The 57671-nt window shown below is 53.7% G+C and carries 48 protein-coding genes and 2 tRNA genes (1 of these 50 running past the window's edge); 13 read left to right on the top strand and 37 right to left on the bottom strand.

Annotated elements, in window-relative coordinates; all coding sequences use genetic code 11:
• From ppdK to AMM48_RS14920, 6 genes are all read right to left on the bottom strand, one after another.
• Nucleotides 1-1604, bottom strand: partial view of a pyruvate, phosphate dikinase gene (gene ppdK, locus AMM48_RS14945; protein ID WP_102784691.1) — the 5' portion only. 1069 nt of this gene lie to the left of the window's left edge; the window shows 1604 of its 2673 coding nt (coding positions 1-1604); it begins with the start codon at nt 1602-1604; its stop codon lies off the left edge, out of view.
• Nucleotides 1605-1681: 77 nt separating this feature from the next.
• The gene (gene glyS, locus AMM48_RS14940) at nt 1682-3745 is read right to left on the bottom strand and encodes a glycine--tRNA ligase subunit beta (RefSeq protein WP_102784690.1); all 2064 of its coding nucleotides are present in this window, start codon (nt 3743-3745) and stop codon (nt 1682-1684) included.
• Between the two features lie 3 nt (nt 3746-3748).
• Nucleotides 3749-4639, bottom strand: coding sequence for a glycine--tRNA ligase subunit alpha (locus tag AMM48_RS14935; protein WP_102784689.1), 891 nt, complete (start codon nt 4637-4639; stop codon nt 3749-3751).
• 262 nt (nt 4640-4901) lie between these two features.
• On the bottom strand, nt 4902-5120 hold the full coding sequence (locus AMM48_RS14930) for a hypothetical protein (protein WP_022732981.1): 219 nt from the start codon (nt 5118-5120) through the stop codon (nt 4902-4904).
• A 73-nt stretch (nt 5121-5193) separates the two neighbouring features.
• The gene (locus AMM48_RS14925) at nt 5194-5979 is read right to left on the bottom strand and encodes a methyltransferase (RefSeq protein ID WP_102784688.1); all 786 of its coding nucleotides are present in this window, start codon (nt 5977-5979) and stop codon (nt 5194-5196) included.
• Nucleotides 5980-6077: 98 nt separating this feature from the next.
• Nucleotides 6078-6335, bottom strand: a complete 258-nt coding sequence (locus tag AMM48_RS14920) for a DUF2007 domain-containing protein (RefSeq protein ID WP_022732978.1) — start codon at nt 6333-6335, stop codon at nt 6078-6080.
• Nucleotides 6336-6617: 282 nt separating this feature from the next.
• Between AMM48_RS14920 and AMM48_RS14915 the strand changes: the two genes are divergently transcribed.
• Together AMM48_RS14915 and AMM48_RS14910 are read left to right on the top strand one after the other, a co-directional pair.
• On the top strand, nt 6618-7628 hold the full coding sequence (locus AMM48_RS14915; RefSeq protein WP_102784687.1) for a polyprenyl synthetase family protein: 1011 nt from the start codon (nt 6618-6620) through the stop codon (nt 7626-7628).
• Between the two features lie 111 nt (nt 7629-7739).
• Nucleotides 7740-7816, top strand: a tRNA-Pro gene (locus AMM48_RS14910).
• A gap of 135 nt (nt 7817-7951) precedes the next feature.
• On the opposite strand, the gene AMM48_RS14905 is transcribed toward AMM48_RS14910, so the two are convergent.
• Nucleotides 7952-8749, bottom strand: a complete 798-nt coding sequence (locus AMM48_RS14905) for a transporter substrate-binding domain-containing protein (RefSeq protein ID WP_102784686.1) — start codon at nt 8747-8749, stop codon at nt 7952-7954.
• A gap of 5 nt (nt 8750-8754) precedes the next feature.
• Entirely contained in the window at nt 8755-10035 is a 1281-nt protein-coding gene (locus tag AMM48_RS14900; RefSeq protein ID WP_102784685.1) for a diguanylate cyclase, read from the bottom strand.
• Nucleotides 10036-10616: 581 nt separating this feature from the next.
• Between AMM48_RS14900 and AMM48_RS14895 the strand changes: the two genes are divergently transcribed.
• A tRNA-Pro gene (locus AMM48_RS14895) sits at nt 10617-10693 on the top strand.
• 38 nt (nt 10694-10731) lie between these two features.
• Here the strand turns inward: AMM48_RS14895 and AMM48_RS22090 are convergent.
• Nucleotides 10732-11217, bottom strand: a complete 486-nt coding sequence (locus AMM48_RS22090) for a hypothetical protein (protein ID WP_146030416.1) — start codon at nt 11215-11217, stop codon at nt 10732-10734.
• 27 nt (nt 11218-11244) lie between these two features.
• On the opposite strand from AMM48_RS22090, the gene AMM48_RS14890 reads away from it, so the two are divergent.
• The 3 genes from AMM48_RS14890 (at nt 11245) to AMM48_RS14880 (ending at nt 14412) form a co-directional block, all read left to right on the top strand.
• Nucleotides 11245-12306, top strand: a complete 1062-nt coding sequence (locus AMM48_RS14890) for a TRAP transporter substrate-binding protein (RefSeq protein WP_022732976.1) — start codon at nt 11245-11247, stop codon at nt 12304-12306.
• A 109-nt stretch (nt 12307-12415) separates the two neighbouring features.
• The gene (locus AMM48_RS14885) at nt 12416-13000 is read left to right on the top strand and encodes a TRAP transporter small permease subunit (RefSeq protein WP_102784684.1); all 585 of its coding nucleotides are present in this window, start codon (nt 12416-12418) and stop codon (nt 12998-13000) included.
• 20 nt (nt 13001-13020) lie between these two features.
• Nucleotides 13021-14412, top strand: a complete 1392-nt coding sequence (locus AMM48_RS14880; protein WP_022732974.1) for a TRAP transporter large permease subunit — start codon at nt 13021-13023, stop codon at nt 14410-14412.
• Between the two features lie 193 nt (nt 14413-14605).
• Here AMM48_RS14880 and AMM48_RS14875 read toward each other — a convergent pair whose 3' ends face one another.
• Complete coding sequence (locus AMM48_RS14875; protein ID WP_022732973.1) at nt 14606-15742, bottom strand: DUF2336 domain-containing protein; 1137 nt, start codon at nt 15740-15742, stop codon at nt 14606-14608.
• Nucleotides 15743-16204: 462 nt separating this feature from the next.
• Here AMM48_RS14875 and AMM48_RS14870 point away from each other — a divergent pair, with 462 nt between their 5' ends.
• Nucleotides 16205-16603, top strand: a complete 399-nt coding sequence (locus AMM48_RS14870; RefSeq protein ID WP_022732972.1) for a c-type cytochrome — start codon at nt 16205-16207, stop codon at nt 16601-16603.
• Between the two features lie 90 nt (nt 16604-16693).
• Here AMM48_RS14870 and AMM48_RS14865 read toward each other — a convergent pair whose 3' ends face one another.
• The 9 genes from AMM48_RS14865 to AMM48_RS14825 form a co-directional block, all read right to left on the bottom strand.
• Nucleotides 16694-17434, bottom strand: coding sequence for a hypothetical protein (locus AMM48_RS14865; RefSeq protein WP_102784683.1), 741 nt, complete (start codon nt 17432-17434; stop codon nt 16694-16696).
• A gap of 257 nt (nt 17435-17691) precedes the next feature.
• The gene (locus AMM48_RS14860) at nt 17692-18564 is read right to left on the bottom strand and encodes an SUMF1/EgtB/PvdO family nonheme iron enzyme (RefSeq protein WP_102784682.1); all 873 of its coding nucleotides are present in this window, start codon (nt 18562-18564) and stop codon (nt 17692-17694) included.
• Nucleotides 18565-18790: 226 nt separating this feature from the next.
• Nucleotides 18791-19294, bottom strand: coding sequence for a hypothetical protein (locus AMM48_RS22200; protein ID WP_158246475.1), 504 nt, complete (start codon nt 19292-19294; stop codon nt 18791-18793).
• A 49-nt stretch (nt 19295-19343) separates the two neighbouring features.
• The gene (locus AMM48_RS14850; protein WP_022732967.1) at nt 19344-19772 is read right to left on the bottom strand and encodes a universal stress protein; all 429 of its coding nucleotides are present in this window, start codon (nt 19770-19772) and stop codon (nt 19344-19346) included.
• Between the two features lie 14 nt (nt 19773-19786).
• The gene (locus tag AMM48_RS14845) at nt 19787-22390 is read right to left on the bottom strand and encodes a TRAP transporter permease (protein WP_102784681.1); all 2604 of its coding nucleotides are present in this window, start codon (nt 22388-22390) and stop codon (nt 19787-19789) included.
• Nucleotides 22391-22587: 197 nt separating this feature from the next.
• Nucleotides 22588-23565 carry a TAXI family TRAP transporter solute-binding subunit gene (locus AMM48_RS14840; RefSeq protein WP_102784680.1) on the bottom strand — a complete coding sequence of 326 codons (978 nt, stop codon included), beginning with the start codon at nt 23563-23565 and terminating at the stop codon, nt 22588-22590.
• A 205-nt stretch (nt 23566-23770) separates the two neighbouring features.
• Nucleotides 23771-24601 (bottom strand): 3-keto-5-aminohexanoate cleavage protein, encoded by an 831-nt coding sequence (locus AMM48_RS14835; protein ID WP_102784679.1) that lies wholly within the window; start codon nt 24599-24601, stop codon nt 23771-23773.
• The gene (locus tag AMM48_RS14830) at nt 24601-25977 is read right to left on the bottom strand and encodes an aspartate aminotransferase family protein (protein WP_102784678.1); all 1377 of its coding nucleotides are present in this window, start codon (nt 25975-25977) and stop codon (nt 24601-24603) included. Before AMM48_RS14830 ends, AMM48_RS14835 begins: the two co-directional genes overlap by 1 nt.
• A gap of 2 nt (nt 25978-25979) precedes the next feature.
• Nucleotides 25980-26876, bottom strand: coding sequence for a MurR/RpiR family transcriptional regulator (locus tag AMM48_RS14825; protein ID WP_102784677.1), 897 nt, complete (start codon nt 26874-26876; stop codon nt 25980-25982).
• A gap of 276 nt (nt 26877-27152) precedes the next feature.
• Here AMM48_RS14825 and AMM48_RS14820 point away from each other — a divergent pair, with 276 nt between their 5' ends.
• Complete coding sequence (locus AMM48_RS14820) at nt 27153-28247, top strand: response regulator (protein ID WP_102784676.1); 1095 nt, start codon at nt 27153-27155, stop codon at nt 28245-28247.
• Here AMM48_RS14820 and asnB read toward each other — a convergent pair.
• Complete coding sequence (asnB, locus tag AMM48_RS14815; protein WP_102784675.1) at nt 28169-30139, bottom strand: asparagine synthase (glutamine-hydrolyzing); 1971 nt, start codon at nt 30137-30139, stop codon at nt 28169-28171. The genes AMM48_RS14820 and asnB overlap by 79 nt on opposite strands.
• Before the next feature lie 30 nt (nt 30140-30169).
• Complete coding sequence (locus AMM48_RS14810; RefSeq protein WP_101299672.1) at nt 30170-30436, bottom strand: ribbon-helix-helix domain-containing protein; 267 nt, start codon at nt 30434-30436, stop codon at nt 30170-30172.
• A 75-nt stretch (nt 30437-30511) separates the two neighbouring features.
• Here AMM48_RS14810 and AMM48_RS14805 point away from each other — a divergent pair, with 75 nt between their 5' ends.
• The gene (locus AMM48_RS14805) at nt 30512-31291 is read left to right on the top strand and encodes a phosphodiesterase (RefSeq protein WP_102784674.1); all 780 of its coding nucleotides are present in this window, start codon (nt 30512-30514) and stop codon (nt 31289-31291) included.
• A gap of 6 nt (nt 31292-31297) precedes the next feature.
• On the opposite strand, the gene queG is transcribed toward AMM48_RS14805, so the two are convergent.
• The 7 genes from queG to AMM48_RS14770 all read right to left on the bottom strand — a co-directional run bounded on the left by queG (nt 31298) and on the right by AMM48_RS14770 (nt 41386).
• Entirely contained in the window at nt 31298-32458 is a 1161-nt protein-coding gene (queG, locus tag AMM48_RS14800; protein WP_102784673.1) for a tRNA epoxyqueuosine(34) reductase QueG, read from the bottom strand.
• 123 nt (nt 32459-32581) lie between these two features.
• Nucleotides 32582-33049, bottom strand: a complete 468-nt coding sequence (gene queF / locus AMM48_RS14795) for a preQ(1) synthase (protein ID WP_102784672.1) — start codon at nt 33047-33049, stop codon at nt 32582-32584.
• An 11-nt stretch (nt 33050-33060) separates the two neighbouring features.
• Nucleotides 33061-34203, bottom strand: coding sequence for a tRNA guanosine(34) transglycosylase Tgt (gene tgt / locus AMM48_RS14790; protein ID WP_102784671.1), 1143 nt, complete (start codon nt 34201-34203; stop codon nt 33061-33063).
• 6 nt (nt 34204-34209) lie between these two features.
• Nucleotides 34210-35262 carry a tRNA preQ1(34) S-adenosylmethionine ribosyltransferase-isomerase QueA gene (queA, locus tag AMM48_RS14785; protein ID WP_102784670.1) on the bottom strand — a complete coding sequence of 351 codons (1053 nt, stop codon included), beginning with the start codon at nt 35260-35262 and terminating at the stop codon, nt 34210-34212.
• Nucleotides 35263-35352: 90 nt separating this feature from the next.
• A complete protein-coding gene (locus AMM48_RS14780) occupies nt 35353-35898 on the bottom strand; it encodes a VUT family protein (protein WP_102784669.1) in 546 nt (181 codons plus the stop codon).
• Between the two features lie 232 nt (nt 35899-36130).
• The gene (locus tag AMM48_RS14775; RefSeq protein WP_181951579.1) at nt 36131-37657 is read right to left on the bottom strand and encodes an inorganic phosphate transporter; all 1527 of its coding nucleotides are present in this window, start codon (nt 37655-37657) and stop codon (nt 36131-36133) included.
• Between the two features lie 171 nt (nt 37658-37828).
• Nucleotides 37829-41386, bottom strand: a complete 3558-nt coding sequence (locus AMM48_RS14770) for an AsmA family protein (protein WP_102784667.1) — start codon at nt 41384-41386, stop codon at nt 37829-37831.
• A 515-nt stretch (nt 41387-41901) separates the two neighbouring features.
• Between AMM48_RS14770 and AMM48_RS14765 the strand changes: the two genes are divergently transcribed.
• On the top strand, nt 41902-42738 hold the full coding sequence (locus AMM48_RS14765; protein ID WP_102784666.1) for a DUF2189 domain-containing protein: 837 nt from the start codon (nt 41902-41904) through the stop codon (nt 42736-42738).
• A 338-nt stretch (nt 42739-43076) separates the two neighbouring features.
• Nucleotides 43077-44162 (top strand): lipid A deacylase LpxR family protein, encoded by a 1086-nt coding sequence (locus tag AMM48_RS14760; protein WP_102784665.1) that lies wholly within the window; start codon nt 43077-43079, stop codon nt 44160-44162.
• A 64-nt stretch (nt 44163-44226) separates the two neighbouring features.
• Here AMM48_RS14760 and AMM48_RS14755 read toward each other — a convergent pair whose 3' ends face one another.
• Nucleotides 44227-45630: an FAD-linked oxidase C-terminal domain-containing protein gene (locus AMM48_RS14755; RefSeq protein ID WP_102784664.1), complete on the bottom strand. Its 1404-nt coding sequence runs from the start codon at nt 45628-45630 to the stop codon at nt 44227-44229.
• Between the two features lie 246 nt (nt 45631-45876).
• Complete coding sequence (locus AMM48_RS14750) at nt 45877-46584, bottom strand: TIGR00266 family protein (RefSeq protein ID WP_101299649.1); 708 nt, start codon at nt 46582-46584, stop codon at nt 45877-45879.
• Nucleotides 46585-46884: 300 nt separating this feature from the next.
• Here AMM48_RS14750 and AMM48_RS14745 point away from each other — a divergent pair, with 300 nt between their 5' ends.
• Nucleotides 46885-47886, top strand: coding sequence for a sensor domain-containing diguanylate cyclase (locus tag AMM48_RS14745; protein WP_244271243.1), 1002 nt, complete (start codon nt 46885-46887; stop codon nt 47884-47886).
• A gap of 220 nt (nt 47887-48106) precedes the next feature.
• A complete protein-coding gene (locus AMM48_RS14740) occupies nt 48107-48583 on the top strand; it encodes a GNAT family N-acetyltransferase (protein ID WP_102784663.1) in 477 nt (158 codons plus the stop codon).
• Nucleotides 48584-48776: 193 nt separating this feature from the next.
• On the opposite strand, the gene AMM48_RS14735 is transcribed toward AMM48_RS14740, so the two are convergent.
• From AMM48_RS14735 to AMM48_RS14705, 7 genes are all read right to left on the bottom strand, one after another.
• Nucleotides 48777-49130: a VOC family protein gene (locus AMM48_RS14735; RefSeq protein WP_102784662.1), complete on the bottom strand. Its 354-nt coding sequence runs from the start codon at nt 49128-49130 to the stop codon at nt 48777-48779.
• Between the two features lie 12 nt (nt 49131-49142).
• Nucleotides 49143-50819 (bottom strand): FMN-binding glutamate synthase family protein, encoded by a 1677-nt coding sequence (locus AMM48_RS14730; protein WP_102784661.1) that lies wholly within the window; start codon nt 50817-50819, stop codon nt 49143-49145.
• Between the two features lie 71 nt (nt 50820-50890).
• Nucleotides 50891-51253, bottom strand: a complete 363-nt coding sequence (locus AMM48_RS14725; protein ID WP_022732938.1) for a transcriptional regulator — start codon at nt 51251-51253, stop codon at nt 50891-50893.
• On the bottom strand, nt 51250-51534 hold the full coding sequence (locus AMM48_RS14720) for a DUF6516 family protein (RefSeq protein WP_102784660.1): 285 nt from the start codon (nt 51532-51534) through the stop codon (nt 51250-51252). Before AMM48_RS14720 ends, AMM48_RS14725 begins: the two co-directional genes overlap by 4 nt.
• Nucleotides 51535-51687: 153 nt before the next feature.
• Nucleotides 51688-55332 carry a hydantoinase B/oxoprolinase family protein gene (locus tag AMM48_RS14715; protein ID WP_102784659.1) on the bottom strand — a complete coding sequence of 1215 codons (3645 nt, stop codon included), beginning with the start codon at nt 55330-55332 and terminating at the stop codon, nt 51688-51690.
• Between the two features lie 65 nt (nt 55333-55397).
• Nucleotides 55398-56699, bottom strand: a complete 1302-nt coding sequence (locus AMM48_RS14710) for a TRAP transporter large permease subunit (RefSeq protein ID WP_102784658.1) — start codon at nt 56697-56699, stop codon at nt 55398-55400.
• Nucleotides 56700-56707: 8 nt separating this feature from the next.
• Complete coding sequence (locus AMM48_RS14705; protein WP_028791633.1) at nt 56708-57220, bottom strand: TRAP transporter small permease; 513 nt, start codon at nt 57218-57220, stop codon at nt 56708-56710.
• Between the last annotated feature and the right edge of the window lie 451 nt (nt 57221-57671).

Genomic DNA, 57671 nt, shown 5'->3' with positions numbered 1-57671 from the left:
AAATCACCCGAAAGATCAGGCTTAAGCGTTGCGACCTCGCCCAGCATGATTTCGCCGGTTGCCCCGTCAAGGGTAATAACATCCCCTTCCTTAAGGTTCACACCGCCCGCAATCATGGTTTTGTTGGCATAATCGATCTTGATCTGACCGGCCCCACAGACACAGGGCGTACCCATACCACGTGCCACAACGGCCGCGTGGCTTGTCATCCCGCCACGGGATGTCAGGATACCTTCGGCGGCATGCATGCCAGCAATATCTTCCGGGCTGGTTTCGATCCGCACCAGAATAACTTTCTGGCCCTTGTTATGCGCCCAATCCTCGGCAATTTCAGAAGAAAACACGATCTGCCCGGATGCCGCCCCCGGGGACGCCGGAAGCCCCATGCCAATCACTTTACGTGTTGCTTCGGGATCAAGGGTCGGATGCAAAAGTTGATCAAGCTGGGCGGGATCAACACGCCTGAGCGCGTCTTCCTTACTGATCACGCCATCACTGCACATTTCAACGGCAATGCGAAGGGCCGCCTTTGCTGTGCGTTTACCGGCACGGGTTTGCAGCATATAAAGCTTGCCCGTCTCAACGGTAAACTCCATGTCCTGCATATCGCGGTAATGGGATTCCAGCTTATCGCGGATATCGCAAAGCTCGGCAAAAACCTTGGGGAGCGCCTCTTCCATCGACGTCAAATCCGACCCGGATTCTTCGCGTTCGATTTTGGTCAGCGGTGCCGGGGTCCGAATGCCCGCAACCACGTCTTCGCCCTGCGCGTTGATCAGATACTCGCCGTAGAAACGATCTTCGCCGGTCGATGGATTGCGTGAGAAACACACACCTGTCGCACAATCATCGCCCATGTTGCCAAACACCATGGCCTGTACGTTAACAGCCGTGCCCCAGCTTGCCGGGATACTGTGCAAACGACGGTATGTATTGGCACGCGCATTCATCCAACTGCCAAACACCGCACCAATCGCGCCCCAAAGCTGCTCACGCGGGTCTTGCGGGAACGGCTGGCCAAGTTCGGTATCGACCTTTTTCTTAAAGTCGCGGACGACCTCGGCCCAGTCGTCGGCACTCATTTCGGTATCAAGGGAATATCCCTTGTCTTCCTTATGGATCTCAAGGATTTCTTCGAAATGGTAGTGCTCAACGCCAAGCACCACATCGCCATACATCTGAATAAACCGGCGGTAACTGTCATAGGCAAAACGACGATCACCCGAAACCGTCGCCAAGGCTTCGACCGTTTGGTCATTCAGACCAAGGTTCAAAACCGTATCCATCATGCCGGGCATGGATGCCCGCGCACCAGAACGAACAGATACCAAAAGGGGATCGTTTGCGTCGCCAAACTTGCGCCCGACCAGTTTTTCAACTGCCGCCAGTGCCGTTTCGACTTCGGCATTCAGACCATCCGGGTAGGCACGATCATTGTCATAAAACGCCGTGCAGACTTCGGTTGTAATGGTAAAGCCAGGCGGGACAGGAAGCCCAAGATTGCTCATCTCGGCAAGGTTTGCGCCCTTGCCACCTAGAAGTTCACGCATATCCGATCGGCCTTCGGCGTTACCGCCACCGAAACCGTAGACCCATTTGGTCATCTTGCCTTTTCCTCATCTGGTCAAGGCCCTTTGGCGGGCCTCCCCAGGATGGGGAAAGCCCCGTAACCCCGACCTATTTATGTTTCGATCTTTGAGAAGTCTGCAATGTCATGCAAGGCAGTCCGAATTTGCGCCAGCAGCTTAAGCCGGTTGGCACGTTCGTCGGCCTTGTCACTATTTACCGTGACCTGTTCAAAGAATGCATCGACCGGTTCACGCAACCGCGCAAATTCGGTCATTGCCGCGGCATAATCCTCGTCGCGCAAAAGCGGCAAGGCGGTATGCCGGACATCAATGAGCGCCTCATACAGCTTGCGTTCTTCATCCACGCTCAGAAGATCCGCGGAAACGTCCGCGTCATAGGACGTATCGTCCTTTTTCTCTTCGATGCGCAGGATGTTGGACGCACGCTTGTAGCCAGCCATCAGGTTGACGCCGCTTTCGCCCGATACAAAATCGGAAAGCGCCTCAACACGGGCCAGCAGGCGGACAAGATCGTCCTCGCCATCCAGTGCAAACACAGCAGACACCAAATCATGGCGGACACCCTGTTCACGCAGATGGACTTTCAAACGGTCAGCAAAGAAGGCCAAAAGGTCATCCACTGCCGCGTCACGACGAATAGCAGTCGGGTACTGGGAAACGGCAAAGGCGAACACACGCCGAAGCGGCAAACGCAAACCATTTTCCAAAACCAGACGAATGACACCCAATGCAGCACGACGCAGCGCAAACGGGTCTTTTGACCCGGTCGGCTTTTCATCAACCGTGAAGAACCCGGCAAGGGTATCGAGCTTCTCAGCCAGTGCGAGCGCAACCGAAACAGGTGCAGTCGGGCACATGTCCGACGGCCCCGCCGGGGCATAATGCTCGGCAATGGCATTGGCGACTTCCGGGGCTTCACCGTCATTTTCGGCGTAATATTTGCCCATCAGTCCCTGAAGCTCGGTGAATTCAAACACCATCTGCGACACCAGATCGGCCTTGCCGATTTCAGCGGCACGGTCGGCCAGTTTGACATCACAGCCCGGGACATCAGCCGACAGCTCACGTGCGAGCCCACGCAGGCGCAAGACGCGCTCGGAAAGTGATCCCAGCTTGGCATGGAAGACGATGCTGTCGAGTTTCGGCAGACGCGATTGCAGCGTCACTTTCCGATCCTGATCCCAGAAGAATTTGGCATCATGCAGACGCGCGCGCAAAACGCGTTCGTTACCGGCGATGATTTTGGCATTGTTGTCCGCCGTCACCATGTTGGAAATGGTGATAAAGCGCGCGGCAAGTTTGCCGTTTTTATCTTCGACAACAAAATACTTCTGATGTTCGCGCATCGAGGTTTCAAGAACCTCACGCGGGATATCCATAAACAGGTCATCGACCTTGCCCATCACCGGCACCGGCCATTCAACCAGACCACAGACTTCTTCGAGAAGACCGTTATCTTCCAAAAGGTCAAAGCCCTCGGATTCGGCAAGCTTTTTCGCACCGTCAAGGATGACCTGCTTGCGCTCTTCACGGTCAAGCATGACCATGGCGGTGCGCAGTTTCTCTTTGTATTCGGTGGCATTGGCAACGCTAAAGGTTGCCGGTGCGAGAAAACGGTGACCGCGGGTGGTATCACCTGCGGTGACGGGACCGTATGATGCCGGGACCACCTTGCCGTCAAACAGGCACAGAATGCTGTCGAGTTGACGAACCCAACGGACTTTCTGATCGGCCCATCGCATCGATTTTGGCCACGGCAATTTGGCCATGGCATCTTCGACGATGTCCTTGATGACCTCTGCACTCGCACGGCCTTTCTGTTCGACAATCGCAAACAGGAAGGTGCCCTTGGGCATTTCACGTTTTTCGCACTGATCAAGGGTCACACCATTGCCCGCCAAAAACCCGTTGATCGCCTTTTCAGGTGCATCGGCGCGCGGACCACGGCGTTCTTCGCGAAGGTCAGGCTGTTTTTCCGGCAAACCATCAATGATCAGGGTCAAGCGGCGCGGGGTGACCAGCGTTTCGACAGTCTCAAACGCAAGATCGGCGGCCTTAAGGCCATCGGTGACCAGCTTTGAAAGGTCAGCCGTCGCGCGGGCCTGCATACGGGCCGGGATTTCTTCGGAAAACAGTTCAAGCAGCAATTCGGCCATAACTTATGCCTCCTCTTTCAGATGGCCGCGTGATCGCAGCCAGGCCTCGCAGCAGGATTTCGACATGTCCCGAACACGGCCGATATAGGCCGCACGTTCGGTCACGGAAATCACACCGCGCGCATCAAGAAGGTTAAAGATATGGCTGGCTTTCATTGCCTGCTCATAGGCTGGCAATGCCAGACCACGTTCGATATTAACGCCACATTCGGCCTGTGCGTCCTTGAAGTGCTGGAACAACATATCGGTGTTGGCAACTTCAAAGTTATAGGTCGATTGTTCGATTTCATTTTGCAGGAACACGTCGCCATAGCTGACACCCTGACCATTGTAATCAAGGTCATAGACGTTCTCGACACCCTGAATATACATCGCCAGACGTTCCAGCCCATAAGTCAGCTCGACCGGAACCGGGTTACATTCATAACCGCCGACCTGTTGGAAATAGGTAAACTGGGTGACTTCCATGCCATCAAGCCAGACTTCCCAGCCAAGACCCCATGCACCAAGGGTCGGGCTTTCCCAGTCATCCTCGACAAAGCGGATGTCATGGGCCATCGGGTCAATGCCCAGATGCTTGAGCGAGCCAAGATACAATTCCTGCGAATTGCCCGGCGACGGCTTCATGATCACCTGAAACTGGTAATAGTGCTGCAAGCGGTTCGGGTTTTCCCCATACCGACCATCGGTTGGACGACGCGATGGCTGCACATAGGCCGCATTCCAGCTTTCCGGTCCAAGCGCGCGCAAGGTTGTCGCGGTGTGGAAGGTACCGGCACCGACTTCCAAGTCATAAGGCTGAAGGATGACACATCCCTTATCGGCCCAATAGCTTTGCAGTCGAAGAATGATTTCCTGGAATGAAGGGGGACGTTGCGACCCGTCGAGCGCCATTGCGCAAACTCACTATTACTGTTGCCTATAAATTAGAGCGGCAAGCTACCGCCCTGCCCCGCCGGGGTCAAGAAGGCAAAAGCCCTGAGATGCACCGAATTTGCAACCCTTGCATCACTGCTCGTCACAAAATACTGCACCGCAACATCATAGATCAGCGATCTGGTGCGGGTTTTCAAATGAAATCTGCCCGTGTTGACACAAAGTCGAAGACAGGCCGTTGGGGTTCTGTCGCTTCCGCTGGACAGTTCGAAGCTTAGCCCTAGCAGCGATGGGCATTGCCTTCGGCGTGGTAAACGCCGCACTCGGGGCATTTTTCCATTTCCTGCGCCACGGTCTTTGGCTGGCTTTTCTTCTTATGGCGGGTCTGCTTTGGCTGTTCGTTTTCTGAAACCTGCTTGAAACGGTTAAACAGCTTAAAGCCCTGCCATACGACGACAATGACCAGAGCGGTAAAAATGATTTTCGAAAAGCTGAGCATATCCGTTCCCAAAGCGCATTTATTTCTGCGCCACAGCGCAACCAAGCGGTTCTTATATTAAACTCTCATCGATTTAGAAACCGGGCAATGGCAAAGGATTGCGCAAAATTTGTTCCGCGTGCGGTAAAAAGGCCCCTGCGGCGTCATGCAAAACAAGTCCGCGGCGCAGGGTAAGCGGCGATGCCACCCCTTTGCGGGCGGAAACAATCACTCGTAGTGGTGCCTCGGAATTATCTTTGCTCCAGATCGGGTAAACCGTCACATCCCCGGCTTTGCCATGCAACAAACCAATGATGCGATCCAAATGATCTGCACGATGGACCAATGTAATCCGGCCTTTTGGACGCAGCATTTTCAAACAGAACCCAATCCAGTCTTTGAGACTGGTATGACCTTCCTGATGGGCGGTTGCCCGGCTTTCATTGGCCGGGCGCGTACCACTAGGATAGTAAGGCGGGTTTGAAATTACCTGATCAAAACCGTGGGCCTGTAAAGGTAACCTTGGATCATTGATATCGCCATGAACCGGGGTCACGCGCCCGACCAGATTATTTTCAACCACGTTGCGACAATAAAGCGCATAGAGGTCATCCTGCAGTTCAATACCGGTCACAACCGCATCTTCAAGTCGATGCGCGACACACAACCCGGCCGAACCAACCGCCGCCCCGACATCAAGAATTTTTTGATCGCGTCTGGAATTAATCGCGACCGCAGCCGCCAGAAACACCGCATCGACCGCCACCCGATAGCCATCGACCGGTTGTTTAAGCGTTACCGACCCACCCAGTAGAAAATCATGACTGATCCGGTCTTCGGGAAAGTCGGGCACATCACATGTCGCACCTGCGTTAGTCATCAATCGCCTTTATTTGCGCCACCAGTGTCACGCACCTCATCCTGCCCATGCAATATGGGTTTTGGTGAAGTCCCGAGACCTAGCATCACTTGCCAGCATTACTTGGACGTCAGTTCGTCCTTTTTGTCTTGTTCTGCGTTATGCGCATCAAGCTCGCGTCTGGCAATATCAAGAATGTATTTCGCGCGACTTTCCTGTTCGCCGTCAACCATCAAACGCCGTTGCAGCGCCCCGATGGACCCTTCGATGATGCTGGCGTGATAGTCAAAAATGTGGCTCGAAATTCCTTCATCCGCCAACACCGATTGCGCCCAGCTCAGCTCAATCGGATCGTTGCTGCGAAACAGTTCGATCATATGGCGGTTCCCCTTAAATCGTTTGCTCGGTGTGTCACCTTGACCGGATCGTTTCAGATCCAGTGTTGAAATTATACGTACATTAATGTGGGGAGCCTGTGCAGCCGTTTTCAGAAAACGCCCTTAACTCCGCAATTTATCTAGGATTGCACACTGTCCACCACAGCATTTGTCCCCTTGACCGGTATGCCCTTGGCTATCTATGTTGAGGCCGCCTGATGTTATTTGCAATCTTCGCTAAATGCAGGCCGCGAAGATGCCATTGGAAAGTCGGAATACAGCGTGACCAATACCGCACCGCAGACAAAGCCTCAGCCGAGCCTTGATTCACTGGTTAACCTTGTTGACGCCGATATGAAGCGCGTCAATCAGGTCATCATCGACAATATGCACAGCGAAGTCGCCCTGATCCCGCAACTGGCATCACATCTGGTTGCGGCCGGCGGCAAACGCATGCGTCCGATGCTGACACTGGCATCGGCCCGGCTTTGCGGTTACGGCGATGGTCCCGATGCGGTTGACCTTGCCGCCTGTGTCGAGTTTATCCACACTGCAACCCTTCTGCATGATGATGTGGTTGACGAAAGTCAGCTGCGCCGTGGACAGGCATCGGCCAATGCCCTTTTTGGCAACGAAGCAAGTGTTCTGGTTGGCGATTTCCTGTTTGCGCGCGCCTTTGTTGTGATGGTCAAAACCGGATCCTTGCGCGTTCTTGATATTCTGGCACAGGCATCGGCCGTCATTGCCGAAGGCGAAGTCTTACAGCTTGCGACCGCCAATGACATGGGCACAAGCGAAGAGGCCTATCTTGAAGTCATCACCGCCAAAACCGCCGCCCTTTTTGGCGCAGCATCGCAAATCGGTGCGGTCATTGCCAAACGGTCGGCCGAGGATGAAGAAGCCCTGCGGCTTTATGGCATCTATCTGGGCACGGCATTCCAGCTGATTGACGATGTTCTCGATTATTCGGCCCATCAGGCCACCCTTGGCAAAACCGTTGGCGATGATTTCCGTGACGGTAAGGTCACACTTCCGGTGATCATTTCCTTTGCCAAGGGCGACGAAGATGAAAAAGCATTCTGGCGTCGCTGCATGGAAGATCAGAATTTTGAAGACGGCGATCTTGACCGTGCGCAGACGCTGATCCGCAAACATGACGCACTTACGGCATCAATGGATCGGGCCCGCGACTATGGGCAGATGGCAATTGATACGCTGACGCGCTTTGACGATGGTCCGATCAAGGATTCGATGATCGAAGCGGTCGAGTTCTGTATTTCCCGCCCCTACTGATACCACCTACCGACAAACACCCCATATTGCTTGGCGGTGTTAGGCAACGATGTCACAAAAATATCTTGCGTCACTTGCCAGAAACCATTATCACCCGGCTTCGCAGAATGACGGAGCGTAGCTCAGCCTGGTAGAGCACTGTCTTCGGGAGGCAGGGGTCGGAGGTTCGAATCCTCTCGCTCCGACCATTATTGATAGAAATATCAAGATATTACGCCCTAGCAGAAATGCTAGGGCGTTTTTCGTTGGTGAGCATAAAATCCGCCCACCCAGAAAACGCTTCGCGAACAATAGGCAAACCCAATTGGCTACTCAGCCTTGGTTTACTCTTCAAATCTCACGCCATACTTTTCAAGCAAGACGCTCTCTTTCTCGCCTTTCATCGACAAGCGTCCTTCATTCCAGATTCTTATAAGTTGCTGTCTTTTTCCCGGTGGAATTTTCTTTGAGAAGATCGCTTTTTCAACCAGTTTCTTTTCCAAACCCGGGCGCACAATCTTCAGATCGTCATTCATGTCCAGCCGGTTTAAGACATACTGAAGAACCAGTTCGTTATCGGCATAAAGGTCGACCCGGTTTTCTTTAATCATGGTGAAAATCCGGTCCACCACATCGTCGTAACCAGAGATCACTTCAATGAAATCCGCATTTCTTGGATCATCAATATATTTTTGATACTCGAGACTTGCTGAGCTGTAATCCCAGCCCGGCCCCGTTGCAATGCGCCTACCGTTCATCGACTGGATGCCGTTATAGCGCCACGGATCATCTTGCCTGACAACAAAGGCGGTTATATAGGCAAACGTCTTTTCCTCGGCATACACGAACCCAGTATCTTTGGGCCCTGAAAACACGTATTCGGGCAGCATATCACAAAGTCCATCTTCGACCATGCTAAGCCCCCGTGCGAGAGGGACTTCGTAATATTCCAGTGTGTAGCCATGTGAGGTGTATATGTGATCGAGCATATCAATGATAACGCCGCGCTCAGGAGCATCTTCCGAGGGAAAGATCGTCATCGGCGCCCATTGATCATAGCAAACCTTCAAAGTAGCCGCCTGACTGATGTTGGCCACCGTGGTTGCCGTCAAAAGAAGCATAAAGACGAAGAGACGGTGCATTTTCTTTACCTTTCGACGCGGTCGCGACCTTTCTCTTTGGCCCCATAAAGCTTCAGATCGGCGCGCTTGAACAGCTCGTCAATAGAGTTGTCTTTTGCCTCGGACGAGGTAACGCCAAAACTTACTGTGTAGGTGATTGTGTTACCGTCCACCTCCAAAGTGGCCGAACCAATGGCCTTTCGCAGTTTATCGGCAAGACGGCTGGCATGATCGATCCCCATATCCGGGAGAAATATTGCAAACTCTTCTCCGCCCAGCCGCCCAAAAAGGTCCGACTTTCCGAGGAAATCCTGAATGGTATGTGCAAAATGAATAAGAACCTTGTCCCCGATAAAATGGCCATAGGTATCGTTGACCATCTTAAAGTGATCCAGATCCATCAGGATAAAGGATGCAGGCGACTTTTGGCGCTGCGATAACGTGAACAAATGCCGTGCCGTCTCAAAGAAATTTCCACGGTTTAATGCGCCCGTTAAAGAATCATTCGCCGCCAGATCTTTGAGCTTTTCATTCAGGATCTGGAGCTCTTCTGTGCGCTTTGCAACAGCATCCTCAAGCCAGTTACGCTTGGCTTGCTCGTCTTCCAATAATTGCGCGCGCCCCTTCTCCATGGCAGAGAGCATATTATTCATATGATCCTGAAGCTTACTGATCTCGTTGTTTTCAGTGATGGAAAGATTGATCCGTTTGCTGAAATCTTGGCTCAGTTGAACCTCATCGACTTGCGACATGAGCTCTTTTAACGGACGGGCTAGAAAACGATCGAAAGCCCAGACAAACAGCCAAAATAAAACAGACAGCTTTATGATTGCGGTAATCGCAATCAAGGCAAAGCCAAACAAAACGCGGTTCAAAACGACTTCTGAAGATGAATAAAGTGTCAGCGCCCCTAACGTTATTTTTTTGTCGTTCAGCTCCCAAGCTAAGTCTGACTTTTTATCAAAAATTGATAATGGGGCTGCCCCTTCCGTGTAGGACCTTTTCGAAATGATCTTTTCTTCGTGTTTGTCGAAAATATCGACACCCACGATTATTGGCATTTTAAGCAACCCCTCGACGAGGGCATCCATCTGTTTTTGATTGTACTGCCACATACTCGTCGCGATTGGATTCTGAACGGTCTGCTCTAGCTGTTCCAATTCACTTAAGATTGAATCTTGTGTCTTAATATATTCAGTCAGGAACTGAACACTTGTGACCAGAAAGGTTACGCCCAAATAGATCGAAAAAGTAACCCGCATCACTTTTTGGGATAGGTTTTTAGGACGAAGATATTCAGTGAACATTCAAACCAACACTTCCCGATAAACTTCAATTCAGAGCTTATTTAACCATCGTCAGAACATTTCGACCGCTGATCTTTTGGGATCGTTCAGGATAATCGGGGCTCCATATTATATATGGTTGATGTTAAGCGGCTTGTTGCCGATGCGCCAGCCGTCGTTCTGCAAATGTCTTTTTTGATCCATTGTTTTTATTTAAGGACCAATGAGGTCGGTTCAAGACAGCCCGTTGCAGTGTGTTTCCCCGCAATCATAACGGCGGGCTTCTTTGACATCCTCCTTGTCTGAAGATTGGACTTGCTGCCTCTGCCCGCCATAAATGAGGTTAGTACAGCGTTTTTAAACGTCATTAGTTTCCCATCTCAAAATCCATACCGCCAACAGGTCATTCAAAGGCCGTGAAACAGACACCGATTTAGGGCCTTTTGCGCTGATCCCATCCGTAAACCTAAGCTTGCCGGTGATTTAAGCTCAACCTTGGGCAACTCGGTGCTGAACGCCTCCAATCACGCAAATATTTCCCTGAAAACAGCCCGATTATGCTTGATCCGCACCGAAAGAAGAGCTAAACCTCCCGCCACTGACGGAGCGTAGCTCAGCCTGGTAGAGCACTGTCTTCGGGAGGCAGGGGTCGGAGGTTCGAATCCTCTCGCTCCGACCATCAGTCGGGCGGTCTTTTTTTAAAAGGACCGCCCGTTTTCATTTCGGGGCTATGATGCCCGGGCAACTTCGCACTGCCCCATCTCCAAAATCAGGGGCCAGCAGCCCGAATGATGTTGCAGCTGCAAAACCAGATGCCCGCGCACAGACCCTGAAAACCTTCATCACACGATAAATCAAAACACCCCACACCATACATTCAGCGATCAACCCCATACAAAAGGCGAATCGTCGCAGAGCAATTTTGCTAAGCGACGAATATAACGTGTCTTTTAAGGATAGGGCCGCACCAAAGCCTAAACGTCTGTAAAAATACGCATTCCCGTGCGCAAATCCTGCTTTTGAAGCTGGATGCAAGTTATTTTTCACGCATCCGCGAAGATATTTTCTTGCGCAAAGAGCGAAACAAACTTGCCCATACTTGCGAATTACGCTTATGCTCGGCCTCGCAACATAAAAATCGGCGGAAACCCGCAGCAATAATAATAACAAAACGCGGTTGTCCGCCTCACGTGGTATTACCAATTTCGGACTTCTTAGGGAGGAAGACGGATGAGCTTTTCTAAACTGCTTAAGTCGGCAACTTGTGTCGCAGTTCTCGCAACGGCAGCATTTTCTGCGGCCCCATCTGATGCAAATGCTCAGGAACGCGTTCGCTGGAAAATGGGGTCAACCTATCCTGGCAGCCTGACCCAGCTCGGGACGCTGGGCAAGCGCGTCGATGAAAAAATCGACGCCGTTTCCGGTGGCAACATCAACATTAAATTCTATGAGCCGGGCGCACTTGTGCCTGCACTCGAAGTTTTTGATGCTGTTTCAACCGGCTCGATTGATGCGGCTTTCTCAACCCCGGGATATTGGGCTGGTAAAGTCCCTGCCCTTCAGCTGTTCGGTGCTGTTCCGTTCGGCCCGCAGGCAGGTGAATATCTGGCATGGGTCAAGTTTGGCGGCGGTCAGGAAATCTTTGACAAGCTGTATGCCGAACATGGCATCAAGTCGCTGTTCTGTGGCCTGATCGCACCGGAAGCTTCTGGCTGGTTCTCCAAGGAAATCAACTCGGTTGATGACCTTAAGGGCCTGAAGATGCGCTTCTTTGGCCTTGGCGCAAAAGTCATGGAAAAACTCGGTGTATCGACCCAGCTTCTTTCGGCTGGCGACATCTATCCGGCACTTGAGCTCGGTACGATTGATGCGACCGAATTCTCCATGCCGGCGATCGATCTGAAACTTGGCTTCCATCAGGTAGCCAAATACTACTACTTCCCGGGCTGGCATCAGCAGTCGACCTTCTTTGATCTGATGATGAACAAAGAAAAATGGGATGCACTTTCCGACACCCAGCAGGCACAGATCGAAACTGTCTGTAACGACAACCTTGCTTATGGTTTCGCCGAAGGCGAAGCGATCCAGTTCGCAGCCCTGAAAGAACTTCAGGAAAAAGGCGTGAACATCAAAAAATGGTCGCCGGAAATGCTCGATGCGATGCGTGGTGCATGGGAAGAAGTGGCTGGCGAACTTTCGAGTGAAGATGCCGCATTCAAGGATGCCTATGAAAGCCTGCAGTCCTTCCGTGCAGATTACAAAATCTGGAAAGACATCGGGTATCTCGATTAATCCAAACGGTCTGAAAGGCTGCTTACGCAGTCTATAAAAACAAGTCACGGCAAGGCCGGGTCCGCGTGCCCCGGCCTTGACCGCGAAAGAGAAGACCCGGGAGTCTCCTATGGAAGCGCTACTAAAAATTAGTGACTGCATTGACGCCGTCGTTTCCCGTATCGGGAAGTGGGCATCCTTGCTGGCGATCCCGCTGATGCTGACGATCATTTATGATGTGATCCAGCGTAAATTTGGCGGTCAGGGATCGATCAAGTTGCAGGAACTCGAATGGCACCTGCACACCGGCCTGTTCATGCTGTGTTTTGGTTTTGGTTATATTCGCGACTCTCATGTCCGTATCGAACTGATCCGTGACAATTTGCGTCCGCGCACCCGCGCCATTGTCGAAATGATCGGCGGCATTATCTGTGTCCTGCCGTTCTGTGCTTTGGTGCTTTATTTCGGTTTTGATTTTGTCGCCCGCTCCTTTGAGAACCACGAGGTTTCGGCGTCGACAACCGGCTTGACCCATCGCTGGATCATCAAATCGACAATCCCCATCGGCTTTGGGCTTCTCGCGATGGCAGGGCTTTCAGTATTTATGAAATGCTTCGTCTTTGTCTTTGGACCGACCAACCTGCATAAACGTGCGGGCTACTATGTCGGGACCCACCACGCAGACCTTGGCGACGTTGCCAAGCTCAAAGACTAAGCCGGACAGGGATAACCCAAATGGATAACTTTTATATCGAAGACTGGTTTCCGCTGTTCATGTTTGCCTGTATCGGCATCTTTGTGTTCACGGGTCTTCCGGTTGCATTCGTCATTTCAGGCATCGGGATTGCCTTTGGCTTCCTCGGTATGGCCTATGACGTTTTCTCCTTTATTGAATTCTTCAACATCGTTTCGCGCATCTGGGGTGGCATCGCCGAAAATATGGTGATGGTTGCCGTTCCCATGTTCATTTTCATGGGTACGATGCTTGAAAAAAGTGGCGTCGCCGAAGATCTGCTTGAATGCCTGAACATGCTGCTGCGCAAGGTTCCGGGTGGCTTGGCACTTTCGGTTACTCTGATGGGCACCATTATGGCCGCAACCACGGGCATTATCGGCGCATCTGTTGTGATGATGACGCTTCTGGCCTTGCCGGTCATGTTGCGCCGTAATTATGACCCGTCACTTGCGACCGGGACAATTGCCGCCTCTGGTACCCTTGGCATCCTGATACCGCCGTCCATCATGCTGGTTCTGATGTCAGACCTTCTGTCGATTTCGGTCGGCAATCTGTTCCTGGCATCGATCATTCCCGGCCTGCTTCTGGCAAGTTTGTACACTGTTTATATCTTTATCCGCTGTCAGATAAACCCGTCACTGGCCCCGCCGCTTCCAGAAGGCGAAGCCGTCCACGGCAAAGACCTTGTGATGATGATGCTGCGAAGCTTCCTTCCGCCGGTCTTCCTGATTGTTCTGGTACTTGGGTCAATCTTTGCAGGCTTCGCGACCCCGACCGAGGCCGCTGGTGTGGGTGCAGTTGGCGCGACGTTCCTTGCATTGGTTAAAGGACGGCTTAAATGGCCGGTCCTTAAGGATGTCTGCGAACGTTCGGCTCTGACCGGGGCAATGCTGTTCTTCCTGTTTGCTGGTGCGACCGTATTCTCATACGTGTTCCGTTCGCTTGGTGGCGATGATCTTGTCATTGATCTGGTTGAACAGGCAGGCTTGGGATCATGGGGCATCTTGCTGTTGCTGATGCTGATCGTGTTTATCCTTGGCTTCTTCTTTGACTGGGTTGAGATTACGCTGATTGTTCTGCCGATCTTTGCACCTGTGATCGCACAGCTTGATTTCGGTCATCATCTTGATGTTGGTGGACTGGGCGCAACCGAGACGCAGGTTCTGACCTGGTTTGCGGTCCTTGTGGCGGTAAACTTGCAAACAAGTTTCTTAACCCCGCCGTTCGGGTTCGCCCTGTTTTATCTTAAGGGCGTTGCACCAAAATCGATCTCCATTCAGCAGATATACAAAGGCATCATTCCATTTGTTCTGTTGCAGGTTATCGGCTTGATCCTAGTGATGGCGTTCCCTGAAATTGCCTTGTGGATGCCAAATACCCTGCTTGAGTAGGCTTCTGGTACAACCACTGACTTTCCAAAAAGGCGCCGTTTAAGAACGGCGCCTTTTTCATGTTGCGAATGCCCCGTCAATTGACGACCTAAACTCCAGTCACAAAAAAACCGCCCGAAAGCATGTTGCTTAACCTGGCGGTTTCCTGTGACGGTCATATGATTGATGGCAACGGTGACCGATTGCGCGGTTGTTACTGATGCATCGCCCGTTCACTGGGCAATTGCAGCATCCTACCCATCAGGTAATCGACGTCATCGGAATCAAATTCGACACCCAGATCACCGTATTGGGTCAAAACCCGTTCGATCATGCGCCGTGAATAACGTTCCTTATCCTGCTCCCCACCATCAAAGGTGGTTTCGCGGGCAACTTCCATCGCGGCACGGACACCCGGGAAGAAATGTTCTGGTAGGTCGGCCTTATTATAGATTGCCTCAAGCCCGAAAGGCCCGCTGTCATGGATCAGTATACGGGTATTGATCAACGACACACCGGCACGCCGTGCCAGGGCCGCCTCAAAGAATGATACATCGCCCATGCAAAGCGCACGCAGGATCAAACCACTTGTCAGACGGTTGTTGGCATAGAGATGCTCGACCAGAAGTTCGACATCGCGGTCTTCCGCCCCCTCGCCCAGAAGGCCAATGGTGGCACTTTCCTGCGATTGGGTCATCACGGCGTTGACGATGCCCTCGGGGATGTGACCACGTGAAATAAGTTCTGCGCGCATCCGATCAGACACCAGCGTCACCAAACGTTCGGCAATCGTGATCGGCAAATGATTGCGTTCAATCATTGGTTTTTGGATGCGTTCGTTTTCACCGAACTCTTCGACAACTTTCTGCAACGACACTTCACTGATCTCGGCACCGGCGTTCGAAACCAGATCAACCATCACATCTTCATGGCCAATATCGACAAGGGTCGCTGAAACGATTTCTGACACATGGGCGCGCGACGCAATGGCGCGCTGCTTTTCCACGCTGTCGGTATTATCGCCAATGATATCGACAAGGTCTTCATCATTGAGAACTTCGGAAAACTTCAGGATCGGCAGGGCAACTTCATCAACGTCGCGCGCCAGTGTTGCCACCACATCATGGGGCACAAGCGGGGTTTGCTGAAGGTTCTTGGCCAAAGCTTTGCGAACACGGACTTCCGCATCGCGGATCATCAAACGAAAGATATCTTCGGCCAAAATGCGTTCGCTGTCAGACAGAGTTTCTGTTGAAAACTCGCGACTGATCTTATCAGCGGTATCCGCACGGTTTGACCCGGACGGGTCTTGAACCAGCTTACTCAGATCTTCTTTGGTGATACGCGGCAATAGATATCTCCTGGCACGCTTACCGGATGGCTGCCAACTAACCTTTTTACACTATACTTGTGGCAGAGTTTCGACAAACATAATTTCCCGAAATTCGGCACAAATACCCGATATTCAATACCCTAGCTCTTTCATCATGTCATCCTCACAGTCAAAATGGCCTTATATCGGGTCCATTAACTGCACAGGCGACAGATCATTTCAGGCCATGGACCGACGCGCAATCCATCATCAGCATCCCTACGTATTAACTGTCAAAAATTGACTAAACTCAAATCCTGTACGGTTTAGATATGCTAGATGTCGTTATGATTTCTAGAATCTCAACAGCACGGCCCTATTTTTTAAGCACAATATGCCGCCCTGTTGACCTTCTGGTTACCCAAACGGGTGCTAGGTCCTGACCCTAGTCTATCGATACGTAATCCCGGTCAACGGGAATGAACAAAGAGAGGCCCGATAATGTCACTTTCCCGCAAAATTGCTTTCGCCGCCACGTCCCTTGTCATCCTTGCCGCTGTCCCGGCCGTTGCCGGTGATGCCGAAAATGGCGAGAAACTTTTTAAACGCTGCGCTGCCTGCCACAGTGTCGATGCTGGCGTAAACAAGGTCGGCCCAAGCCTGGCTGGCGCTGTCGGTCGCGACTGCGGTACCGTCGATGGATACAAATACGGCAAGGGATACCAAGCCGCGTGTGAAAAGGGTTTTGTCTCCGACGAGGCCTTCCTGACCGATTACCTCAAAGATCCGTCCGCAAAACTCAGTGAAATTGCCGGTTCCAAACAGCGTTCGAAAATGGCCTTCAAACTTAAGAAGGATGAAGACGTTGCGGACATGATTGAGTTTCTTAAAACGAAATAATTCAACACCCTGATCCCCAAAAACAAAAGGCCGATGCATCTGCGCATCGGCCTTTTGTCATGTCACGGCACTCAATCGTTTCCGGTCTTGTCAGGCTGCCTCACGGCGCCGACCCAGTTCGGCACCGATTGCGCGCATCTGCTCGGCAACCGCGATATCTTCTGTCGAGGTTACTTCAAGATCACGATCCTCATACACATCACGGTCCGGGTATTGTTGCTGCCAGGATGTGATCTTGGCGTCGCGCTGGCGGATTAAATCTTCGATCTGTGGACGATATAGAACCATCATCCCGGAAATCCAGCGATTAACCGGCCAGGACGGCTGTGCATGGTCGATGATAAAATTATCAAGCATCGATGTCACGTCGGCACCATCATACCAGACCTCGCCGGTGACCCAGCGATTGGTGGTAAACAGTCGCTGGCAAAACCCGAACTCATCCATGGAAAATGCCACCAGATGCGAAAGCGCATCGTTTGGCCCTTCGGGATACTCAAATCCATCTATCTGTTTTGGTTTACAACCATCGGGCATGCCGCGCGGACGCATGAAACTATGGAAATGACCATGTTCATCCCATTCACGCCGTTCTTCCTTTGGGTGGGCGTGATAATAAAACTGCGCATGTGATTGACGGTCATAAACATCCCCTTCTGGGTAATGCGTCCATTCATAAAATGTCCCGCCCGTCTTGATCAGCTCACCGACGATGTTATCGCTGGTGGCAGTCAAAACCCGATGACATTCCATGACATCACGCCCCGCAGCCAACATTCTTTTCAGTCGGGCCGTTGGAATGGATGTCCAGTCGATTGCTATTTCACTCATATCAGCACCAGTGTCTTTGCGATCCGCTTTCTATATCCGCAAAGGCAGAAATATCCGCATTCTGGTCATTCCGACCAATTAATCTCGATCAAGAGTTAGTGATTTCAGCGTGCTTTGCAACAAGGATCAAGCAATGGATTTCAGTTTTATACTGATTATTCCATTATAAAATACGCACATGAACCCTGTGGTCCATGATCATGTGGCCGTGTTTTTGGTGCGGGATTTAGGGGCTGAAGACAATTCAATGGCTAAAATCAGTCGAGATACATCACGCGAAAGCCGATCAGAATATGTCTGAGATGTTCAGGCCGCGCATGACGGGCGGCTGGGCGACAGACACCACATCCTCGGTCATCCCACGACCCACCTTTGACAAAGCGATACCCCGCCTGTCCGGACGTTGATGTCCATTCGAACACCTGTCCAACACCATCCAAAAGACCAAACGGCCCGGCATCATATTGCCCGACCGGCGTTGTATCAAAGGGGCCACGATCGCCACTGTTTAAAAGGGTCGGGTCATAGATATTGCCCCACGGATAGAAGGTTCCTTCTTCCCCGCGCACAGCCTTTTCCCAGTAAAGCTCGCTGGGCAATGACCAATTTTTCCCGGTCTTTTCACTCAGCCATTCCACATAGGCCTGTGCATCCTGCCAGGATACCAGCACCACAGGATGATTGCCGCGTCCTCTGGGGGGCCGCCCCTTTTTCCACAGGAAAGGCGCGATCGTATCGTAATTGTAAATCAGCCCCTGTCTGTCCCATTCATCCTTGCTGATGTCAGGGGCAGCATGACCTGTTGCCTTGATAAACGCGGCGTAATCATCGTTGGTCACCGGGGTCTTGGAAATATGGTAGGGCAGAAGATGAACGCGCCATTTGTCGGCTTCGATATCATACCATCTATTGCGGCGGCTAATGTCGTGGCCATAGACCTGCTCGTCAATATCATAGGCATATGAGCGTTCGATCCCATCAGACCCCTGCCAAAACCAGCCCGCCGGGATTTCGACCATGGATGGTTCCGTGACAGAACCCGATTGCGCAAAAGCACCATCTGAAAACGCCAAAAGGCATACCGCTACGAAAAACTTTTGAACAATTGCAGCTTTAACACTGTTTTTCATCGGTAATTCCCGTTTTGCCCGGATCCCATTCTCACGGATTATTCAACCCGCCAAGCGGCACCACCCAACTTAGCCCGTTATCATCAACATGATGAAATTTGACCGGCTTTTCAATAAGTTTGGCCAGTTTATTCCCCGTCTGGCTTTCGACTTTACCCAAGATACGGGGATTGGCATATAAACACCGAACCCCCGCCCCACACGGGGCTGTCACAGAACAGTGAAACTATGTGACGCCGCCTCCCAGATGATTTGAGCCATAGTCGGCGTGGCTTGAGGACGTTAGCTCAATCACACTCCTTCCGACATTTAATGACAGCATCTTCAGAGAGGCAATAATGACCAAGAAAACAAACCGTTTCGCCCAAACCGCCCTTATCCCGGCACTTGCCGTTGGCGCCAGCCTCGCAATGGCCGCCCCGATGGCGATGGCCGCACCGCTGCCCACCCCGACCGCAGAAGTCGCAACCTGCACTGCAAATCCTTGTGCCGCCAACCCATGTGCTGCGAACCCATGCGCGGCAAACCCATGCGCGGCAAACCCGTGTGCCGCCAATCCGTGTGCGGCGAAAAAGGTCGTTAATCCCTGCAGCCCGTGCAGTCCATGCGCAGCCAACCCCTGTGCGGCCGCTAACCCATGTGCAGCAAATCCGTGCGCTGCTAACCCATGTGCTGCGAAATAATCACGCACACCCAAGTATTTTCCTGATGACAAAAAGGGGCGATGCATATGCATCGCCCCTTTCCGATATCGCTTTTGCGCCCAGTTCAGGATGCAGCTATTCGCGAACAACCATCACAGAACAATCCGCATGACGAACAACACGCGCAGCATTCGGCCCCAGAAGGTAATCCTTGAGCTCCGGACGATGCGCCCCAATCACGATCAGATCGCATTTGGTTTTTTTCGCCATTTTCAGGATCACTTCGTAAACCGTTCCCTGCCCGATGATGTGCTGCACCTTGATATCGTTCGGAATATGCTCCGACACGAACTCATGCAGACGCTCATTATAGGCATCAAGAACCTTGGTCTCGTAGCCCTTCGGAAAGAACTGCCCGACCATCGACATGCCGACCGTGGGCACCACGGTCAAAACGTGAAGACGTGCGCCAAAACTTTGCGCCTGCTTGATCGCAACCGGAACCGCCTTTTTCCAAGACGAGTCATGATCAAGATCCACTGTAACCAGAATATCCTTATACATGAACCTGGCCCTCCTTAAGCCGCTTCAAGCGCCAATTCGGCGCGACGACGACGGCGTTGCAGAACGATGATCCCACCCAGCAACAGGAACGCCGGGATATAGAACACCTCTTTGGGCATACGGCTGGCTTCCACCTTGATCGCGGTGATTTCAAAATCGAAATCAAGCCCCGCTTTTTCGGCCGGGCCACCAAACACCAGATCGTCGATAAAGATCTTCCCGTTTTCGTCACGGACCGAAAGACCTGCGTTATACAGCCGATCTTCACCTGATGCTTCCGGCCCCAAAGGCAACATCACAGATTTGGCGACGTCGTCACCTTCCAGACTGATGCCCTCAACATCCAGAAGGATGCTGGTATTGGCCGGCATTTCCGCCGCTTTTTGCACAATTTCTGTCGCGGGAAGGTTTTCATAAGGCGGCTCGATCATATCAAGCCAGAACCCCGGACGGAACAAACTGAACGCAATCAGCAGAAGTGCTGCACTTTCCCACAGTTTCGATCGGGCAAAGAAATACCCTTGCGTCGCGGCGGCAAAGATCAACATGGCAATCGTTGATATGATAATCACCACCACCACATCGATCGGGTGATCCAGACCAATCATCAAAAGCTGCGTGTTAAACAGGAACAAGAACGGCAAAACCGCGGTGCGCATCGAATAAAAGAAGGCCACAAAGCCCGTTCGCATCGGATCGGCACCCGATATCGCGGCGGCTGCAAAGGACGCCAGCCCCACCGGCGGAGTGACATCAGCCATGATCCCGAAATAGAACACGAACAGATGGACCGCAATCAGAGGCACAATCAATCCGTTTGCCGCCCCAAGTTCGACAATCACCGGCGCCATCAGGCTCGATACCACGATATAGTTCGCCGTGGTCGGCAACCCCATACCAAGGATCAGACTGATCACGGCGGTAAAGATCAGGATCAGCATCAAGTTGCCGCCCGAAATCAGTTCGACGAACTCAACCATCACCTGACCAATCCCGGTCAGCGATACCGTGCCCACAATGATCCCGGCCGCAGCCGTTGCAACACCGATGCCGATCATGTTGCGCGCACCGGTCGCAAAGCCGTCCACAACGTCAATCAAACCAGCACGCAGCTCGTTCATATAATCAGGTTGCTTACGGAAGAACGCCTTGACCGGACGCTGGGTCAACATGATGAAGATCATCAGAACCGTGGCCCAAAAGGCCGAAAGTCCCGGCGATTTAAGTTCAATCATCAGGAACCAGATCAAAACCACAACCGGCAGCAGATAATGCAAACCGGCCTTTGCGGTTTCGCCTAGTTCCGGCAGCTTGACCACCGGCTGATTGGGATCATCAAGCTCAAGGTCAGGGTATCTCGCCGCATAATACAGACCGGCAAAATACACCACCGCACATTCGACAGCGACAATCCAGCCAACCCCCTCACCAAACACCTGTTTCTGTAGCGTGATGGCGTAATAAATCACCCCGGACAGAATAACCAGCGACAAGACGAACAGCAACGAGCGCATCATCGTCTGACCAAGTGTCGAGGTATGAAGCTTCGGCAGGCCTTTCATATTGGCCTTGAGCGCCTCAAGATGGACGATGTAAATCAGCGCGATATAGGAAATCGTTGCCGGCAGGAAGGCATGCTTGATGACTTCGGGATAAGGAATACCGACATACTCGACCATCAGGAAGGCCGCAGCCCCCATGACCGGCGGCATGATCTGTCCATTGACCGATGATGCAACTTCAACCGCACCGGCCTTCTCGCCTGAGAAACCAACACGCTTCATCAGCGGGATTGTAAAGGTCCCGGTGGTGACCACGTTGGCAATCGAGGACCCTGAAATCAAACCGGTCATGGCCGATGACAGAACGGCTGCTTTCGCCGGGCCACCGCGCATGTGACCAAGGGCTGCAAACGCGACCTTAATGAAATAATTGCCTGCCCCGGCTTTATCAAGCAACGAGCCAAACAGCACAAACAGGAACACGAAGCTTGTTGAAACGCCAAGTGCAATGCCAAACACACCCTCGGTGGTAATCCACTGATGCGACATCGCCTTGGAGAAACTCGCCCCCGCCCATTGCAGGACATCAGGCACCCAGGCGGCATTGCCAAAGAAGACATACGCCAAAAACAGCACGGCCACACACATCAAGGGCGGGCCAAGTGCACGCCGGGTTGCTTCAAGCAACAGAACCAAGCCGACACCGGCAACCGCCAGATCCTGCGTAATCGGCAGGCCCGGACGCGATGCCAGATCGCGGTAAAAGATATAGATGTAAAGCGCGCAAAACGCCGCAGCCGCAGCCAAAACCCAGTCAATCACCGGGATATAGGAACGCGGCGAGCTTTTGAACGCCGGATAGGCCATAAAGGCCAAAAATACGGCAAAAGCCAGATGGATCGACCGCGCTTCGGTCGAGTTGAAAACACCAAAACTAACGATATAGGGAAGCGGCGATGCCAGCCAAAGCTGGAACAAAGACCAAGCCACCGCAACACACAGCAAAATGCGTGCTGTCATGCCTGTTGGCTGGCGCGCACCTGTATCATTTTCCGCAATAAGATCCTGAAGATCCTTATCAGATGCGCGTTGGTTCGCGTTATTAACGTCGGTCATTACAAACTCCCGGTCTGATCGAAGAATTCCTGTACTGGTGGTCCAGAATCAAAAAATCTCCGTCGACACACACCCGGTCACCTACGGAGTACAGTGATGCCAATAAAAGCACCGGTTTTCTTAAGTTTTTAGATGTACCCGTTGGGCGAAAGAAAGAAAAACGGAGGACAGAATTCTGCCCTCCGTTCCAACCTGAATTACATCAGGCCTGCTTCTTTGTAGTATTTAACAGCGCCGTCATGCAGCGGTGCAGACAGGCCGTCTTTGACCATTTCTTCTTTGTTCAGAATTCCAAAAGCCGGATGCAGCTTTTTGAAATCGTCGAAGTTGTCAAACACAGCTTTGACAACGTGGTAAACCACGTCGGCATCGGTTTTGGTCGAAGACACGAAGGTCGCGCCAACACCGAAGGTTTTCACGTCATCAGGATTGCCGCGATACATGCCGCCCGGAATGGTGGCAACGCGGTAATACGGATTGTCGGCAACCAGTTTATCGACTTCTGCACCGGCAACTTCAACCAGAACAGAATCGCAAGAAGATACAGCTTCCTGAATCGAACCAGACGGATGACCAACGACATAGAGCATGGCGTCGATTTTGTTATCGCAAAGCGCCTGTGACTGTTCAGCCGGTTTTAGTTCGGACGCCAGTGCGAAATCGTCAAGGGTCCAGCCTTTGGCGTTCATCACGATGTCCATGGTGTCGCGGCTACCCGAACCCGGGTTACCGATGTTCACGCGTTTGCCTTTGAGATCGTCAAAGGTTTTGATGCCGGCATCTGCACGGGCAACAATGGTGAACGGCTCGGGATGGATCGAAAATACAGCACGCAATTCAGGGAACGGACCAACGTCCTCGAAGGCTTTTTCGCCGTGCAGGGCATAGTACTGCACGTCAGACTGAGCAACACCAAGGTCCAGTTCGCCAGCGCGAATGGTGTTGATGTTGTAGGACGAACCACCCGTGGACTCGACCGAACAACGAATGCCGTGCTCTTTACGGTCTTTGTTTACCAGACGGCAAATTGCGCCACCGGTCGGATAGTAAACGCCCGTTACGCCACCGGTACCGATGGTGATGAAACGGTTTTCCTGTGCCGACGCCTGACCGGCGAAGAGCGAGGCACCTGCAATCGCAGCAACTGCACCCGCTACAGCAATAAGTTTTTTCATTAGGAATAGCTCCCTTGTACACCCTATTATTACGAATTCAACTGTTCCGCGTGGAACAGAAGAATCACATAGAAACATCAGATAAATCAGATGTTTCGACGGCGGGATTATAGGTATCGGAACACCGAATTAAAAGCCTATAAAGCCCGAAACCTCCTGATAGAATTTAAATTTTCTGCACTTTTGCCGCTGAGACTGGCCACAGCTACCATACGGGGTGCATGATCTGCTTGGCCTGTTCGCCCGTCGCGATTTTTCGCGCCATATGGCGGGCACCCTCGCGCGCCTGAGCAATCAACTCAGCATTATGGTCTGCAGGCGATCCGTCAACCAAAAGATGATTATTTTCAAATCCAATGCGCGCATGTCCGCCCAATCCGGCGCCAGTCAGGATACAGGCATTCTCAAACGCCCCAAATGCACACACCATCCACGTAGAGATATAAGAACTCGTTGCGATAAACGGCAATAAATCAGCCGGATCAGATACCTGCCCCGCGCTATAGCGCCCTAAAACAAACAAAACCGGGAACTTTTCCCCCGGCAAAATCCCTTTTTCCACCAGTTGGTTAAACCGCCTGACGTCATCAGAGGCATAAAGAATGAACTGCGGGAAAATTTTGGCCTCACGCATGAAGGCAAAGAATGATTTTAGCGCACTCACGTCAAAGCCATCCGGTGCAATTTCACGAATGGCGATCGACACCGCTTCGGGCACAAGCCCCCGGACCATCGCCATCTGATCATCGGCACTATACATGCCAACCGCCTCGGTTGTGACCTGCAAAACCATATCATCACCAACCGATGCACGAACTTCGGTTAGCATTTCGCGATAGCGCCCAACATCAAGGCTGTGTTTCTGATCCTCATCACGGACATGCAAATGCATCATTGCCGCACCGGCCTGCTTGCACGCAAGGGCCGTTTGGGCGACTTCAGCCGGTGTAATCGGGATGTTGGGCACATCGGCCTTGGTTTTTCGCGCGCCATTCGGGGCTGCGGCAATCACAAACGGTGTCTGGCCATATGCCATTATGTCAGTCCTTCTGCGGCAAAAACGTCATCAAGGGCGGCGGCAAAAAGATCAACGATCTTGGCAACATCATCCTCAGTCACAATAAACGCCGGGGCAAACAACACATGATCGCCGCGCACCCCGTCAATCGTCCCCCCCATCGGATAGGCCATCAGCCCACGTGCAAAGGCCGCCTTCTTGATCTTGGCATTGATCTTCATGGTCGGATCAAACGGGTCTTTGGTTTCGCGGTTGGCTACCAGTTCCACCCCGCGAAACAGGCCCCGTCCGCGAATGTCACCGACAAACGGGTGCTGCCCCAGTTTGGCCCGAAGGCCATCGGCAAGATTTTCGCCCTGTTTGACAACATTGGTCAAAAGATCCCGCTCCCGAATGGCGCGCTGGGTTGCCAAGGCGGCTGCACAGGCCGTTGCATGCCCCTGATAGGTATGACCATGCTGGAAAAACCCGGAACCGTTGGCGATGGCATCATTGATTTTCTTTGAAACCAGAACCGCACCAATAGGCTGATACCCCGCCCCCAACCCCTTGGCGATGGTTTGAATATCGCCCGAGATGCCTTCCTGCTCAATCGCATGCAGGGTGCCGGTTCGGCCCATGCCACACATGACTTCATCCAAAATCAGCAGCACACCATACTGATCGCAAATCTCGCGCACGCGCTTGAAATACCCCGGCACTGGCGCCACCGCACCCGATGTCGCGCCGACAACCGGCTCGGCAACAAAGGCGGCAACGTTTTGTGCACCCAGTTCAAGGATCGCAGTTTCCAATTCATTGGCAACGCGAAGGCCATATTCGGCTTCGCTTTCTCCGTCGCGCTGATCACGATATTGGTATACTGGTGCGATATGGGTTGCCGTGATCAAAAGTGGCTCAAACTGTTGACGCCGCCACATGTTACCGCCGACCGACAGCGCCCCCAGCGTATTGCCGTGATAGGACTGCCTGCGCGCAATAACGTATTTGCGTTCCGGTTGCCCGATTTCAAGATAATATTGCCGCGCCATTTTAAGTGCTGCCTCGGTTGCCTCCGACCCGCCCGACACGAAATAAACCTTATCCATCCCATCTGGTGCATGGGCAATCAGGTCATCGGCCAGTTCTTCCATCGAATTGGATGAAAAGAACCCGGAATGGGCATAGGCAATCTGATCGATCTGGGCATGCATCGCCGCACGGACATCCGCATCGGAGTGCCCAAGGCACGACACCGCCGCCCCACCGCAGGCATCCAGATAGCTTTTGCCACTCTCGTCAAAGATATAAATCCCCTCGCCCCGGACCGCACGCGGCGGGGTCGCGACACTGCTACGATGAAGCACGTGGGTTTTGGCATTGGGGGCAGATGAGGTGTTTGATGCATGCGTCATGATCAAGAATTCCGTGTGGGGCTGGGATCTTCGACATAGGTATCAAAGGCTGCAAGTTGTTCTTCGGCCGAGGCAATCCGCTCCAGGGCCTTTTGCCCACCGCGCGCGACAAGCAGGGCAACAATCGCCTGTACAAGCGACACCGCAGCGGTAAAGCTTTGGAAAAAGGACTGAGACTTATCCGAAACGATCAGTTTGATCATCGCATCAAGTGCGATCGGCGCGACATCGGAATCACAAATGGCAATCACCGGGCAATGCTGACTACGCGCATAATCGACGGCACGCACCGTATCGCGAATATACGGACGTGCACCGATGGCAATCATCACATCGCGGCGGTTGATCCCACGCAACTGATCACCAAATGCACCCGACCGGCCATCGACCAGAACCACATTGTCGCGAAACAACCGATAGGCATAGGCAAACTGATAGGCCGCCGGATAGGCCGCACCACACCCAACCACAAAAACTGTTCGCGCGTGTTCAATCGCCGCACAGGCCTCAATAATCCGGTTGCGTAGTTCCGCACTGAACGCCTTGTCAATGTTATCGATTTCGGTGCGTGCGATGCTTTCGAGCAAATGCTGATCGCGATCAACATCTTGCGAGACATTCTGGGTTTCACGCGCCCGGTTGGCATAACTTGCCGGAAGATCAAGCAAACGGTTCTGATATTGATCGCGAAACTGTTGCCAGGTATCGACACCAATGGCCGTCATCAAACGTGTCACGGTACTGGGTGGCACGTCGGCTGCCCGTGCAAGGGCCCGCATTGAGCGCAGGGCAACATCATTGGGATGATCAAGAATATAGCGCGCTGCCTTCTGCATCTGCGGACTTAATTTGGCATAATCAGATATCAGTTTTTCGCGCATATCCGAATGAAGCCCCATCGGTCAGACACCTTTGTTCACATGATTGGGCAATTACGCCACAAGCCATGCCCCATCTCAACACTTGTTTCATTTAATACATATTTTGAAACAGTTGTTTTGCTTCTCTGTTTCATGGCGAGCAGGTAACTTCGCCGCTGCATCTGTTAAAAAATATGGACTTATTAGAAAAAAATGTAACAATGTCTAAAATTAAAAATGAAACCTATGCGTTTCAGATAATAAGACTATTTACCTTTTGGTAAGGGACTGGGCACCGAATCGACAAGGTGGCCAATGAATAACCAGATCATCGAAGCACTGGCACAAACACAAGCCGGCATCGCATTGTTCGATGCCGACGAACGTATTGTGTATGCCAATCCTGCTTGGGAACAGCTCATTACTGGCGTTGCCGAAGAAGACCTTCTGTTTAATGAAACAGAATTGCCCGAAGGCGGGATGATTTCGGTCTGTTTCGTCAAGCCGCAGGCCGCCCCGCCCCCGTCGATGTGCCTGAATGCTTCCGCCAACGACAGCAACATCGGTACCGTCATCATTGCCGATGACAGCGAAAGCAACCGCATGGTAGCACGGCGCATTCTGCAATCCGAGGGATACACCATCGTCGAAGCCAGCAATGGGCAAACTGTGCTCAACATGCTGCGCCGTGGCGTGGCCGCGGATTTGATCCTGATGGATGTTGAAATGCCCGACATGGATGGACTGCACACCACGCGGCGTATTCGCCATATGCAGGGCCCCGTTTCCCACACACCGATCATCGCCCTGTCGGCGCATCAATCGCGGGACTGGAATGTCATTGCCCGCCAATCGGGTGTGGATGAATTTATCAATAAACCGATCCAGCGCGGCCCGCTTCTTGAAACCATTCGTGACCTGATTACGCGTGCTCCCGTCGACAAGCTCAAACAAAACAACCTGCCCTCCCCGCCGCCGGTCCTGCGCAGCAAAAGTGCGCGGCTGGGCAAACGGATGCGTCCAGAATCACCAACAAGTCCGGTCCTTGATATCCGTGTCCTTGAACAGCTTTATAATGATGCCGGGGATGAAGGGGCGCGCTGCGGGATTGATATTTTCATCAATGAAACCGAATCCCGTCTGGTCAAAATCGACAAGGCCTTATCAGAAGACGATTTGTCGACGGTGCGCAGCGAAGTTCACGTCCTCAAAAGCACATCCGGCACTTTTGGCCTGCGTCAATTGTCCGAACTCTGCGCAACCACCCAAACGATTTTCGACGAAGACGAGATTGATGAAGGGCACGTCACGGCCCTGTCACGTCAGGTGGTTCAACTTGCCCCGACCGCACTGACGGCCTTGAACCTGTATCGCCGGTCACGAAGCTGGGGCGATGATGCCCGCGCCTGATGGTGGGAATGATTGCTGTGCCAATACCGGCTGGCGCTTAACGATCCATCGTTTGACCACATCTGCCAGACCATCAAGGCCCACAGGGTCAACGCAACATCAGGCGCGCGCCCTGATATGGCCCGTTGCCAATAAACAGCCCGCCGGTCTTTAGGCACATCAAACCCGTCAAAAAGGGCGGTACAAATCGTCTCGGCATCACCCCAGACATGACGACAGACCTTTGCCAACCAGTCCGATGTTGGCGGGTTAAAACCGATCTTTGGGCGATTGATATGCTCCTTGGGTAAATAGGGGGCGACAACCGCGCGCCAGATATCCTTACCCCCACGCCGCAGGTGCTGTTTGGTCTCAATCCCCGCCGCCGCACGCACCACATCATGCCCAAGCAACGGCAACCGATACTCAACCCCAAACGCCATGCCCATCCGGTCCGACATCATCAATTGGTTACCCGGAAGGGTCACATCCCTATCAAACGCCATCATCAGGGCCGCCAACCCGCCAGTACGATCCACATCCTGCGTATCCTTAACCAGCCCGGCCTTAAGTTCCGGCACCGCACATCTGTTGTTCCACACTTCAAACGCGCGTCTGGCATCGCCTTGCCCGCCCTCAAGGAACCGCGCCATATTGCGCGGCCCATTGCGCCCGACCATGCGGGCAATCATCCGACGAACCGACACCGGCACAAAACGCCAATATTGATCAAACAACCGTGCGCCCTGATACCGTGGATAGCCGCCAAACAGCTCATCCCCGCCATCGCCCGACAAACAGACTTTTGCATGACGTCCAACCACACGTGACAGGCTGCGCATCAAAACCACGGATGGATTGGCAAACGGCCCGTCAATGCAGTGCAGGGCCTTTTGCAGTTCCTCAAAAATCTCATGCGGTTTTTCCGGCGCCGACACGACATGAATTTCTTGCCCCAGATGACGCGCAAGCCTTTGTGCTGCGAGGGTTTCATCCATCGCCGGGTCGTTAAAACCCATCACGAAACCAGTCGGCGGCATCTGCCCGCGTTCGCGCGCAACCGAACAGGCCATTGCGGCAATACCAGCACTATCAAGCCCGCCAGATATCAACGTCGCGACCAGACAATCGGCATCCATCGCATCTGCCACCGATTGCCACACGGCCCCATGCAGCTTTGCGGTCAGATCGGTTTGCGTACGTGGGAGATTATGCGTCGATGCTGTCCGCTTTGCCGGGTGAATAATTTGATCGTGCGTGACCTGTCCATTCTGCCACCGCAAAACCCGACCGGGCGGCAGCAAACCTACATCGACACTCCCTGTCGCAGGCGATGGCACAAACAAATGCGCAAAATAATGCGCGCGCACCGTCTCATCGCGGTGCAATGGGCCAAAGGCAGAAAGTGCGGATGGTTCAGACGCAAAAGCAACATGCCCATCGGGGCGTTTCATCACATAAAGCGGCTTGATGCCAAGCGGATCACGCGCCAGATACAATACCGCCTGATCCCGATCCCATAAGGCCAGCGCATACTGCCCGGAAAGCTGCGCCAATGCGCCTGCGACATCACCATCCACCGCTATCGCATGGGGCAAAAGATGCAAAACAAGTTCCGCATCACTGTGACTTCCCACCGAAACGCCGGTTTTCTTTAACGCGGCAAGTGCACGGCGATGCCCCGCGATATAGCCATTAAAGACCAGCACAAACCGCCCATCGGCTGAGGTGACGGGTTGCGCGCCGTCGAGGGAAACATCAGTCGTCGCAAGGCGTACGCACCCTATTGCACACCGATGATCGGGATCGCACCAAATGCCCTGACCATCTGGGCCACGGTGCGATAATTGGTTGAGCGCGCTGGCCACAAGGGCCTGATCGTTTTTCGCTGTTGCGCCTGCAATACCGCACATTGCCCTGTTCCCGATCTATGGCACCCGCGTTTATTCGCCGTCCCCGTCCAACGCAGGATCAGAACCGCGATCAGATGCCTCTGCCAACCGCGCCTGAAGATCACGCAGGATATAAAGCCGCAAGGCACTCGACAGGTTGCCATCACGCGTACTGTCAATTTCGACCACCAGTTCCGCCAAGGTCACCGCGCGCCGTTCCGCAAGCCCCAACAGTTCCTGCCAGAAGGCGTCTTCAAGTGAAAAGCTGGTGCGATGCCCGGCAATTGTCACTGATCTTTTACGAACGGTATCATCCATGACATTTATAACTTTGAACGTACTTCGAAAACGGACATGATTTCAGGATATCTGCGATCATGATAGGGCATCGCCATGAAATTTATACATCTTTCCGATACGCATATTCTCGCACGTGATGATTATTCACGCCATCCCGATGCCACCGCCACGCTCGGCAAAATCATTGGCGAGATTAACAAATACCACCGCGATGCCGAGACTTGCGTCATCACCGGCGATATCACCCATCACGGCCATCCAGAACAGTATGAACAGGCAATTGCCATTCTGGGCGACCTTGCCATTCCCTATATCCTGATCCCCGGAAACCATGACGAACGAGCGGCGTTCAAACAGGCTTTTCCCGACACCCCGGTGGATGAAAGCGGCTTTATCAATCACGGACACACATTTGGTGGGGTAAGGTTTGTGATGATGGACAGCATCGTTCCCGGCGCCCATCACGGCACATTATGCCAGCATCGTCTGAACTGGCTACGTAATGAGCTAAATGCCCACCAAGACATGCCAACCTTCCTGTTCATGCATCATCCGCCGTTTGAAATGGGCCTGCCGTTCATGGATACCATTCGCCTTGACGCTGATCAGGAACTGGCCGAAATCATCACCGCCAACCCACAGATCAAACATCTGTTCTTTGGCCATTTGCACCGCCCGGCAACCGGCACATGGCAAGGTGTGCCCTTCCTTCTGGCTGCCAGTACGCAATGTGGCGAACCGCTTGATTTCCGTCATGAGAAAGAAGAAGACCTCGAAGACCGCAATCGGCTTAATCCGGGATATGGCATTGCCTTTGCCGACAGTACCGGCGGGCTTCGCTACCATTTCGATTTCATCAAGTTTGATCTGTAAGTGCGATCAGGCGGCCTTGCTTGCCTGATCCCATTCATCACGTACAACCGGGTTTTCTTCAGCCTTGTAATGGTCTGATTTAAGCGTGGCAAACGCATCGGGCGTCATCAGTTGGGTTAAGGCCCAAACCGCACTGGCCCGGATCAGGCTGCTTTCATCAGACAATAACTTTTTAACACGCGGGATCAGGCTTCCTGACCCGCTATTGCCCGCCGCAATCAAAACATTGCGCAGGAACTTGGCCCGGCCAATCCGCTTGATCGGTGATCCGGTAAAGAACGCCCGAAATTCTGCCTCATCAAGCTCAAGGAAATCGGCCAACCGGGGGGCTGTCAGTTCCGCACGCGGGATAAAGGCCAGCTCCTCGGTCCGCGTGGCGAATTTATTCCACGGGCAGGCCGCCAGACAATCGTCACAGCCGTAAATACGGTTGCCCATCGCACGGCGAAACTGGCGCGGGATCACATCATCATGTTCGATGGTGAGGTATGAGATGCATTTGCGCGCATCAAGCTTATAGGGCGCTGGAAACGCGTCGGTCGGACAGGCCGCAACGCATTTTGAACACGACCCGCAATGATCGATTTCCGGCGTGGCTTCCGCAAACTCAAGCGTTGTGAACACCTCGCCCAGAAACAGCCAACTGCCAAATTCGCGCGACACCAGATTGGTGTGCTTGCCCTGCCAGCCAATCCCGGCTGATTGACCCAGTGGCTTTTCAAGAACCGGGGCGGTATCGACAAACACCTTGACCTGCTCACCGCCTGCCCCTGATTTTTGCGCCTGCTCCATCAACCAGCGTGCCAGTTGTTTCAGGCGCTTTTTGATCAGGTCGTGATAATCCTTGTTCTTGGCATAGACCGAAATCATCGCCCGGTCGGGGTGATCCAGCAAGGCCATCGGATTTTCCGCCGGGCCATAATTACTGCCCAGCACAATCACGGATTTCACATCCGGCCACAACGCCACCGGATCACGGCGGCGCGGCAACCGTTCGGGATCATTCATCCAGTCCATCGACCCGTATTCCCCACCCGCAACAAACTCATCAAGACGCTTCTGATTGCGCGCATCAATGCTCGGACGCGCAACACCACAGACGTCAAAGCCGATTTCACGGGCTTTGGCCTGAAGCATTTCAAGCGTGATGGCAGTAGCAACTGTCATGGCGGAATTTCGGGTTCACTCTGTTTTCGCTCTGTGCTGCCTTATATAATCATCTCACCAAAACACAAAAGGCCACCTTATTCACAAGGCAGCCTTTGACGTTAATTTGACAGATGATCGGCGTCAGCCACGCCCGCGATACGGCGCAACCCCCTGATCAGGGATCCAGACACCTTCTGGTACCGCACCCGTCTGATAAAACACATCAATCGGAATACCGCCACGCGGATACCAGTACCCGCCAATGCGCAGCCATTTCGGATCAAGCGTTTCGACAATGCGCTTGGCCACCTTGATCGTGCAATCCTCGTGGAACGATCCGTGGTTCCGGAACGAGGTCAGGAAAAGCTTCAGCGATTTACTTTCCACCAGCCAGTCACCGGGAATGTAATCAATCACCAGATGGGCAAAATCCGGCTGACCTGTCATCGGGCACAGGGACGTAAATTCCGGTGCGACAAACCGCACACAGTAATCGGTCCCGGCCTGCGGGTTGGCCACACGTTCAAGAACGGCTTCATCCGGGGATGCGGGCTGTGCTGTGTCACTGCCCAGCATGGTCAGATTGTCATAGATCGTCTGATCGGCCATGACGGTTCTCCTTAATCCTCGATGATCGGCACGGGATCAATATCCCCGCCTTCCTGTGCGGCATGGAAATCGCGTGCAAATGCGTCCATGCGGCCCTCGGAAATGGCGCTCCGCATATCGCGCATCAAATCCTGATAATAGGCAAGGTTATGCCACGTCAGCAGCATTGAACCCAGCATCTCACCCGCCTTGATCAAGTGGTGCAAATAGGCGCGCGAATATTTCGTGCAGGCCGGACATCCACATTGATCATCCAACGGACGGTCATCATCACGATGACGCCCGTTTTTAAGGTTCAACGTCCCCCGATGGGTAAAGGCCTGTGCATTGCGCCCCGACCGGGTCGGCAAAACGCAGTCAAACTGATCAATCCCGCGCATCACAGCACCCACAAGATCAGACGGCTTGCCAACCCCCATCAGGTAACGCGGCTTGTTGGCCGGCAACATATCAACACAGAAATCAAGCGTATCAAACATGATCTGCTGACCTTCGCCCACCGCAAGCCCGCCAACCGAATGCCCCGGAAGATCAAGCTCGGTCAGCTTTTCCGAACTTTCCCGACGCAGGTTTTCAAACACACTGCCCTGCTGAATGCCATAAAGCGCATAGCCTTCACGTTCGACAAAGGCATCTCTGGACCGCTTTGCCCAGCGCATCGACATCTGCATGCTTTCGCGCGCCTGTTGCTCGGTCGCAGGGAACGGGGTGCATTCATCAAACGCCATGGTGATGGTCGATCCCAGCAAATGCTGAATTTCCATCGACCGTTCCGGCGTCAGGTTAAACTTGCGCCCGTCGATATGGCTTTTGAACGTCACACCGTCTTCGGTGATCTTGCGCAATTTCGCAAGCGACATCACCTGATACCCGCCGCTATCGGTCAGGATCGGCTTGTCCCAATTCATGAATTTATGCAGGCCACCAAGACGTGCAATGCGTTCCGCCCCCGGACGCAACATCAAATGGTACGTATTGCCCAGCAAAATCTGCGCACCGGTATCTGCAACATTTTCCGGCAACATCGCCTTAACCGTGGCGGCTGTTCCCACCGGCATGAAAGTCGGCGTATCAATCACGCCATGTGCGGTGTGAATGCGCCCCAACCGGGCCTTGCCGTCTTGGGCAAGAAATTCATAGCGAAATTCGGTCATCTCGATTTATGTCCGTGCATCAATTTTACTGGCGCATTCAAGCAAGCTGCAATCGCCATAGGAATAAAAACGATATTCGTTTTCGATCGCGTGGGCATAGGCCGCCTTCATCCGGTCAAACCCGGCAAAGGCCGATACCAGCATGAACAGGGTCGAACGCGGCAGATGGAAGTTGGTCAACAACATGTCCACCGCCCGGAACTTATACCCCGGCGTGATAAAGATGTCGGTCTCTGCCTCAAACGGTTCAACCACCCCGTCTTCGCGCGCCGCACTTTCAAGCAATCGCAACGACGTCGTCCCAACTGCAACAACCCGTCCGCCATTGGCCCGCGTTTCATTGATCAGATTGGCAATTTCAGGCGAAATTGATCCCCATTCCGCATGCATTTTGTGGTTCTCGGTATCATCGACCTTCACCGGCAAAAACGTGCCCGCACCGACATGCAGCGTAATCGTGCGGCGGTTAATTCCGCGCGCATCAAGATTGGCCAGCAATTCCGGGGTAAAGTGCAATCCGGCCGTCGGGGCCGCAACCGCACCATCCTTTTGCGCGAAAATGGTTTGATAATCGGATTTATCCTGATCATCGCCACCTATTTCGCGCCGGATATAAGGAGGTAACGGCATCACACCATATTCCTCAAGCGCGGCAATCAAATCCGCACCGGACTTATTGAACCGCAATACCACTTCGCCGCCGTCCTTTTTATCAAGGACCTCGGCCTCAAATTCATCATTCACCCAGAATGTTTCACCAATCCGCAGCTTCTTGGCTGGCTTGGCAAAGGCAACCCAAGTGCCAAGGCCTTCCTGCTTATGCAGGGTGACTTCGACCTTTGCCTCCCCGCGCTTGCCAAACAGGCGGGCCGGAATAACACGGGTGTCATTTGAAATCAGCAAATCACCGGGACGCAAAATATCGGGCAATTCGCGCACGATACGGTCTTGGATATCCGCCGCCGACAGGTCAAGCATACGCGCCGCATCGCGTGGCGATGCGGGATGTTCGGCAATGCGCTCACGCGGTAATTCGAAATCGAACAGATCGACTTTCATGGATCAGGGCTATTCCAGAACAATGAACAAACAAATGAAGGGGCGTTTTATGCGCCCCTTCGCCAAAAATCACAAGCAGCAGACAGCTTATTACCCTCGTGCCGGTTCCGCATTCTGGCGCGGTGTCACCACCGCCATCAACAAACGGAACGGCGCAAGGCAGGTCAGCGCCATGATCACCTTGGCGGTGAAATCACCCATTGCCCATGTATGCCACGGCAAACCGGTGCCCACGAACGCAATGGAAAAGAACAGCGCGGTATCAACAGCCGACCCGATCCCGCTTGAGACAAGTGGCGCTTTCCACCAGGTCGCCTGACGCAGTTTGTCAAAGATGGTGACATCAAGCATCTGCGCAATCAGGAAAGCCGACCCCGATGCAATGGCAATGCGTGTGTCGGCAAAGACCAGCGACAACACAACCGCCAACGCAAACCCCGCCAGCACCACAAGACGGGCCGCCTTGGCCCCGCGCGCGCGGTTGGTCAAATCCGTCACAAGGAACGCCACCGGATAGGTAAACGCACCATAGGTCAGCCAATCGGCCAAAACGCCGGGCAGCGGATATTCGACCAGAATGTTGGATGCAACAACCGTTGCGGCCATGGCCAGAATGCCGAAAATGATGGCTTTCATCTACCTGTCCTTCAATAAGGTCGACCCACGCATAACAAATCTCGCGGCCCACTTTATTGGGCGACGATCAAGACCGGGTTCGGTACAACTTTGGTTGCCGGGTGTTTACGCCCACGGCACAGAGCGGTCAAGGAAAAACGGCGATCAGGAAAACCCTGACCGCCGCTGCAGATCGCTGCACATACCCCATAGAAAATGGGGCTCGTGCCGCGAAACTCTATTCTTTCTGATATTACAACATAATGCCGCGAATGGTGAAGAACAGCAAGGCGCCAAGAAACGCACCAGCCGGAACCGTCACCACCCAGGCGGTTGCAATCGTCACCACATAGCGACGACGCACCAAAAGACGTTTGCGGAATTTCTTTTCGGCCTTCTCAGCTTCGTTCGGATCAATCTGGCGCAGGGCTTCGATATGCTCATTGGCCTGATCCCCGTTCCCAACGTTCACCAACATTGGCGGATTGATCTTGCGGCGACGATGACTAAGGCTTTCGCGCAGGAAGCCCACACCGAACACCGCCCCCACCGCAATGTGGGTGGAACTGACCGGAAGACCAAGCGCCGAGGCAATAATCACGGTCAAGGCTGCCGACAGCGCGACGGTATAGGCCCGGATCGGATCAAGTTTGGTAATTTTCGACCCCACCGTCTTGATCAGTTTTGGCCCAAACAGGATAAGTCCGGCTGCGATGCCAATCGCGCCAATGACCATCACCCAGATCGGGATGGGTGCAGAGGTCACAATCTCACCGCTGTTCACACCGGAAACAATGGCCGCCAACGGACCAATCGCATTAGCAACGTCATTCGACCCATGGGCAAATGACAAAAGGGCCGCCGATACAACCAGCGGAACCCGGAACAGGGATGCAATTTCCTTGCGACGTCCCGTCATATCAGCAGAGGCCCGCATAACGGCCTGACGCACCGGCAAGACGGTAATGATGAAAGCCGCAATACCAATTGCAATCACAACCGGCGTTTCGACTTTCCAGATTTTCTTAACGCCCTTCATCATCAGATACATCGTGAAGGCCGAAACCATCACACCGACAAGGATGGGCACCCATTTACGCGCCGCAGCAACCCGGTCGTCGGTATAAAGGATGCGAAATTTGATAAAGGCCAGGAACCCGGCGGCAATCACTCCCCCCAGAACCGGCGAGATTACCCAGCTTGCGACAATCGTGCCCATGGTCGGCCAGTTTACCGCACCAACGCCAACGGCGGCCATACCGGCCCCCATGACCCCGCCCACGATGGAATGTGTGGTCGAGACCGGCGCACCAATCCATGTCGCAAGGTTAAGCCACAAGGCAGCAGCAAGAAGGGCCGCCATCATTGCCCAGATAAAGGTCTGAGGATCGGGCATCTGGGCCGGATCAATAATGCCGTTCTTGATCGTGCTGACAACATCGCCACCGGCAATGATCGCACCAGCAGCCTCAAAAACAGCGGCAATCAAAAGCGCGCCAACCATGGTCAGCGCCTTGGACCCCACCGCCGGGCCAACATTGTTGGCAACGTCATTGGCCCCAATGTTGAGCGCCATGTACCCGCCAATAACGGCAGCCGCAATCAGGAAACCACTTTGCGGCACCCCGCCCATTTGAAAGGCGACAAACGCGCTGCACGCCAGCAGGAACACAAGTGCCAGACCAAGCTTCGCACTGATCGAGGCGGTTTCACCCATCCCCGCATCCATGCGCTTCTGCCACCTAAGGTCCTTATCCAGAGCCGTTTTCTTTACCGACATAATCAACCGTTACCATCAAAGGGAATCGACGCGCGGATCATGTAGAAGCCGAGCCACTTTGTTAAGGTTTTTTTGCCGTTATGTGACAATCAACTACTATGGCAATGTCCCAAAAATAAAACGGCCCCGCACTGCAGGGCCGTTTCAAAGATAAAATCTCAAGGACAGGGATTAGCGACCGAATTGATTCAAAAGACCTTTTAGCAATCCTTTGGCCGCATCCTTACCCGAATCACCACTTGAACCGGACGATCCATCCCCGCCAAGCGCCTTGTCCAAAAGGTTATCAAGAACCTTCACCGCAACCTTGTCCATCCGTCCAGTAATCACCGGATCGTCAATTTTGCCTTTGGCAAAGACACTGAACGGCGGCAGTTCTTCGATTTTTTCCGAGAAATCAAAGTCGGCGCGCGTATCCATTAGCCATTTGGGCAAATCAAGGGTCGCATCCGCATCCGCCGTCCCCACGCGTGAGGTTGCCTCAACCCGGGTGGTTTTGGCCACACCGTTGGTGATGGTGATATCGGCCTCAAGCGTTTCAAGAATGTCGTTGTTGCCAATACCCTCAACCACCATGGCCTGCGGCCCCTGACGAAGCAAAGCCTGCAAGTTCAGTTTCGGATCAGCAGACCGTTTATCGGCATTGCTGAACCGCACATTGTTCAGGACAAAATCGGCTGTCCCGCCAAGGGCTGAGACTAGACGACGCGATGTATTGCCCGATGCGGAAACATCAAACTTGGTTTGAATACCGCCATTGATAAGGTCACTGGCGACCTGAATAGGGGCAAGTTTTTCAACCCGCGCACCATCCAGCGTGCCTTTCAGGGCAAGTTTGGGAATGTCGGTGCTGCGCGCATCGAAATTACCATCAATCACCAGATCACCACCGCCCAACACACCGGTCAGCTTGGAAATCGTCAACAACCCGGCAACAAGATCCGCCTTCAAGTCGGGCTTCATCAGGCTGTAGGTATCAAAATCAAGCTGATCAAGGACAATGGTGATGTCGGCATCAATCGACCGCAAGGCCGAAACATCAATCACCGTATCATCCCACGGCGTGCCATCACGGGCATCCACACGGGTGACACTTGCCGTCTGCGGCAGGTTAAATGCTGCCTTGCGCATCCCACTTCCCGCACCCGGCATCAAACCAGCGCGTTTCTCGGCTGGCAGGAACGGATCAACCGCAAGCTTGCCACCAGAAAGGCTGACGGTGACTTTTGGCTGGGCCTGCGTCGCATCAAACTTGACGTCCCCCGCCGTTTCAAATGCTCCGACGACCAGTTTCAGGTCGCCCAGATTGATGTTCTGTGCCGTTCCCTTAACCGTACTGGAAAGTGCCAGACGCCCAAGGTTCCCCGATGGGGTATAGGTCGGTGCCACAAGATCAAGTGCCCGGTTCAGGCTTGATGCCTGAACACCAAGTTTGCCATCAAGGCCGGGATTGGCGCCAAAGATATTGGCCAACACACCCTTAAGGCTCACCTGTGCCAACGGATTGGACACATCAAGATCAAGTGTTGGCCCGCTCACAGGTCCGTTCAAACCAATATTGGCCTGAATGCTTTTATAACTGCTGGCCGGTGCCGGCAGGGTAATCCCCGTCAGTTTCGCCAACGGCTCAAGCGTTTTGGCCGTAACGCGCACGGCCAAACCTTCAAATGCCGGAATGTCCGTAGCACCATTAAATGTTCCCTTGGCACTGGCCGCAAGACCAGCCGCATCGGCAATGGCAAAATTGTTCAGTGCGATCTTGCGCCCATTGATGTTGCCATCAATAACGATCCCGCGCACCGACACACCCGATGAAATGATCTCATCGGCCGACAACCGATAATTGGCTGCCATCCCGTCAAGTGGTGCCAGGGCATCCTTGATCAGTTTGACCATATCGGCATCTGTGCCACCTGCAGTCCCTTGACCAGAAGCACCATCAGATGATGCAGCCCCCGAACCGGAAGTCGTCCCTGACGACGCACCAGAACCTTGATCGCTGCCCGCCGCACTTGGGCTGCTCGGAAGGTATTGATCAAGATTGATGCGATCAAGCTTAAGCCCGATGCCAAGGGACGGCAGTCCCGGACCACTGATATTGGCAACCACAGCACCGCGAATGGCGGTGTCATCAATGCGCATGTCCAGATCGGAAATGTTAAGCTGCTCAGGTGTGCCTTTAATCCCGCCGGTCAGCGAGAAACGGCGCAACCGATCAGCGCGCACACCATCAACATCAACACCAAGCCAACGGATCACTGCACGGATATTTTCCGACGCGATTTCATAGCTAAGTGCCGCAGATGGTGTCGATTTTTCACCCGAAATGCTACCAAACACTGCCAAGTCCGTTCCACCGGGCAATCCGGCGGATACCTCGTTCAAGGTGACTTTGCTGTTGGCAATCGCCGCGTTGATACGGGCATTGTGAATGGGCGTCTGATTATAAATCAGGGTCTCGACTTCAAAATCGATGGATGCTGTCAGATCGGCCGGAATAATCGGCCCGTTTGCTGAACCCGATTTCACCGAACTTTGCGATGGAATGGACTGCGCCTCATCGGATGCTTTTCCTGCATCGGTCGATGATGAACCCGATGCGGTGTCGGCTACTGGTGCCTTTACGCCATCACCGACATCGGCCAGCACCAGAATTGAATCCAGATCAAGCTGGTTAAAGCGCAACGCAACATCAGCCCGCATACGCGGTTCCTGATCAATCGCAATCGCCCCCGATCCACGGGTTTCCCCAAAACGGATCGACAAATCATTTAACGTAACCGATTTGGCATCGGCCGTGATGTGCCCGCCAAGGTCAAACGGCTTGGCGGCAATATCAGGGATGTCTGCTCCCTCACCGGCAATGCGCAATGCTGCTGCGCGCAGATCATCAAACTTGCCTTCAATCTGGCCGTCAAATCCGGGACTGTCCGAAGACAGGTCAACTTTACCGCCGAGCGAAATGCCCCCATCGACCTTGTCGACACCGACCTTGAGACTGACCGGGAAAGGACCGGTTTGGCTGATCTGTCCGACGTTAAATTCAAACGTCAGCGGAATGCCGCGATAAAACACATATCCTTCGCCGTCCATCGGGCCATTCAGGCTATCGGCCGACACACCAATGGTCAGCCCTTCGATGCGTTCCTCACTGCCCGGTGTGCGGTAAATGATCGTGGCATTTTCGACCTCAAGCCGGTCAACCTGAATGGCGCTGGAGAAATCGCTGCTTGCACCATCATCACCGGATGTCGGTGCAGCCGGGGTGTTTTCTGTCGATGGCGTTGCAGGCTCGGGCGTGGTGATCGTCCCCGCATCCGGGCCGGAACGCTTTGCCTGTGCCGGATCGAACACAAGGTTGTTGCTGCCATCTTCAAACGTTTCGATGGCAATCACCGGATCAATCAGGCTGATTTCGGTGACCTGAACATTACCGGTCAAAAGCGGCATCATCGCAACGGAAACCCGCACTTCTGAAATCGTCACCATGTTCGCGTCCGTTGCACCAGGCGCATTGCCAAGTGCAACCTGTTCTGCCGACAAGGCAGGCGACGGGATCAACGACATCGACAAATCGCCATTGATCACAAGTTCGCGTCCCGTGGCATCACGGACAGCCTGACTGACCTGGGCCTTATAGCCATTCCAGTCGATCAGGGATGGAATGATCAGCAACGCTGCAATCAAAACGACCAGCACAGCGCCGATAACGGCAAGGATTTTTTTCAAAAGTCAGGCTCCGCTTGCTCGCAAGATCGTTCTGCCGGTGGGCAGCGACCTTTTAAGGTTCGATTTCAAGTTTCGGGTCAGGCCCCAAAAGCATAGGGTTCGTATTACGTCTCGCAATAGAAAATGGCGAGAGATTGTTCACAGACCGTTCGATTGGTTTTCCGATGTTCAGATGGGTCTTATCGCCCCAATTGTCCACATTCCGTGTCATCTGTATGGGTCATACGCCGCAGTCAAGCATCCAGACTGATTAAAATCTGATTTTTTAACCAATCCAAACAATCCCACAGCATGCAGGAACATAACCCAATTTCATCAGAATGGCACATCACACATTCTTTATACATGCTTTAAAATCAACTGGATGGTGGAAATCCACCTTTAAAATGATACATTTTACACACCAGCAAATTCAATCCTGACTTTCAGGCAGATCAAAAGATCGTTTTGCGAAAAGCGACATGCCAAATGAGACAGGCCAAATCAAACCGGCCAAAGCGACAGGGAGGACACCCATGACCGAAACAACAATCGTAAAGACAAACAATACGGTCGAACCCACAATAAGCGGCATCGCCATTCGCGAAATCACCACCGATCAGTCCGGTGCATGGCTTGAAGCAGGCTGGCGGGATTTCAAACGTGCCCCTGCCATCGGGTTGGCCTATGGCGCATTCTGTGTTCTTGCAGGCTATCTTGTGGTCCTGAGCATCTTTCGAACTGGGCAGCTTCATCTGACCTTACCCTTGGCGGCGGGCTTTATGCTCCTCGCCCCGCTTCTGGCTGTCGGGCTTTATGAAACCAGTCGCCGCCTTGAAATGGGCGAGAACGTCACCCTTTGGCACAGCCTGAACGGGTTTCGCCGCAACCCGGGCCAAATTGGTGCCATCGGCATTATGTTGATGCTGTTCTTCTTGGTGTGGACACGTATTGCGATGTTGCTGTTTGCCTTGTTTTATAATGGCACGGTGCCATCGCTTGATGTGCTGGTATGGGAAACCTTCTTTTCGCGTGACGCCATGACCTTCCTGATCACCGGAAGCATTCTTGGCGGTGCATTGGCCATCATGGTTTTTGCGGTTTCGGTCGTGTCGATACCGTTACTGGTTGATCGCGACGTTGATGTCATCACGGCTGTTATCATCAGTGTCGCGGCATTTCGCAAAAACTGGAAAGTCCTGACCGGCTGGGCGGCGGTGATCGCCATCCTGTCGGCATGTGGCATGGTTGTGTTTTTGTTTGGCATGGCTGTCATCATGCCGCTTTTGGGCTTTTCCAGCTGGCATGCCTATCGCGGAATAATTGACACCAGCCAAACAGATGTCGCGCGCCTGCGCCGCAAAACGGCCTAAACTGCCATAAGACATCACGCATAGCATCGTTAATAAAGGCGCCTGCCCTAGGATCACATGATTGATCAAACGGGCGGGCGCTTGACGTTAAGCCCGTAACCTCGTCCTGTTTCTTTTACCGACGATTTGCGGGCTCTTTTCCTGTACGACAGCAAACACCCGATGAACGTTTGCGCCCGATTTAGCCCAGACGGGAACAATCGCGCGTCGGCTGAGTTTATGTTAACTGTGGACGGATGCGTTAACTATGCGACACTGCGCCATAAATTGGGCAAAATCAGAATTGAATTTGGTTTGAAATTCCAACAACAAAGCCGATTGAGCGAGTAGAACCCACCATGCCCTTGTCCAGAGCCATCAAATATCCTGCGGCCCTATCGGTTTCATTGCTCAGCCTGATCGCAGCAACGCAGCATGTCAGTGCGCAGGAAAACACAGCCAGCGGACCGCAATCGACCCGAACCCCGGATGAAAAATGGGGGGTGTCGCTCTCGGTGGAAAATGACGTATTCACACCGACCAACAGTGATCAGCATTACACCAATGGCGTGCGTCTTGCCTTTATCTCGCCTGAGGATTCCGCACCGGCATCCTTCCTCACTGCTGCCAAAAAAGTTCCATTCTTTGCCTCGAACGGCCGCATTCGAACCAGCTATTCCTTCGGCCAGACCATGTACACGCCCGACGACATCACCATTGCCGAAAACCAGCCCGATGATCGTCCCTGGGCCGGTATTCTCGCAGGTACGGTCGGGCTGTTGTCCGATACCGGATTGCAAAATGATGGTGACGGCAACTATTCGCGCATTGATACGCTTGAACTGACACTGGGCGTGGTCGGTCCAGCATCGCTCGCCGACAAAACACAGAAAATCGTTCACAAAAACATCAACAGCCCCGCACCCGAAGGCTGGGACAATCAGATCGAAAACGAACCGCTGCTGAACCTGACCTATGAACGCAAATACCGCAGCTGGTTTGAAGCCGACATTGCCGGGATCGAATTTGATGCCACCCCGCACGGGGCTGTGTCGCTTGGCAATGCCTTTACCAATGCCGAGGTGGGCACGATGTTTCGCATGGGGTTTGACTTGCCTGCCGATTACGGTCCGCCGCGCATTCGCCCCAGCTTGCCGGGATCTGATTTCTTCGTCCCCGATACCGAGGGCTTCCCACTAAGTGGGTATCTGTTTGCCGGGGTCGCCGGGCGGTATGTCGCACGTGATATCACGCTTGATGGCAATACGTTCCAGGACAGTAATTCCGTCGACAAGGAACCGCTGGTCGGCGATTTGCAAATCGGCTTTGCCGTGATCATGGGTCAGGCGCGCCTGACCTATACCCATGTGTATCGCACCGCCGAATATACCGCACAGGACGGTGCCGATCAGTTCGGATCACTTTCCCTGTCGTTCCGGTTCTAACCAAAACAAAAACGGGACGCAAAAGGCCCCGTTTTTCGCATCAATCATAAATAGTCTGATGATATCAAAGACCGGGAATAAGCTTCCCCGGATTCATCAGACCTTTGGGGTCAATCGCGGTTTTAAGCGCACGCATCAGCGCAATCGTATCCGCCCCGTGCTCGGCTTCCATGAAATCAAGCTTGCCATAGCCAATGCCATGTTCCCCGGTACAGGTCCCGCCCAGTTTAAGCGCACGTTCGACCATCCGGTCATGAAGGCGCTTTGCCTCGGCCATCTGATCAGGATCACTGGGATCAAGCAGGATCAGGGTATGGAAATTACCATCCCCGACATGACCAACAATCGTGCAGGTCAACGGGCTGGCATCACAATCGGCACGGGTTTCGGAAATCGCTTCGGCCAGTTTTGAAATCGGCACACAAACATCGGTCGGCATCCCGGCCTTGCCCGGTTCAAGTTGCAGCGACGCGTAGTATGCCTTGTGGCGTGCCGCCCACAGTTTATTGCGGTCTTCCTGACGGGTCGCCCACTGGAATTCCTCGGCCCCGAATTCTTCGGCAACCGATTGCACAAATTCCGCCTGCTCCTTCACCCCGGCATCCGTACCATGGAATTCAAAGAACAAGGTCGGCGCTTCTTTATGATCGGTTTTGGAATATTTATTGATCGCCCGGATTTGCATTTCATCGAGAAACTCAATGCGTGCGACCGGAATACCCGCCTGAATGGTCAGGATCGTGGTATCAACCGCGGCTGCAACCGACGGAAAGACGCACACCGCCGCCGACATCGCCTCGGGGATGCCATACAGCTTCAAGGCGATTTCCGTGATCACACCAAGGGTGCCTTCGGACCCGACAAACAACCGCGTCAGGTCATAACCCGCCGATGATTTCCGCGCCCGATTGGCGGTCTTGATGATTTTCCCATCGGGTGTCACCACCGTCAGGTTCAACACATTCTCGCGCATGGTGCCATAGCGCACCGCATTGGTGCCCGATGCACGGGTCGCCGTCATGCCGCCGATGGATGCATTCGCCCCCGGATCAATCGGGAAAAACAAACCGGTATCACGCAAATGATCATTAAGCTGCTCACGGGTGACACCCGCCTGAACCCGGCAATCAAGGTCTTCGTTATTGACTTCCAAAATCGCGTCCATGCGCGACAGATCAATACAAATCCCCCCGCGCAAGGCCGCAACATGGCCTTCAAGCGACGATCCAACGCCAAACGGCACAATCGGAACCTCATGCGCCGCACACAGCTTGACCACCTCGGCGACTTCCTCGGTCGTGGTGGCAAAAACCACCGCATCGGGTGGGGATGCCGCGTGCCAGCTTTCATCCTTGCCATGCTGCTCAAGCACAGCCGCCGCTGTCGAAAGCCGATCTCCAAGCATCTCGCGCAAGGTGCTGATCAGGCTTTCCGGGGTTTCAATGCGTTCATATTGACGATCCGACATGACGTTCCTCGTATTTTCGGGGCTTTGCCCCCTTGGTCCGGGTGGCAATCAGGTTTGCCTGAACGCACAATGGCCCATTTGAATGTGGGGATGGACCATCGATCTGCTCGGGCGACCTTAAATGATTTCGCCCACCCTACGCCGAGATGGTCGAAATTGGTATTACCTTTTACCCAGAAAATGCAAAAAAAGCCGCCCACCATATGGTGAGCAGCCTGATCCATTGTCCGTCTCAGCACGCGGGAATTACCCCTTATTGCGATCTTGCGGCAAGGCTGCGGCAATCCGGTCCGCCAGCCGCGCAAACGGCAAGCTTTGCAACCAAACCGTCCCCGGCCCTTCAAGGGTGGTGACAAAAAGCCCCTCGCCGCCAAACAGCGCATTGGTAAAGCCACCAATAAACTTGATCGAATAATCCACCGACGGGGTCAGTGCCACCAGCGCACCGGTATCGACGCGAAGTGTTTGCCCCGGTTGCAGTTCCTTTTTAATGATCGTGCCCCCGGCATGCACAAACGCCAGCCCATCACCGGTCAGCCGTTGCAGAATAAATCCTTCGCCGCCAAACAACCCGGCCCCGATTTTCTTGGAAAAGGCGATATCAATATCAATGCCCGCCGCCGCACACAGAAAAGCATCCTTTTGGCAAATGATTTCCCCGCCATAGGTCGCAAGATCAAGCGGCACCACCTTGCCCGGATACGGGGCGGCAAAGGCAACATGCCCCTTGTTCTGACCTTCATGCACGAAACTGGTGATAAAGAACCCCTCGCCGGTCAGCATGCGCTTAAAGCCGGAAAAGATGCCGCCGCCCGTACCAGTCTGCATGGCAATGCCGTCGGACATATACATCATGGCCCCGGCTTCGGCCCGAACCCCCTCGCCCGGATCAAGTTCGATCTCCACCAACTGCATTTCTTCACCATGGATCGTGTAATCGATCACGTCTGCCATCGGGGCGTCTCCTGTTTTATCTTTAATCAATCTTGGTTCGGCCAATTGGAAAATCCGGTCAAGTTTGAAACCTGTCTCCTGCAATCGCAAGTAAAAGGGGCAACAATCTGACCGACAAACCGGAAATACAGATTATTGAACTGCCCACGACGACAAAAAACACATCCCACTGCCCCTAAATCATGGAAAAGAAAGCTTGTTCTTAACCTTCATCAGACAAATATGAAGATAGCGGGGCACCACATGTCAGTTAAGGCCATTGATGCTCCATGATCACGCCAAGAAGTGAAAGCAGTCTCGATGGTGACCCTGAAAACACAGGACTGGCTGGCAAATGATGAAGCCATGCTGTCTTCAATGGACAAATGGCAACGTGCTATTGACCTGATGACGGGGCTTTTGGGGGCCACGGCGGGCTATGTTGTCGAATACAATGACAAACTTGGCTTTCGTGCCGCCTTGACCAGCCAGAATGACGCAAATCCCAACCGCAAACTATCGGGCAAGTCCGAACCGAGCAGCCGCAACATTTACTGCCGCCGCGTCGCACAAACCAAGGCATCGTTTTATGAACCCGATGCCACAGGCAAGCCCGACTGGGCTGATAACCCCGAACTGACCGAAGATGGGTATGTATCCTATTACGGGGTGCCGCTGTTTTGGCCCAATGGCGTGGTGTTTGGCACCCTGTGCGTATTTGACACCAAACCAACCGGATATGACAAACGTCAGCTTGAACTTCTTGAATGTTTCCGCGACCTGATCGAGGCCGATTTGCGCCTGTATGAGCAATATCAGATCATGCGCAATATTTCGATGTCAGACCCGTTAACCGGCCTGAACAACCGCGCCGGGTTCGAAATGCTGGCCCATCAGAAAATCCGCATCGCCAAACGCTATCACCACAACATCGGGATTATTTTCATTGATCTTGATGACATGAAACACTGGAACGATGATTACGGCCATGCCGCCGGCGATGCAGCCCTGCGTGCGGTTGGCAAGGCCATCACCGAAAGTATCCGCGAAGTCGATATTTGTGGCCGCATGGGCGGTGATGAGTTTGCCGTTCTGGGGTATGTGCGCAATCGCGGTGATTTGACGACCATTATCGCCCGCGTGCGCAATGCGCTTGCCAATGCCAAACTATCGGTCCCCAAGGCAAAAACACCGATCCGCGAAACACCGGAAATCAGTTCGGGTGCATCGGTGTTTTTTGATCCGGTCAATCAAAGTCTTGAGGACATGATTGCGGTCACCGATCTTGAAATGTACCGCGATAAAAAACGCCGTCGTAAATAACACCGCCTCATAGGGCCAAAAGGCCCGGTCACAGTGCCAGATGCACGGCATCCATCGCCAAACAACGCAAAAATCTGATGTTCAGAAGTCTGGACATTAACCACATGGTATGAAATTTAGGCGACACTGAACGCCGGGTCATTAAAGGTCAGGACATACGAATTCAATGTATTCTGACCCTCGCCCCAACCAAAATAACGAGCACGAGCTTTTATAAAAAATGCAGATCCGCAAAGGCACTGCCGACGATCTTTCTCTCATCCGCGACCTGACAAAGCGCGCGACAGATTCAACCTATTTTATCGAAGGCATGGGGGATTCTGCGGCCAAAACCGTTGCCGCCTATGTCGCCAAATCGACCGATGTTTTCCAACATGCGCTTGGCAGTGACAACCATTCTGTCTATGTCGCCACCGCGGACGAGCATCTTCTTGGCTACGTGATCGCCATTCACGAAAGCCCGGAAATCGACTGGATCATGGTTGATCCGGCATCACACGGCAGTGGTGCAGGCAAGGCGTTGATGATCGCCGCCCTTGATGCGCTGGCCGAACATGGCGCGCGCAGCAACGTCCGCCTGACCGTCGTTGCGCACAATGAACGTGCCAAAGCATTCTACCGCAAATTCGGCTTCCTTGTGACCGGCCCGGTCCCCGACCGCGATATCCCGACGGTGGAAATGCAGCGCGCAGCGTGACGGCATTCGCTCTTGCATACACCCCCATCGTCCCGCATGTGCCTAACGCTTGAGATGCCCGCCTTCGCGGGCATGACGCCCCTTCACACGCGAATATATATCCGTCATCCCCGCGAAGGCGGGGATCTCGCGCCGCACGTCAACAAACGTCAGAAATCTTAAAGCCCGACTGTCAATGCAGTCGGGCTTTTTATCATTTATGCTCAAGAATATTGACCAGCTTGCCAAACGGGTCACGGACGTAAAACCGCCTGACACCCCATGGCTCATCGACCGGGCCATATTCAATCTCGATACCGGAAGCCGTCATGCGGCCCAGTGTTTCTTCAAGGTTATCGACTTCAACCGACATATCGGGCACCGGAGTACCTGAACCGCCTTCGGTTGCAAAATTGACCTGTGTCGTCATGGTTTCACCAGATGCGGCGAAAGTCCTGATCCAGCCATGATCCATGACGGTCGAAAGACCCAGAATATCCTCATAAAAGGCTTTGGCCTTGGCGATATCCGTAACCGCGAAGTTTGACACAATGCGTTTTACTGCCATTGGGCGTCCTCCTTATTGAGCAGCTTTCTCGGTCGTGTCGTCCTTGGCCCGTTTATAAGGCCCAAACGGGATTTCCTTGGGCGCAAAGGTTTCCGCCGACGCGCGATCCCAGCGCGAATGCCAGTCATGGAGTTCCTCGATTTCCGTATCGGCAACAAGGAACCCTTCGGGCAGATACGGATAGGCTTCATTGCCATCAACAAACTCATTGTCCTTTTGCCGGACCATGAAGTGATAGGGCATGAAGTTGCGCGGATCATGAAGCCCTGCCGCCCCGGTAATTTCAGCAAGGGCATGCATGGTATTTTTATGGAACCGTGCCACACGTTCGCTTTTATCACCCGGGTCAAGCGCACGCTGGCGGATTTTATCCTGCGTTGCAATCCCCACCGGGCAGCAGTTGGTATGGCATGACTGGGCCTGAATACAGCCCAGTGCAAACATGAAACCACGTGCCGCATTACACCAGTCCGCCCCAAGGGCAAGGGTGCGTGCAATGTCAAAGGCCGACACGATCTTGCCCGCCGCCCCCACTTTCACCTGTTCACGAAGGCCAGCCCCGCGCAACGCATTATGCACAAAGGTAAGCCCCTCATGCATCGGCATGCCGACGTGATTGACAAACTCAACCGGGGCCGCTCCGGTCCCGCCCTCCTTGCCATCGACCACGATGAAATCAGGCACGATGCCGGTTTTAAGCATCGCTTTAAGGATGCTCATAAATTCGCGGCGATGCCCGATACACAGTTTGAACCCAACCGGTTTTCCGCCCGAAAGGTCGCGCAATCGGCCGATGAATTCCATCAGGCCAATCGGGGTTGAAAATGTGCTGTGCGCGGCGGGTGAAATGCAATCAATCCCCATGGGAATGCCGCGCGCGTCGGAAATTTCCTTGGTGATCTTGGCCGCGGGCAACATCCCCCCGTGCCCGGGCTTCGCCCCTTGGCTGAGTTTCACCTCAATCATTTTGACCTGCGGGTCGGCGGCTGTTTCGGCGAATTTTTCCTCGGAAAAACTGCCGTCGTCATTGCGGCATCCGAAATACCCCGATGCCACCTGATAGATCAAATCACCACCGCCTTCGCGGTGATAGCGTGAAACGCTGCCTTCCCCGGTATCATGCGCAAAGCCACCCTTCTTGGCACCCTTGTTCAGTGCCAAAATCGCATTGCCTGACAGGGAGCCGAAACTCATCGCCGAGATGTTATAAATACTGGCCTGATAGGGTTGCTTGCAATTGGGCCCCCCGACCCGAACGCGAAAATCGCTATCGGGAATGGTGGTTGGCGCAACCGAATGGGTCAGCCAGGCATAACCCGATTTATAAACATCCTCAATCGTGCCAAACGGGCGTTTATCCTCGGCCCCCTTGGCACGCTGATAAACCAGTCCGCGCGACTGACGGCTGAACGGGATTTGATCCTGATCGCTTTCAAGCAGGTACTGGCGAATTTCCGGGCGGAAACTTTCAAGGATAAAGCGGATATGCGCGCTTATGGGATAGTTGCGCAGGATGGAATGCTTGTTCTGGCGCAAGTCATGAAACCCGACCAGCAACAGGGCGCCAAAGATAACGGCAGGCACCCAGAACCAACTGTTGACCACGCCAGCACAGATCACAAAAACGGCTGTCAAAAGCGCAACGCTGGCGATCACGAAATAGCGCTGGTTCAATATGAAAAATTTCACGGTGCTCTCATCCTGTCAAATTGGTGCGATATGGCGTGATCGCAGCGGGCCCGATTTCCAGATTTTCAGATTTACGCTGCCGTCGTCAGCGTAAAATCAACATGCACGGCATCAAAAGGAAACGTTATCTGGCCATTTTCCTCCCGGTCAAGAACGCCAGCATTCAGCAAGGCATGAACATCCCCATGAACCGTTTTGACATCCCGACCAACCCGCCTGGCAGCTTCACGCATGCTCATCGCCCCCTGTCCGGTCATGACTTTGAGCAAGTCCCACCGTTTGGGCGTCATGGTTTGCCACAGCAACTCAACCGATGCGAACGAGATATGCGCCCCCTGTGCTGTGCCGTCAAACGCAGCAAGCGCACGCTTGGTCACATCATCGCGCGACGCAACCGAAAGAGTTACCGTATTGGAAGTGTTATCGGTGGTCATATCCGCCTCCATCCATCGACATCGGCCCAGAAATCACGCAGCAATTGCGCCGGTGTCGAAAAGTCATAGGATATTTCAACATCGCCAATATGCCTGTGGTCGCCCTTGCCAGCTTCGTTGTCATAGCGAAGGACACATTCCCCGGCGACGACATAAGCCAGCGCATATTTGAACATATGCGCAGAACCACGCACCGATTGCGGCACCTGCCAAATGCGCATTTCAACAAAAGCATCTGGCGCAAGCTGATGACGCTCACGCATAAGCAAATTGGCTTTCATGTTGGTATTTATACCAACACAAACGAAGTGTTGTCAATTTCACCAACAATGACACTGCCATGACATCAGACACAAAAAAGGCCGCCGGTTTCCCGGCGACCCATGTTTTGGTGGGCTCTATTCCCAACTGATCTTAAGTGACGGGTGCTACGATCAAGCCTTGCCGTAGCCCCCGCCCCCCGGGGTTTCGATGATAAAGACATCACCGGGATGCATTTGCGCCCCGTCGGTTCCTTTAAGCTCCTCAACCGTGCCATCAACGCGTTCAATCGCATTGCGGCCAAGTTTGCCGGGCTCGCCGCCTGCGACCGCCTGATTGGGGACACGACGGTGGTTTGACAGGATCGATGCGGTCATGTCTTCAAGGAAACGGACCCGGCGCGTTGTGCCATTGCCGCCCTTAAACTCACCATTCCCACCGGAATTTTGCCGGATTTCAAAGCTTTCCAGCATCACCGGGAAGCGCCATTCAAGTACTTCCGGATCGGTCAGGCGCGAATTGGTCATATGGGTGTGAACCCCACTGGTGCCATCAAAACCCGGTCCAGCACCCGAACCACCACAGATGGTTTCATAATACTGATGGGTATCATTGCCCCAGGTGAAGTTGTTCATGGTCCCTTGCGCACCCGACATCACACCAAGGGCGGCATACAGCGTATCAGTCACATGCTGGGACGTTTCAACGTTCCCGGCAACGACCGCGGCCGGGTAAACCGGGTTTAGCATTGATCCTTCGGGCACGATCAAATCAACCGGTTTCAAACACCCGGCATTGAGCGGAATGTCATCATCAACAAGCGTTCTGAAGACATAGAGAACCGCGGCCCGCGTCACCGCCGACGGCGCATTGAAGTTGTTATCAAGCTGATCGGATGTGCCGGTGAAATCAACCGTGGCGGATCGGGTTTCCTTATGGATGGTGACCTTGGCCTTTACGACCGCGCCATTATCCATTTCATAGGAGAACTCGCCACCTTCAAGATTATCGATCACGCGCCGCACGCTTTCTTCGGCGTTGTCCTGCACATGGCCCATATAGGCATGCACAACTTCAAGGCCAAAGTGATCGACCATCTTGCGCAGTTCCTGCACACCCTTTTCATTGGCCGCAATCTGTGCGCGCAAATCGGCAATGTTTTGATAGGGGTTGCGTGCCGGGTATTTCGCCCCCTCAAGCAGGCCGGTCAGGCCCGGTTCATCAAATTTGCCCTGATCGACCAGTTTGAAGTTGTCGATCAAGACCCCTTCTTCTTCAAGAATGCGCGAATTTGGCGCCATCGAGCCCGGCGTGATCCCGCCGACATCGGCATGGTGCCCACGTGACGCGACATAGAACAGGATATCCTTGCCATCATCGCCAAACACCGGGGTGATCAGGGTGATGTCAGGCAAATGCGTGCCGCCGTTATACGGGTCATTGAGCATATAAACATCGCCAGCCTTCATGCTGCCGACATTATTGCGCATGACCGCCTGAACAGATTCCCCCATCGATCCCAGGTGCACCGGCATATGCGGCGCATTGGCAATCAGAAGGCCTTCCTGATCAAACAGCGCACAGGAGAAATCAAGACGTTCCTTGATGTTGACCGAGTATGACGTGTTGGCCAGCGTAACGCCCATCTGCTCGGCAATGTTCATAAACAGATTATTGAACACCTCAAGCATCACCGGATCGGCCTGTGTGCCAATCGCCTCGGACCGTTTCATCGCCACAACACGGGTCAGAACCAGATGATCGCGCGCATTGACCTTGGCTTCCCAGCCCGGATCAATCACGGTAGTGCCAACCGGCTCGACAATCACGGCGGGGCCACGCACGGTCGCCCCCGGTTTCATGTCCTCGCGTTTATAGAACGGCGTGTCTTCCGATGTGCCATCAAACACCACCGCACGGGTTGCCAACGCGTCGGGGGCAACAGCATCGGTGTTGTCAGATTTGGCTTCGGCGTCAGGAAGGCTCTGGGTTTCGCCAACTGCCTCAACCGCAACCGCCTCAACCACCAGCGGCTTTTCACTCATGACAAAGCCGTAACGCTGTTTGTGCTGTTCTTCGAACTGGCCCTTGATCGCGTCAACATCGCCGAAATCAACGATAAGCGGCGTATCCGTGCCGTCATAACGCAGATGCAGCCGTTTGAGCATCTTGATCTTGGCATCCGTAATGCCCTGCTCATGCAATTCGCCGCGTGCGTCTGCGGCCAACACATCAAGCTGCTGATCAAGACCGGCCAGTGCGCCACTTTCAAGCTTGGCCTCAACCGCCTGTTCGCGCATCGCCCGAATATCGGCAAGCCCCATGCCATAGGCCGACAAAACACCGGCAAACGGATGGACAAATACCTTGGTCATGCCCAGTGTATCAGCCACCTGACAGGCATGCTGCCCCCCGGCCCCGCCAAAGCATTGCAGGATATAATCCGTTACGTCATAGCCGCGCTGCACCGAGATTTGCTTGATCGCATTGGCCATGTTTTCCACCGCAATGCGCAAGAAACCCTCGGCGACATCTTCCGGGGTCCGAACCTGTCCGGTGCTGTCCTTGATCTTGGAGGCCATCGCCTCAAACCCGGCGCGCACCGCATCGGCGTCAAGCGGCTCATTGCCCTCGGGGCCAAACACATTGGGGAAGAATTCCGGCTGAACCTTGCCCAGCATGACATTGATGTCGGTCACCGCAAGTGGCCCACCGCGGCGATAGGCCGCTGGTCCCGGATTGGCCCCGGCACTGTCGGGACCCACGCGGAAACGCGCGCCATCAAAATGCAGGATCGAGCCGCCACCGGCAGCAACCGTATGGATTTTCATCATCGGGGCGCGCATGCGCACCCCGGCAACCTGCGTTTCAAAATCACGTTCATATTCGCCGTCATAGTGCGAAACATCGGTGGACGTCCCACCCATGTCGAACCCGATGACCTGCTTGAAACCGTCCATTTCGGCCGTGCGGACCATGCCGACAACACCGCCCGCCGGGCCCGACAAAATGGCGTCCTTGCCCTGAAACTTCGCGGCATCGGTCAGCCCGCCATTCGACTGCATGAACATCAGTTTCACACCGCCAAGCTCGCTTGCGACCTGATCAACATAGCGGCGCAGGATCGGCGACAGATACGCATCCACCACCGTGGTATCGCCGCGCGACACCAGTTTCATCAACGGGCTGACCTGATGGCTGACCGATACCTGGGTAAACCCGATATCGCGTGCAATCTCGGCCGCCGCATTTTCATGCGCGGTATAACGGTACCCATGCATGAACACGATGGCACAGGCACGAATGCCGTCATCGTAAACAGCCTGCAACTCGGTACGCAGCGCGTCGCGATCAAGTGCGGTAAGTTCTTCACCCTGCGCGTCAAAGCGGCCATCGGCCTCAATCACGCTTTCATACAGCATTTCCGGCAGCTTGATGTTGCGATCAAACAAACGCGGGCGGTTCTGATAGGCCAGACGCAATGAATCACGGAACCCCTTGGTCGTCACAAGCGCGGTGCGGTCGCCTTTGCGTTCCAGAAGCGCATTGGTGGCAACAGTGGTGCCCATTTTAACCGCTTCGATTTTCTCACCCGGGATTTTTTCACCGGCCGGAACATCAAGCAATTCACGAATGCCCTGAATGGCGGCATCGGCATAGCGTTCCGGGTTTTCCGACAGCAACTTGTGCGTAACAAGCGACCCGTCCGGTTTGCGGGCAACGATATCGGTAAAAGTACCGCCGCGATCAATCCAGAACTGCCATTTTGGCTGTCCTGCCGTCTGCGAAGCGGGGGCGTTTTGGGCGTGAGAAGCCATGATGCTGTCTCCTTGGGCATCTGTAGTCAAAAAATTCGATACGAAAGATCAGATATTCAAACCGGTCAGCCGTTCATTTGCTGTGGCAACCAGGTGGCGATTTCCGGGAAAACGGTAATCAGCACCACGGCAAACAACAGCAGGAAGAAAAACGGCAAAGCAGCCAGCGCAATGGCAAACAGGTTCTTGCCTGTAAGCCCCTGCAAAACAAAAAGGTTGAAACCAACCGGCGGGGTGATCTGCGACATTTCAACCACCAGCACCACATAGATGCCAAACCACAAAAGGTCGATCCCTGCGGCCTGCACCATCGGCAGGATCACCGATGTGGTCAAAACCACCACCGAAATCCCGTCAAGGAAGCAGCCCAGCACAATAAAGAACACGGTCAGTGCGGCGAGCAACGCATAAGGCGACAGATCCATCTGCGCGATCCATGCCGCAAGCTCACGCGGAATACCGGTAAAGCCCATCGCCACGGTCAAAACCGCCGCACCGGCAAGGATAAAGCAGATCATGCACGATGTGCGCGTGGCCCCCATAATCCCATCCATCAGGCTTTCACGGGTCAATGATCCGCTGATCCCCGAAAGGATCAACGCCCCGACAACACCAAAGGCCGCCGCCTCGGTCGGGGTGGCAATCCCGCCGTAGATCGAGCCAATCACCGCGGCAATAAGCGTAATCACCGGGATCAACCGCCCCGATGCACGGATTTTATCAGCAAACGGAATGCTCGGTTCCGCTGCCGGCATCTTGTCCTTATTGACCGTTGCCCAAATGCCGACAAAGCTCATGAACAGGATAATCAGCATCGCACCGGGCAAAACACCGGCAATAAACAGGCGCGCAATCGACAGTTCCGCCGACACGCCATAGACAATCAAAATGATCGATGGCGGGATCAAAAGGCCCAGCGTGCCCGACCCGGCAAGCGTGCCCAGGATCAGTTTGTCGGGATACCCCTGTTTGCGCAATTCCGGGATCGACATGCGGCCAATGGTTGCCGCGGTTGCCGCCGATGACCCGGACACGGCGGCAAAGATACCGCAGCCCAGAATATTGACATGCAACAGCCGCCCGGGAAGCTTGTTCAACCACGGGGCCAAGCCTGTAAACATGTCCTCGGAAAGCCGCGACCGAAACAGGATTTCGCCCATCCAGATAAACAATGGCAATGGTGCCAACGACCACGTCGCAAGACTGGACCACGCGGTTGTCGCGATGATCGGCCCGGTTTGCGCACTGGTAAAGAAGTCCAGCGCAAACACACCAATCGCAAACAGCGACAATGCCACCCAAAGCCCGGCACCCAGAAACAGGAACAACAGCCCCATCAGGATCAGGCCAATTTGAAGTACATCCATGACCGGTCCTACTCGTTCAGCTCAACGGCTTCGCCACGGGCGAAGGCCGGCGCGCGACCACACACGGTATCAACCAGTGCTTCGATCATTGCGATGGTGAAAACAATCAACCCAAAGGCCATGGCGGCCTGCGGTATCCACAACGGAAAGGCCAGAACCCCCGGCGACGTATCGCCGTATGAGTAGCTTTCCTCGGCCAAAACGCTCACCCACCATGCGAAATACCCGCCAAGGAAGGACGCCGCACACAGCGTGATGGTTTCCATCACACGACGGAACCCGCCTTTAAGATGCGACAGAACGATTTGAACCCGGATATGTGTCCCGGCACGAAATGCCGGACCAAGCGCCAAAAACGTCCCCGCCGCAAGCGCAAAACCAGCCATTTCATTAGCATCATGCACGGCAATGCCAAGCACACGGCCAATCGACTGGGCCAAAATCAAAAGTGCGATGGCGATCAGGAAAAAGGCTGCCAGCCCGGCACTGAATTTGAATAAATAATTTAGAGCCTGTCTCATTTTATCTGCTCCATTTTGTTTGTTTTTGGCGTGCCGTTTGGCAAGGCACAGCGTGCAGAGCGATGCGGCGCATCGGTCAAACGGTGTAACGAAGCTAAACGCCGCCAAAAGCAAACCCTTCGGGCCGAGAGATCCCTCTGCCCCGCCGCGTCAAACACCTTGACCGTAGCGCCGCTACGCTCTGCGGCCCTTTCCTTGCCGGACAGAGGGACCTCTCCGGCAAAATGGGGCAGATAAAATGTGTCAGGCTCTGATAATCTACGCACAGCAGTCCCCTTTCCGTCCGCGGGTTATCGCGATGGTGGTTTGCTTTCTACACGGACAGTAACATGAGGGTCAGGACCCTTTAATATGTTTGCAATGGTTGATCAGATTTGTGCGGATACGCGGAGCAAGGCAGCAGGAAGATATTTATCTTTCAATGCCTTGCGACAAAGTAGCCCGTGCAAAC

This window comes from Thalassospira sp. GB04J01, assembly GCF_000751115.1.
GTDB classification, from domain to species: domain Bacteria; phylum Pseudomonadota; class Alphaproteobacteria; order Rhodospirillales; family Thalassospiraceae; genus Thalassospira; species Thalassospira lucentensis.
The sequence above is the reverse complement of the archived record's forward strand: the minus strand, read 5'-3'. Positions and strand labels throughout refer to the sequence as shown.

Coding starts and splice junctions, on each gene's coding strand:
- AMM48_RS14835 (WP_102784679.1), bottom strand. CDS start 24,601: ATGGCATATGGCCAGACACCGTTTGTGATTGCCGCAGCCCCGAATGGC.
- AMM48_RS14850 (WP_022732967.1), bottom strand. CDS start 19,772: ATGTATAAGGATATTCTGGTTACAGTGGATCTTGATCATGACTCGTCT.
- AMM48_RS14865 (WP_102784683.1), bottom strand. CDS start 17,434: ATGAGTGAAATAGCAATCGACTGGACATCCATTCCAACGGCCCGACTG.
- AMM48_RS14760 (WP_102784665.1), top strand. CDS start 43,077: ATGCCCTTGTCCAGAGCCATCAAATATCCTGCGGCCCTATCGGTTTCA.
- AMM48_RS14920 (WP_022732978.1), bottom strand. CDS start 6,335: ATGATCGAACTGTTTCGCAGCAACGATCCGATTGAGCTGAGCTGGGCG.
- AMM48_RS14870 (WP_022732972.1), top strand. CDS start 16,205: ATGTCACTTTCCCGCAAAATTGCTTTCGCCGCCACGTCCCTTGTCATC.
- AMM48_RS14885 (WP_102784684.1), top strand. CDS start 12,416: ATGGAAGCGCTACTAAAAATTAGTGACTGCATTGACGCCGTCGTTTCC.
- AMM48_RS14735 (WP_102784662.1), bottom strand. CDS start 49,130: ATGGCAGTAAAACGCATTGTGTCAAACTTCGCGGTTACGGATATCGCC.
- AMM48_RS14925 (WP_102784688.1), bottom strand. CDS start 5,979: ATGACTAACGCAGGTGCGACATGTGATGTGCCCGACTTTCCCGAAGAC.
- AMM48_RS14830 (WP_102784678.1), bottom strand. CDS start 25,977: ATGACGCATGCATCAAACACCTCATCTGCCCCCAATGCCAAAACCCAC.
- AMM48_RS14840 (WP_102784680.1), bottom strand. CDS start 23,565: ATGAAAAAACTTATTGCTGTAGCGGGTGCAGTTGCTGCGATTGCAGGT.
- AMM48_RS14720 (WP_102784660.1), bottom strand. CDS start 51,534: ATGAAAGCCAATTTGCTTATGCGTGAGCGTCATCAGCTTGCGCCAGAT.
- AMM48_RS14805 (WP_102784674.1), top strand. CDS start 30,512: ATGAAATTTATACATCTTTCCGATACGCATATTCTCGCACGTGATGAT.
- AMM48_RS14725 (WP_022732938.1), bottom strand. CDS start 51,253: ATGACCACCGATAACACTTCCAATACGGTAACTCTTTCGGTTGCGTCG.
- AMM48_RS14930 (WP_022732981.1), bottom strand. CDS start 5,120: ATGCTCAGCTTTTCGAAAATCATTTTTACCGCTCTGGTCATTGTCGTC.
- AMM48_RS14810 (WP_101299672.1), bottom strand. CDS start 30,436: ATGGATGATACCGTTCGTAAAAGATCAGTGACAATTGCCGGGCATCGC.
- asnB (WP_102784675.1), bottom strand. CDS start 30,139: ATGTGCGGTATTGCAGGCGCAACAGCGAAAAACGATCAGGCCCTTGTG.
- AMM48_RS14900 (WP_102784685.1), bottom strand. CDS start 10,035: ATGTTCACTGAATATCTTCGTCCTAAAAACCTATCCCAAAAAGTGATG.
- AMM48_RS14710 (WP_102784658.1), bottom strand. CDS start 56,699: ATGGATGTACTTCAAATTGGCCTGATCCTGATGGGGCTGTTGTTCCTG.
- queG (WP_102784673.1), bottom strand. CDS start 32,458: ATGACAGTTGCTACTGCCATCACGCTTGAAATGCTTCAGGCCAAAGCC.
- AMM48_RS14775 (WP_181951579.1), bottom strand. CDS start 37,657: ATGTCGGTAAAGAAAACGGCTCTGGATAAGGACCTTAGGTGGCAGAAG.
- AMM48_RS14820 (WP_102784676.1), top strand. CDS start 27,153: ATGAATAACCAGATCATCGAAGCACTGGCACAAACACAAGCCGGCATC.
- AMM48_RS14780 (WP_102784669.1), bottom strand. CDS start 35,898: ATGAAAGCCATCATTTTCGGCATTCTGGCCATGGCCGCAACGGTTGTT.
- AMM48_RS14845 (WP_102784681.1), bottom strand. CDS start 22,390: ATGACCGACGTTAATAACGCGAACCAACGCGCATCTGATAAGGATCTT.
- queA (WP_102784670.1), bottom strand. CDS start 35,262: ATGAAAGTCGATCTGTTCGATTTCGAATTACCGCGTGAGCGCATTGCC.
- AMM48_RS14825 (WP_102784677.1), bottom strand. CDS start 26,876: ATGGGGCTTCATTCGGATATGCGCGAAAAACTGATATCTGATTATGCC.
- AMM48_RS14750 (WP_101299649.1), bottom strand. CDS start 46,584: ATGGCAGACGTGATCGATTACACGATCCATGGTGAAGAAATGCAGTTG.
- AMM48_RS22200 (WP_158246475.1), bottom strand. CDS start 19,294: ATGCATCGCCCCTTTTTGTCATCAGGAAAATACTTGGGTGTGCGTGAT.
- AMM48_RS14765 (WP_102784666.1), top strand. CDS start 41,902: ATGACCGAAACAACAATCGTAAAGACAAACAATACGGTCGAACCCACA.
- AMM48_RS14740 (WP_102784663.1), top strand. CDS start 48,107: ATGCAGATCCGCAAAGGCACTGCCGACGATCTTTCTCTCATCCGCGAC.
- AMM48_RS14745 (WP_244271243.1), top strand. CDS start 46,885: ATGGTGACCCTGAAAACACAGGACTGGCTGGCAAATGATGAAGCCATG.
- glyS (WP_102784690.1), bottom strand. CDS start 3,745: ATGGCCGAATTGCTGCTTGAACTGTTTTCCGAAGAAATCCCGGCCCGT.
- AMM48_RS14905 (WP_102784686.1), bottom strand. CDS start 8,749: ATGCACCGTCTCTTCGTCTTTATGCTTCTTTTGACGGCAACCACGGTG.
- tgt (WP_102784671.1), bottom strand. CDS start 34,203: ATGACCGAATTTCGCTATGAATTTCTTGCCCAAGACGGCAAGGCCCGG.
- AMM48_RS14755 (WP_102784664.1), bottom strand. CDS start 45,630: ATGTCGGATCGTCAATATGAACGCATTGAAACCCCGGAAAGCCTGATC.
- AMM48_RS14935 (WP_102784689.1), bottom strand. CDS start 4,639: ATGGCGCTCGACGGGTCGCAACGTCCCCCTTCATTCCAGGAAATCATT.
- AMM48_RS14890 (WP_022732976.1), top strand. CDS start 11,245: ATGAGCTTTTCTAAACTGCTTAAGTCGGCAACTTGTGTCGCAGTTCTC.
- queF (WP_102784672.1), bottom strand. CDS start 33,049: ATGGCCGATCAGACGATCTATGACAATCTGACCATGCTGGGCAGTGAC.
- AMM48_RS14715 (WP_102784659.1), bottom strand. CDS start 55,332: ATGGCTTCTCACGCCCAAAACGCCCCCGCTTCGCAGACGGCAGGACAG.
- AMM48_RS14880 (WP_022732974.1), top strand. CDS start 13,021: ATGGATAACTTTTATATCGAAGACTGGTTTCCGCTGTTCATGTTTGCC.
- AMM48_RS14860 (WP_102784682.1), bottom strand. CDS start 18,564: ATGAAAAACAGTGTTAAAGCTGCAATTGTTCAAAAGTTTTTCGTAGCG.
- AMM48_RS14705 (WP_028791633.1), bottom strand. CDS start 57,220: ATGAGACAGGCTCTAAATTATTTATTCAAATTCAGTGCCGGGCTGGCA.